This window comes from Stenotrophomonas sp. SMYL89 (genome assembly GCF_036319985.1).
Taxonomy (GTDB): Bacteria; Pseudomonadota; Gammaproteobacteria; order Xanthomonadales; family Xanthomonadaceae; genus Stenotrophomonas; species Stenotrophomonas maltophilia_Q.
Window position 1 is genome coordinate 1 of the sequence record NZ_JAWIRW010000024.1, and the last position, 45,440, is coordinate 45,440.

Genomic DNA, 45,440 nt, shown 5'->3' on the forward strand with positions numbered 1-45,440 from the left:
GAAAGCTGGCCAGGATCGCCTGGGGGGTCTTCAAAAGCGGTCGGGACTTTGACCCAGCCATGCTGAAAGTGGGTCAAGCCTGCTTCCAGCAGGCTTGACCGCGAACATAGGATCTCGGCTCTACAGGGGCGGCGTTACCTTGCGTCGCGCGACGCGCGGCGGCCGAACCACCAGCCGGCCAGCAGCTGCAACGGCAGCGATGCCAGCAGCGAAATGACGAACCAGAGCGGGAAATCAGCGCCTGCGGCCGACACCGCGTAGCCGCAGCCCAGCGCGATCAGTGACCAGATGGAAAAACCATGCGAACGCGGCCAGCAGGGCGCGTAGTAGGTGGCGAAGGAAATGCCGGCGACGCCACCGAGCACGCTGAAGGCCAGGTCCCACCCCAGCTGCACGCTGTTGTTGTCCGGCGACATGCCCACCAGCGGGGGCAGCCAGCTGGCGACGCTGCTGACCAGCGCAAGCGACAGCACGCCGCCGATCAGGGCGACGAAGGACAGGAACAGGGTCTTGAGCAGGGCGGGCATGCGCGCATTGTAAGGCTGCGCGAAGTGCCTGGGGTTGCTGGCCTGCGGCCGGTACTACCGATGGATCGGCATGGCCGCCGCGTCCGTGGGAGAGGGGGACGGAGCGACGGCGGCCATGCACAGGCGGTCAGGCGGCGAAGTCGAGCACCACGCGGCCTTCGATGGTGCCCGCGTGCATGCGCGCGAACACCTCGTTGATGTTTTCCAGGCGATCGGTGCTGACCGTGGCGGCAACCTTGCCTTCGGCAGCGAACTGCAACGACTCCTGCAGGTCCAGCCGGGTGCCGACGATCGAGCCGCGCACGGTGATGCCGTTGAGCACCATGCCGAAGATGTCCAGCGGGAAGTTGCCCGGCGGCAGACCGTTGAGCGAAACGGTACCGCCACGGCGGACCATGCCCAGCGCCTGCTCGAACGCTTTCGGCGACACCGCCGTGACCAGGGCGCCGTGCGCGCCGCCGATTTCCTTCTTCAGGAAGGCAGCGGGGTCGGTGGTGCGCGCGTTGACGGTGATCTGCGCGCCGAGCTGCCGGGCCAACGCCAGCTTGTTGTCGTCCACGTCCACCGCCGCCACGTTCAGGCCCATTGCGCGGGCGTACTGCACGGCCATGTGGCCCAGGCCGCCGATGCCGGAAATCACCACCCAGTCCCCTGGCTTGGTGTCGGTCACCTTCAGGCCCTTGTAGACGGTCACGCCGGCGCACAGCACCGGCGCGATCTCGACAAAGCCCACGTCCTTCGGAAGCAGGCCGACATAGTTGGCATCGGCCAGTGCGTACTCGGCGAAGCCGCCGTTGACCGAGTAGCCGGTGTTGCGCTGCGTCTCGCACAGCGTTTCCCAGCCGCCCAGGCAGTGTTCGCAATGGCCACACGCCGAGTACAACCAGGGGATGCCGACCCTGTCGCCTTCCTTGACGTGCCCTACCCCGCCTCCCACGGCCACGATGTGCCCCACGCCCTCGTGACCGGGGATGAATGGCGGGTTCGGTTTCACCGGCCAGTCGCCCTCGGCGGCGTGCAGGTCGGTGTGGCAGACGCCACAGGCCTCGATCTTGACCAGTACTTCGCCCGCCCCCGGGCGTGGTACCGAGACTTCCTCGATCACCAGTGGCTTGCCGAACTCACGCACTACAGCGGCCTTCATGGTCGAATTCATGTTCGGATCTCCGTAGTGCGCTTGCCCACAGAATGACGCCGGCTCGAGGCCGGCGCTTTGATCACGATCAAACCTTTGACGATTCGTGCAGCAGGTTCAGCTGGCCAGCACCGACGCCTCGCGGGCGAGGCGCTCGATGGCGTCCCAGTCACGGGTCTGCAGCAGTGCCGGCGTGGTCAGCCACGAGCCGCCCACGCACAGCACGTTGGGCAGGTGCAGGAACTGCGGCGCGGTCTGCGCGCTGATGCCACCGGTCGGGCAGAAGCGTACATCGGCGAACGGGCCGTGCCAGGCCGCCAGCAGTGCGGCGCCACCGGCCTGCACCGCCGGGAAGAACTTGAAGGTGTCGTGGCCGTGCTCCAGGCCCAGGATGAGGTCCGAGGCGGTGGCGGCACCGGGCAGGTACGGCAGGTCGGCATCGCGCGCGGCCGCGTACAGTGCCGGCGTGGCGCCGGGGGACACCGCGAAACGCGCTCCGGCCTGCTTCGCCGCCTGCATCTGCGCCGGGGTAAGCACGGTGCCGGCACCGATCACCGCGTCCGGTACGACCTCGACCATGGCCGTGATCGCGTCCAGCGCCTGCGGCGTGCGCAGGGTCACTTCGATCACCGGCAGGCCGCCGCGGAACAGGGCCTGGGCCACTTCGACCGCGTCATTCACGTCTTCGGGGGTGTACACCGGAATCACCGGTGCCAGTTTCAGGACCGCGCGTACGCGCGGATCAGCGGCGGACATCGAATCGCTCCTCGCCCATCAGGGCCAGCACGTCAGCTTCGCTGACAGGATTGAAATCGCCGGGGATGGAGTGCTTCAGCGCCCCGGCGGCCAGGCCGAACCGCACGGTGGCGTCGGCATCAAGGCCGGACAGGATGCCATGCAGGATGCCGGCCGCGAAGGCATCACCGCCACCGATGCGGTCGACGATGCCCTGCAGATGACGCAGTGGGGCCTGTGCGCGGGTTCCGTCGCAACCCAGCAACACAGCGCCCAGCACATGGTGGTCCACGCTCAGCACCTGCCGCTGCGTGCAGGCCATCCACTGCAGTTGCGGAAAGGCACCGAACGCGGCGGCAGCGGCCGCGTCGATCCGCTCCATCAGGTCCGGCTGGGTGAAGCGGGTGCCCAGTACGACCTCCATGTCGCGGTAGTCGGCGAACACGATGTCGGCCTGCGCGAACAGTTCGCGCAATACCGCCTGCGCATCGCCTCCCCAGCGCTGCCAGAGGCGGGGCCGGAAATTGCCGTCGAAGGAGACGCGGACACCGGCCTGTCTTGCCGCGCGCGCCGCCGCCAGCGTGGCCGCCGCCACGTGCGGGCCCAACGCCGGGCTGACCCCGGAGACGTGCAGCCACTGCGCGTCCTGCAGCAGCGCTGGCCAGTCGTAGTCGGCTGCAGTGCTGCGCGCGAACGCCGAATCCGCGCGGTCGTAGACCACTTCGCTCGCGCGCTGTACCGCGCCGGTGGTGAGGAAGTACAGGCCCATGCGGCCCTCGGCGTCCTCGCGCACACCGCGCGTATCCACGCCGTGCCGCCGCAGTTCACCCAGTACATGCGCCCCCAGCGCATTGCCGGCCACGGTGCTGACCATGGCCACCTGATGTCCAAGCCGGGACAGCGAGACACCCACGTTGGCTTCGGCCCCTCCCACATGGACCTGGAGTTGCGGCGACTGCAGCAGCAGTTCGTTGCCGGGGGCACCCAGGCGCAGCAACAACTCTCCAAAACACACGATACGACCCATCTCAGCTCCTTCACGCGTGCCACCAGCATGGGACACTGCATGGCGTGTAAGTGGACCACGCGAGGGGCGTGGCGATTGGCTAGCGGTGTCATTCTAGACCGAAGACGCCTTGAGAGCGCTTGGGCTATATGTCGAAACCTTTGTCCTGCAAGCGTCTTGGAGACATTGCAAATCTGTTGCGGTGCAAGATGCCCGATCCCGGTGGTGCTGCTAACGTCGGTTTTGACTAGCGGTGTCATTTCGCCGCGCAGCTGCGATACCAGACCTTTGGGAGAGGGGAAAGGCATGCAATCTCGGATCCATGGAAAAAAGACACCGGTTACCTTGCTGGCCCTGGGGGTGGGACTCGCCCTGTCCACCAGCGCGGCCGCCCAGCAGCAGACCGCTACCGACCTGGACACGGTGAACGTCACAGGCTATCGCGCCAGTGTCGAAAAGGCGCTGGACATCAAGCGCGGCGAGGCCGGCGTGGTCGATGCCATCGTCGCCGAAGACATCGGCAAGTTTCCCGACCTCAATCTGGCTGAATCGCTGCAGCGCATTCCGGGCGTGGTGATCACACGCGAAGCCGGCGAAGGCCGCAACATCTCGGTGCGCGGCCTGGGCCCGGATTTCACCCGCGTGCGCATCAATGGGATGGAAGCGCTGACCACCGTCGGCGCCGGTGACCAGAGCGGTGGTACCAACCGCGGCCGCGGTTTCGACTTCAACGTGTTTGCCTCGGACCTGTTCTCGCAGCTGGTGGTGCGCAAGACCGCCTCGGCCGACGTCGAGGAAGGCTCGCTGGGTGCCACTGTCGACCTGCGCACCGCGCGCCCGTTCGACTACGACGGCTTCACCTTCGCCGCAAGCGGCCAGGCCGGCTACAACCAGATGGCCGAAAAGGCCGACCCGCGGCTGGCCGCGCTGGTCTCCAACACCTTCGCCGATGGTACCTTCGGCGCCCTCCTGTCGGTGGCCTACTCCGAGCGCCAGGCACTGGAGGAAGGCTCCAACACCGGCCGCTGGGCCAACGGCCCGAGCAATGGCAACTTCGCTGCGTCATCGCCGTTCGCCGCCGCACGCGCCGCTGATGTATTCCACCCGCGCTTCCCGCGCTACGTGCAGATGGAACACGAGCAGAAGCGCCTGGGCGTGACCGGCTCGCTGCAGTGGAAGCCCAGCGATGCCAGTGAAGTATCGCTGGACATGCTGTACTCGAAGATCGATGCCACCCGCGACGAGCAGTACATCGAAGCGATTTCCTTCAGCCGTGGCAGCAGCAGCACCCCGCGCCTGGTCGGCAAGCCGAGCACCATCGTCAGGAACGGCGAGATCCGCAACGGCGCGCTGCTGTACGGTGAATTCGACAACGTCGACATCCGTACCGAGAACCGCCACGACGAGTGGAGCACCGAGTTCAAGCAGATCAGCCTGAACGGCCAGCACCGTTTCGGCGACGACTTCACCGTGTCCGGCAAGCTGGGCATCTCGCGCTCCAGGCACGAGAATCCAGTGCAGACCACCGTCATCATGGACAAGTACGACGTCAAGGGCTACAGCTACGACTACCGTGGCAACAGCCGCTTCCCGATCCTCAACTACGGCATCGACCCGACCGACCCCAACGGTTGGGAACTGGCGGAAATCCGCCTGCGCCCGCAGTACGTGGACAACGACTTCGATACCGGCCAGATCGACTTCAACTGGAACATCAGCCCCGGCTTCCGCCTGAAGGGCGGCGTGCTTGCCAAGGACTACACGTTCAAGACCACCGAACTGCGCCGTGCCAGCGAACTGGCCGTGCCGACCTTCGCCAGCGGCAGCAGGATCGTGCCCGTGGACATGATCAACCAGGCCGGCCTGAAGGGCATCAATGGCAATCCGTCCAACTGGGTGGTGCCGAACCTGGATGCAATCGCCGACCAGTTCGACATCTACAGCAACAGCGGCATCTATGCCGTCGCGCCGCGCGCCAACAACGTGCGCAGCGTGGAAGAGAAGGACCGTGGTGCCTACCTGATGGGCGAGTTCAGCACCGAAATCGGCTCGCTGCCGCTGTCGGGCAACTTCGGCGTGCGCTACGTGCGCACCAGGCAGACCTCCACCGGGCTGTCGACGCTGGCCAGTGGTACCACCTCCACCACCGCCACCCGCACCTACGATGACACCCTGCCCTCGTTCAACCTGGTGGCCGAGGTCACGCCCGATTTCCTGATCCGCCTGGGTGCGGCCAAGGTCATGACCCGCCCGGGCCTGGGCAGCCTGACGCCAGGTGCAACCGTGGCCGTGGCCGGTGGTGCGCGCACCATCTCCAGCGGCAATCCCAACCTGGACCCGACGCGCGCCACCAATGTCGACCTGGGCTTCGAGTGGTACTTCGCCGAAGGCGCGATGGCGGGCCTGGGCCTGTTCTACAAGGACATCGAGACCTCGGTCCAGACCCTGCGCGAGAACCGCCCGTACACCGACAGCGGCCTGCCTGCCGAACTGCTGACCGGTACCGGCGCCTCGCCCACCGACGACTTCACCTTCACCCGGCCAGTCAATACCCCCGGCGGTGAGCTGTACGGCGCCGAGGCGAACTACACCCAGCCCTTCACTTTCCTGCCGGGCAAGTGGTCGAACCTGGGCGTGCAGCTGAACTACACCTGGGTCGAATCGAAGATCCAGTACATCAACTCGGCTGGCCAGCCGGTGATGAAGAACGATCTGCTGGGCCTGTCCAAATCGTCATGGAACGCAACGCTGTTCTACGAAGGCGAGACCTTCGCTGGCCGCGTCTCCGCCACCAACCGCGATGACTACCTCACCCAGGTGCCCGGTCAGGAAACCGGCTTCAACCTGGACGGCTACCACGGCATGACCGGCACCACGGTCATTGATGCGTCCATCCGCTACAAGATCAGCGACCAGCTGGAACTGAGCCTGGAAGGCATCAACCTGACCAACGAAGCCTCGGATGAATGGGTGTACTCGCCCGCCACCGGCCGCCTGCCACTCCAGTACACCGAAACCGGCCGCCAGTTCCTGCTGGGCGTGCGCTACAAGTTCTGAGCAACGCCGGCGGCGCGTACCGATACGCGCCGCGGTTCGCCATGACCGCTGCTGCGCCGCAAGGTGCCGCTGCGGCGTGGCCTTGCTACGGTCCGGCGGCCCGCCGCCGGCCGTCGCCCGTTGAAAGGAAATGTCTCCATGCCGCACCGCACGACCGTGTCCCGCTGCCTGCTGCTGGCAGTGGCCCTGGCTGCAGGCCCCGCGACGGCCGCCGCCGATGTCCCCACCCTGCTCTTCGATGTGGATGCCAATCACGGCCTGCAGGCCGTGACCGCTCACGGTGAGGCCGTAGCGAACTTTCGCGACAAGGTCGCGGTGGTCGACGACGGCGAGCATGGCAAGGCCATCCAATGGGAAGACGACGGCGTGCTTGCCTGGGACGCGCCGGGCAACATCCTGGCCCAGCGCGGCACGCTGGCCTTCGACTGGCGTTCACGCTATGCGGTGGGTGAAGCGCCGTTCGTGATCTTCCGCGTCGGCTACGCCGACCACAGCAGCTGGGACATGGCCTGGCTGCGCATCGACTGGAACGGGCACGGCTTCGATGCCTTCGTCACCGATGCCAACTTGGCACGCACACGCGTGTCGTTCCGCATGGATGCACTGCCGCGTCCCGACCAGTGGTTGCACCTGGCCTTCGCCTGGGATGAGGACCACGGCGTGCGCCTGTTCATCGATGGCCGCGAAGTGGCGCGTGCACAAGCCACAGGCGATTACGATGCGGCGCTGGACCAGCTCGGCCTGGCCGGGCGGGTGATGGCGCCCTACCAGGTGCAGAGCCGCTACAACTTCCTGCGTGGCAGCGACTTCCAGCACATCCGGGTGTACGACCGCATGCTCGACGCCCCCGCCGTGCAGGCACTGGCAGGCGGCAAGGCGCCGGCCAGCGCGGTGGCGCCGGCCAGCGACGAGCGCGCGTGGCGCCATCGCTTCGGGTGGGAAGGCGCGGCACCGCCTGCGCTGGCGTCGGCCGGCACCCGCATCCGCAAGATCGAATTCGCCGACACCCGCGACCTGAAGGCGTGGATGTGGAAGGCCACCGATGGCATCGCCGAAACCACCTGGCCGGGCGTGTACAACCGCTCGCGCCTGCCCGGCCGCAATGACTACTTCCAGCTTCCGGACTGGAACACCTATGTGGAAGGCGGCCAGCACCTGGACCTGACCCTGCCGGCCACCGAAACGGTGAACCGGGTGGAGATCCGTGGTGCGGCCTTCGGCACCCTTTCCCACGGGCCCGACGCCGAACATGCCACCGACGTGCTGGTCACGCGCCCGCGCGGCGTGGTGCGCAGCGTCGACGACATTGCCGCGCAGCGCGGCGGCGTGCTGCGTTTCAGCAACGTCGAGCAGGAAACACCGATCCAGGAAATCTGGGCCTACCACGTGAGCAAGGGCACCGAGCCGGAAGGCACGGTGAAGCAGACCTACATCATCGACAGCCGGGCGCTGCCCGACTACACCAACCTGGACGCATTGCGCCGCTACATCGACGGACGTTTCCCGGCCGCCGAACGCAGCACGGTGATGGCGCTGCCGAAGGGCGCCGGTTCCCGCCGCCGGGATGCCGGCACCCTGCCCGCACATCCGCAGCCGATCGTGCACGTGCTGATTCCTTCCGGGGTGGGTGACGCGCCGGCCAACCAGCCGCTGATCCGCAGCTGGGCCTACAGCTGGGAGAACATGCACGACGGCCTGGACGGCGTGGCCATCGACCTTCCCGCGCTGGACCTGCCGCCCACCCACGATGGACTGATCCCGCTGAACATCCGCATCAAGGATCCGATCTGGCCGGCGCGCGACATGATCGATGTATCGGTGTCGGTGCCGCCACGGCAGGCGCGCACGCTGTGGCTGGACCTGCGCGATCGCATCCTCACCCCGGACAGCCTGTGGCTGAGCATCGCCTCGGCCGCACCAGGCTTCGATGCCGATGCCCTCGACGGTGCGCAGGTCCGGCTGGTGTTCAAGCCGCGTGCCGACGCGCTGAAGGAGCACGTGGCCGACCGCTTCAACCAAGTCCGCGACAACTGGGGCTTCCTGGTGGAAGAGCACACCACGTCCAAGCGCCAGCGCCTGTACGCGCGCGTGTACGCGGACCTGAGCGACCTGCTGCGGGTGGACCCGGACCATGAACTCGGCCGCCTGTACTGGAACTACATCAGCTACAACAGCCAGGGCCGCCCGCCCTACACGGCGCCTGCCGTGCCCAGGGGCGTGCCGGCGTGGGCATTCAACCAGGTGCAGGACCTGGCGCAGGTGCGGCAGTTCGTCGACTGGTGGATCGACGAACGGCAGGGGGCCTACGGTGACTTCGGTGGTGGCATTTCGGACGATTCCGACCTGACCCAGCAGTGGCCGGGGCTGGCCCTGATGGGCGTGCAGCCGGATCGATTGAACGCCTCGCTGACCGCGCTGTCCGACGCGGTGTACCGCAACGGCATGTTCAGCAACGGCTTGAGTACCATCGAGACCGACGAGCTGCATTCCTATGAGGAAGGCATCAACACCAACAGCGCCATGCTCTACCTCAACTGGGGCGATCCGCTGACGCTGGAACGCCTGATGGAAACGGTGAAGGCCTTCGACGAGCGCATCATCCTGCGCAACCCGCAGGGCCACCTGCTGTTCTCCAGCAACTGGTTCGGTGGCAACAAGGTCTACCGCGAACCGAACTGGCAGTGGCAGAAGCCGTATTCGTTCCCGGTGCTGCACCCGGCGTTCCTGCTGGGCCAGTACAACGCCGACCCCACCGGCCGCGGGCTGGTGATCGGCCTGGCCGATGGCTATCTGGCCCACGCAGGCAAGGACGACAAGGGACGCTTCACCCTGCCCAACGAGATCAACTGGGCCAGCGGTGCCACCCGCGGCGGCGAGTTGAACAACGGCTCCGGCAGTGGCGACACGATGCACACCTTCTGGGCGGCGTGGCGCTGGAGCGGCGATGCGAAGTACCTGCAGGCACTGGACTACCGCGTGGCCCGTGGCGGTCCGGGCGCACTGGCCAACCTGGGCGAGAACGTCGTGGACGTACTGGGCCGGCAACAGGACTGGTATCCGCTGCTGCGCGCCGAGGCTGACGCGGGAAAAACCGGCTTCGCCAGCCTGATGGCCTGGCAGGCCAGCGGCGACAGGTCATACATCGCCGCCCTGCATGCCGACGGCCTGCAGGCGAAAGTGCAGCGCGCGTACATGAACACCGAGGGCCACTGGTGGTCCGACCGCGTGGAAGCGCCCAGTGAATTCCTCCAGCGCGCACGCCTGGGTGGGATCGCGCTGAAGCGCAACCAGAGTTGGCCCGGCCACACCGTCAGCTGGCGCTTCGACCGCGATGGAGCGGCCGAACAGGTCGCCCTGCTGGTGCATGCGCCGTCGCGTGAACGTTTCACCGTTACCAGCTACAACCTGGGCACGCGCACCATCGGCGCCGACATGACCGGCTGGAACGTGGCCAGCGGGACCTGGCGGATACGCAGCGGCGTGGATGCCGATGGCGATGGCCACATCGACGGCACGCCCGCCGAACGCCGCGTACAGCTGGAAACCAGCGCTTCGGTGGCGCTGCAGTTCCGTCCCGGGCGTACCGAGGTGTTCGAGTTCGAACGCGTGTCCGAGGGAACACCGGTGGAAACACGGCCGGACCTGGGCGTGGGTCGCGGCGACGTACGCATCGACGGCAGCCAGCTGCAGGTGACCGTGCACAGCCTGGGCCATGTCGGCACCGGCGTGGCCGTAGCAATGCTGGAAGACGCGCGCGGTCGCGAGATCGCCCGCACGGACGTGCCGGCGCTGGGGGCACCCAGTGACCTGCAGCCGAAGACCGTGCAGGTCTGGCTGCCGTTGCCGGCCGGTGACCGCAGCGGCCTGCGCGTGCGCGTGGCGCTGGCCGACGGTGGCGAGGAAGTGACCCGGCTCAACAACGTGGTCGGCGTGCCGCGATGATGCCTGCATTACGCCGGGCGTGATCCGGCGTGGGTCAGGACGCCTCGGTCTCCAGCCGTTTCATCCGGCGCTGGTACCAGCCATCATCCAACGGCTCGAACACCGCGCTGCGTTCCATCACGCCCTCGTAGACATGCAGCGACACGGCCACGTCCGCTTCGCTGGCGTTGCACAGCGTGTGGTACTCGTGCGGCGGAATCAGGCTGCCGGCACTACCGCGGTGGCCGTACAGCGTGGGCTGGGCGGCAAAGCGATGACGTTCGCCATCCTGTTCAATCAGCGCATAGGGAGTGACGATGAGTTCGCCCTGCCAGACGCCTTCCACGCACCACATCGCATCGTGGTCGTGCAGCGGCGTGCCCTGGCCCGGGCCCCAGCACATGGCGATGACGCTGTAGCCCAAGGTCGGGCTGCGGTGCAGTTCACGGCGTGCGTAATGCCCTTCGACCGGGCGCCGCACGCAGGGGGGCAGCTGGATGGACGGATCGACGATGGCCTCGCGCAGCACCTGCTGCAGCGCACCGGTGATGGCCTCCGGCGTGCCCAGCATCACCGCGGCATCGATCGCAGCGAACAGCCGCTCCCGGCCGGTGAATGACGGTGGCAAGGACATCGTTCCCATGCCCCGACTCTAGCCGAGAGGGGTTAACAGAATGTTTGCACCGCGGTGTCATCACTGCGTGCCGCGCTGCACGAACGGTACTTTCGCGTACAGCGCACGTTCGCCGGCACGAGGATCGTCCACCACGCCGCTCTGGCGATCAAACAGCATGGTCTGCCGCCGGGGCAGCGCGTAGGGGGGCCATTGCGGCATTCCGCGATGATTGGGGTCGCCGTTGCGCGCGAAGGCGATCAGTGCGTCGCTCATTGTCGCCGCCAGCGTATGCGCGTCCGCGCCGCCACCGGTGCGTGCGCCGGGCAGGCCGGCGTTGTCGAACACCAGCGGGATGTCGAGCGTGTGGAAGGCGCGCAGCCGGCCTTGCTCCACCGGTGAGCCCCAGTCCAGCTGGTAGGCCCAGGTGGGCGCGGCCCCGCTGGGCTGGCGCGCACGCGCTTCCAGCTCCTCCACTGCGCCGCGCCAGGAACGTCCTGCGGTAGTGGCCGCGAAGAACACCTCCGAAGGCGTGTAATGCGGGTACAGGCGCCGGTACTCGGCGATCACCGTCTGCGGCAGCAGATCCACGAACTGCTGGCGTTGCAGCTGTGCCGGCAGCGTCTCCCAGGTCAAGGTGAAGTTGGCCGGATCGTTGCCGAGGAAGGCACGGGTCTCGTCGCGCGTATTGCCGATGACCATCGGAATGCTGGCCGACTGCCGCGGCGCCTGCGGCCAGAACGGATGCACCGGGAGGGAGACTTCGTCCAGTACCGGCCCGAAGTACAGCGACGTGCTTTCCACCCGCGATGGATCGCGGGCACGGGTGGCTGCAAGCAGATCCGTGGCCGGGAGCCGCAGCAGGGCAGACAGGTCCTTTGCACCCACTGCCTCCATTGCGATGGCAGCGCGCTGCGCGGCGGCACGCGGGCCGGCCGCGGTGACCTGCTGCCCGCTCATCGTCCACGCGCGCTGGAACAGGCCGCGTGCCGCCGGCATCGCCATCAGCGTGGCGATCTTGGCGCCGCCCCCGGACTGGCCGAACACGGTGATGTTTCCAGCGTCACCGCCGAAGATCGCCGCGTGCTCGCGCACCCACTGCAGCGCCTGTACCAGGTCGAGCTGGCCGACATTCCCCGACGCGGCGTAGCGTGCGTCGCCAAGTGCGCCCAGGTACAGGTAACCGAAGGTGTTCAGCCGATGATTGAGGGTCACCACCACCACATCGCCGCGGCGGCACAGCGCACTGCCGTCGTACAGCGGATCGCTGCCGGAGCCGTTGTTGAACCCACCCCCGTGTATGTAGACCAGCACCGGGCGGCGGCCGCCATCCCCCAGTGCGGGGGTCCAGACGTTGAGGAACAGGCAGTCTTCGCTGCCGGGGCCTTCCGCGCCGCCCTGCGGTGCGGCCGCGCCATAGTCCAGTGCATCGGCGATCCCGTTCCATGCCGCTTCCCGGCGTGGTGGCTGGAAGCGATGGGTGCCGGTATCGGCGCCGTAGCGCACGCCGCGGAATACCAGCACGCCTTGTTCATGCTGGCCGCGCAGGCGCCCCCCGCGCACGCGGACGATCGGCAGGCGTTCGTCGCGTGCACCGGGCATCGCGGCTGCCGGCAGTGCCACCAGCGTGGCCGTGGCCAGCGCCCAGCGCGCGCTGTCGCGCAGGAAACGGCGGCGCTGCAGATCGTCGGGTGCTCTCGTCATCGGCTGCCCTCCGCATCCTTTCCTGCTGTCAGCCATGCCTGCGCCAGCGCTGGCCACTGCGACAGGGTGGAGCCGGGCTGCAGGCGCATGCCGAAGCCGTGGCCGCCATGGGCGAACACATGCAGTTCGTGCTCGACACCCGCCCTGGCCAGCGCCTGCGCCATCACCTCGCTGTTGTGCACGCTGACCACGCGATCGTCGTTGGCATGGATCAGCATCGTCGGCGGCATGTCCGCATGCACGTGCTCCTGCACCGAGTACTGCGTCGCCAATGCGGGGTCAGGGCGCTCGCCCAGCAATCGCCCGCGCGAACCACTGTGCGCATGCGCGCCCATGTCGATGACCGGGTAGACCAGCACCGCCCGTGCCGGGCGCGCGCTCAGCTGATCGATCGCATCGCGTGCGGGATAGACCGGCGCATCGAAGCCGGTGGCCAGCCGCGCAGCCACGTGGCCGCCGGCGGAAAAGCCCATGACCGCCACATTGTCCGCCTCCAGGCCGCGGCGCGCGGCCTGGTCGCGCACGACCCGCAGCGCACGCTGGGCATCGGCCAGCGCCGCCTGGCGGTCCCTGCCCGGCTGCGGCAGGCGGTAGCGAAGCACGAACAGGGTGAAGCCTGCCCGCTGCACCCAGTCCGGCACCAGCGCGCTGCCCTCCTTGTCGATTACCACCCGCTGGTAGCCGCCGCCCGGAATGACCAGCACCGCCTGCCCGTTCGGACGTGGCGGCGCGTGCACGATCATGTATGGCGCATCGATCCCGTCCACGAACCGGTCCGGATGGGCCGGATCGGGGCTGCGCTCAACCACCCGCGCCTTCCGCGCCGGAGCGCTCTGGCCAGGTACCTGGCCGTCCGGCCACAGCGGCAGGCGTTCGCCCGCCACCTCCCCGGCAAGCCGCTGGCCGTCGCGCAGCGGGACGTCGCTGGCACGTGCCGGGGCAAGCGTCAACAGAACGCACAGGAACAGCACAAGAGGGGGCAGACGCATGGCGGACCGGGCTCCAGCGAAGGGTGGGCAGCGTGCCGCAGGCGCCCCGGAAGCGGGTGTGATGCGCTGCGGCTTGCGTGATGACACCGGTTTACCATATACACCTCCTGCAGACGCTGTCGATGGGCAGTGCAACAACGCAGAGGGAGACCGTTCTTGAGCAACGAACACGGCACACAGGGGCAGAGGCCGGCGCCGGACGGTGCAGCCGCCATCGCCCGCGCCTTCACCGATGCACGCCGCGCAGGCAAGGCCCTGCCCGCGTTCCCCGGAGAGATCCCCGTCGATCTGGTGGCTGCCTACCACGTGCAGGACCAGGCCATTGGCCTGTGGAGCGATACAGTGGTCGGCTGGAAGGTGGGTTACATCGCTGCCGAGCGCCGCGACGGCTCCGGCGATGAGCGCCTGCTGGGGCCGATCTTCAAACGTCAGCTCTGGAATGATACCGGTGGAACAACCGACATCCCGGTCTTCGTCGGGGGCTTCGGCGCAGTCGAAGCAGAGTACGTGCTGGAGCTGTTGGAGGACGCGCCGGCCGGACAGCTGGACTGGTCCCCGGAACAGGCCGAAGCGCTGCCTGCGCGCCTCTATATCGGCGTGGAAGTGGCCAGCAGCCCGCTGGCCACCATCAACGAACTTGGTCCGCGCGTGGTGGTGTCCGACTTTGGCAACAACAACGGCCTGGTGCTGGGCCCGGAGATCGTCGACTGGACCGCACGCGACGAAAACTCGCTGCGTGCCGAGACACTGATCGAAGGTGAGGTGGTCGGCACCGGTGGCGCCACCCGCCTGCCCGGTGGCCTGCGCGCGGCCTATGCCTTTGCGCTGTCCCGTTCGGCCCTGCGTGGCCGGCCGCTGCGCAAGGGCGACCTGATCGCCACCGGCAATGCCACCGGCATCCACGATATCGAGGCAGGACAAACGGCGCTGGTGCGCTTTGCCGGCTTCGGTGACATTGCCTGCCGGGCCGTGCCCGCGGGATGACCGCGGGGCTGCCCTGGTGAACACGCGCGGGAGGGCGCAGATGATCACACGACGTAACTTCCTGGCCGGGGGCGCTGCTGCCCTGGCCACCCCGATGCTCGCCGCCTGTGGCCGCGGGCCGGGCGGCGATATGGCCGGTGGCGCGCTGTTGACCGCCACCGACGTGCATGTGGCCGACTACCCTACCGTCACCGCGGTGAAGTGGATCGGCGAAACGCTGCAGCGCGAAACCAACGGTCGCCTGCGCCTGCGCCAGTACCACTCCGGCCAGCTGGGCCGCGAATCCGAGGCGATCGACATGGCGCGCTTCGGTGCCATCGATATCACCCGCGTGTATGCCGGTGCGCTGAACAATGCCTTTCCGCTGACCCAGGCGCTGTGCCTGCCCTACGTGTTCACGTCGGTGGCGCACCAGCGTGCCGCGTTGGATGACGGCGTGGCCGAAGCCGTGCTGCGCGGCTTCCAGGGCCGCGGCCTGGTCGGCCTGGCGATCTACGATTCCGGTGCACGCTGCTTCTACAACACCAAGCACCCCATCGTTTCGCCCAAGGACCTGCACGGCCTGAAGCTGCGCGTCGCCTCATCGGACATCTTCATCCAGCTGATGCGCCTGCTCGGCGCCAACCCGACGCCGATGTCGCTGGGCGACACGTTCTCCGGGATGGAAACCCACATGATCGACGGCGCCGAGAACAACATGCGCAGCTTCCATTCCAGCCGCCACTTCGAAGCGGCGCACTACTGGTCGCAGAGCGACCATTCGTACGCGCCGGATGTGTTGCTGATGTCGCGTGCCAGTTTCGAACGCCTGTCGCCTGACGACCGCCAGCTGCTGCTGCAGATCGCGCGCGCGTCGGTGAAGGTGATGCGCGAGCAGTGGGATGCGTCGGAGGACGCCGCACGCCGCGCCGTGCTGGCCTATGGGGTGAAAGCCAACGAGGTGGACATGCCCGCCTTCCGCACCGCCGCCCAGCCGCTGCTGCAGCAGTACCTGCAGCAGCCGGAGATCGCCGCGCTGGTCGACCGCATCCGCGCCGCCTGAGGACACTGCCATGATCGAGACGACGACGCCCGCCACCGGGCCTGGCCAGCGCCTGCTGGACCGCATCGCCGACATCGCCATCTACGGCGCCGTTGCTGCCCTGCTGGGGCTGGTGGTGGTGCAGGGCTGGCAGGTGTTCGCGCGCTACGTGATCAACGATTCGCCCAGCTGGACTGAGCCGGTCACGCTGCTGCTGCTGGCCACGGCGATGAGCCTGGGTGCCGCCTGCGGTGTGCACACCAACCGCCACTTCGGCTTCTTCCTGCTGCATGCCTACCTGGGCCCCGGCCTGCGCCGTGCGGTGGACGTGCTGGTGCAGCTGGTGGTGGCGGTGCTGGGAGGCTTCATCGCCTTCTGGTCGGGTGATCTGCTGCTCGACGGCCTGGACATCAAGACCGCCGGCGCCGATCTGCCGCAGAGCATCAACTACCTGCCACTGGCGGTGGGCGGCGGGCTGATGCTGCTGTTCGCGCTGAACCGTGCGTGGAACGCGCTGCAGGCCCGCGCCACCGGCGCCGAAGACGCTGAAGGAGATCGTTGATCCATGGGTATCACCATCCTGTTCTCCGTGTTTGCCGTGCTGCTGCTGCTCGGCGTGCCGGTGGCCTACGCGCTGGCCGCTGCCGCGCTGGCCACCCTGCTCTACCTGGATATCCCCAGCATCGTGCTGGTGCAGCAGATCTCGGCCGGTACCGGCTCGGCCTCGCTGATCGCCATTCCGTTGTTCATCTTCGCGGGCGAGATCATGATGCGCGGCGGCATCTCCGAGCGCCTGATCGCCTTGGCCTCGTCGCTGGTGGGGCGCTTGCGCGGTGGCCTCGGCCAGGTCTCGATCCTGTCCTCGCTGTTCTTCGGCGGCGTGTCCGGCTCGGCCATTGCCGACGTTTCGGCGGTCGGCGGCACGATGATCCCGCAGATGGTCAAGCGCGGCTACGACCGCGATTTCGCCGTCAACGTCAGCATCACCGCCGCGCTGGTGGCGCTGCTGGTGCCGCCGTCGCACAACCTGATCCTGTTCTCGGCCGCTGCCGGTGGGGGCCTGTCCATCGCCGATCTGTTCGCCGCCGGCATTGTCCCCGCGCTGCTGATGACGTTGGCGCTGATGGTCACCGGCTATGCGGTGGCGCGCCGCCGCGGCTATGGCGTGGAGGTCTTTCCCGGCTGGCGCGCCGTGGCCCTGCGCATCGTCTCCGCCCTGCCCGGCCTGGGCCTGGTCGCGCTGATCTTCATCGGTATCCGTGCCGGCATCTTCACCGCAGTGGAAAGCGCAGCCATCGCCGTGGTCTACGCCTTGCTGGTGACCACCGTGCTGTACCGGCAACTGCGCTGGCGCGAGTTCTTCGACACCGTCATCCACGCGGCGCGCAGCACGGGCGTGATCCTGTTCGTGATCGCCACCGCCGCCGTGTTTGGCTGGCTGCTGGCCTACCTGCAGGTGCCCGCGGCCGCCGTCGAGTTCCTGCAGTCGTTCGCGCACAGCCAGTTCATGGTGCTGCTGATGATCGTGGTGATGCTGCTGCTGCTGGGCACCTTCATGGACCTGGCGCCGATGATCCTGATCTGCACGCCGATCTTCCTGCCGGTGGCCCGCGCCTACGGCATCGATCCGATCCACTTCGGCCTGGTGCTGGTGCTCACCGGTGGCCTGGGTCTGGTCACGCCCCCGGTGGGCTCGGTGCTGTTCATCGGCACGGCCATCGGCAAGATCAGCGTGGGCCAGAGCATGCGCACGATCTGGCCGTTCTGGTTCGCCGCGCTCGCCGTGCTGCTGGTCGTGGCCTTCTTCCCCTCACTGTCGTTGTGGCTGCCCGCCGCGCTGCGCGGCTGAGCCACAAGGAGACTGCCATGCGTGCACTGTGTATCGCCGCCACCATCACTCTGCTCGTGCTGTTGCTGCCGGCACGGCCTGCACCCGCGGCGGAGCCCGCGCGCGCCCCGGCGCAGTGGGCGCGGGGGCTGGAACACCAGCGCCAGGCGGACCGGGGCGATGGCACGTTCCTCAATCCGGTGCTGGCCGGTGACCATCCGGATCCCTCGGTGCTCAAGGACGGGGACGATTACTACCTCACGCTGTCGTCGTTCGACGCCTACCCCGGGCTCCCGATCTGGCACTCGCGCGACCTGGTGAACTGGCAGCCGCTGGGACATGCGGTCACCCGCAACGTGGGGGCGATCTGGGCGCCGGACATCGTCAAGCATCGGGGGCGCTACTTCATCTACTTCCCGGCCCGCACCGGCGAGCGCCGCAGCAACTTCGTGGTCTGGGCCGATGACATCAAGGGCCCGTGGAGCGCGCCGATCGACATCGGCCTGGGTGGCTACATCGATCCCGGCCATGCAGTGGGTGAAGACGGCAAGCGCTACCTGTTCCTCAGTGGCGGTGATTACGTGCAGCTGGCCGACGACGGGTTGAGCGTGGTCGGCACGCCGAAACACGTCTATGACGGCTGGCGCTACCCGCAGGACTGGGACGTTGAGGCCTACGCGCAAGAAGGCCCGAAGATCCACGTCCGCGACGGCTGGTACTACATGACCACGGCAGTGGGCGGCACCGCCGGTCCGCCGACCGGGCACATGGTGATCACCGCGCGCTCGCGTTCGATCCACGGACCATGGGAGAACGCGCCCAACAACCCGATCACGCGCACGCAGTCGGCGGCCGAGCCCTGGTGGTCACGCGGCCACGCGACGGTGATCGAAGGGACCGATGGACGCTGGTGGATGATGTACCACGGGTACGAGAACGGCTTCTGGACGCTGGGTCGGCAGGCCCTGCTCGAACCGATCGAATGGACCGCTGACGGCTGGTTCCGGGCCACGGGCGGAGACCTTGGTCAGCCACTGCGCAAGCCGGCCGGACAGGCGCTGTCGCCGCATGGCATGGCGCTGTCGGATGATTTCCGCGGCAGCACGCTTGGCCCGCAGTGGGCGTTCTTCAACCCGGCGCAGGATGAGTACCGCCGGCTGGGTTTCAGTGGCAACGGCCTTGTCCTGCAGGGCAAGGGCAGCACGCCGCGCGACGCCTCGCCGCTGACCACCATCGCCGGCGACCGGGCCTATCAGTTCGAGGTGGAGATGGAGATCGCCCCCGGTGCCGTGGGCGGCGCGCTGCTGTTCTACAGCGACCGGCTGTACGCGGGCGTGGGCAGCAACGGCGAGTCGTTCATCATGCATCGCTACGGCGAGGAGCGCCCTGCCCGACCGGCCCCGGGCCGCGGCGGCCGGCTGTGGTTGCGGGTGACCAACAACCGCCACATCGTCACCTTCCACTCCAGCACCGACGGGCACACTTGGCAGAAGTATCCGGTTCAGATGGAAGTGTCCGGTTACCATCACAATGTCGCGGGCAGGTTCCTGGCGTTGAAGCCGGCGCTGTATGCGGCCGGCGACGGTGCGGTAACCTTCCGCAACTTCCGCTACCGCGCGCTGGACTGAGCGCGGAGCCGGAATCCCCAGACTTACCGGGTTCAAAACATGTCAGTGCGCAACAAGAACGATGCCGCTACGCCGGCATTGGCGAAGGGCAAGGCAGCCACCATCAACGACATCGCGCGACTGTCGGGTGTATCCAAGAAAACGGTTTCAAGAATCATCAACAACTCGCCACTGGTGCGCAAGGACACGCGCGACAAGGTGGAAGCGTTGATGCGTGAAGTGGGCTACACGCCCGATCCACTGGCCCGCGGGCTGGCGTTCCGCCGCTCCTTCCTGATCGGCATGGTCTACGACAACCCCACCGCGCAGTACATCGTGGACATGCAGTACGGCGCGCTGGATGCATTGCGTGGATCCAGTTTCGAGCTGGTGGTGCATCCCTGTGACAGCCGCAGCCCCGGCTACATCGAAGGCGTGCGTCGCTTCGTGCAGCAGCAGAAGCTGCACGGCGTCATCCTAGTGCCGCGTGCCTCGGAAGACCAGGCGCTGGCGGACATGCTCGATGAGATCGGCTGCCGGTTTACCCGCGTGGCAGCGCTGCCGCTGGACGAAAGCTCGCAGATGGTGGTTACCCATGACCGCGATGGTGCGGCCGAAGCCGCCGACTACCTGCTCTCGCTCGGCCACCGTGACATTGCCCTGGTGACCGGTCCCAGCGCCTACCGTTCGGCCCATGAACGTACCGCCGGCTTCATCGACGCACTGTCGCAACGCGGTATCGAGCTGCCGAAGGACCGCATCATCGAGGCCGGCTACACCTTCGAATCCGGTGTCGCCGCTGCCGAGAAACTGCTGCTGGGCAAGCGCCGCCCGACCGCCATCTTCACCGGCAACGATGAAATGGCCGCCGGTATCTACAAGGTGGCGCTGCGCGCGGGCATCAACATTCCGCGCCAGCTGTCCATTGTCGGCTATGACGACAGCCCGCTTGCCTCGCGCCTGTGGCCCTCGCTGACCTCGGTGCGCCGGCACACGCGCGATACCGGACGCACCGCCGCGGCGATGCTGATCCAGCCCGAAGGCCAGGCCGCGCTGCCCATTGCCAGCGTGCGGCCGCACCTGATCGTCCGCGATTCCTGCCAGCCGCCGGAGGATTGATCCCCAAGGATCAATCCTGCAGGTCACGACCTCTGGTCGTGACACGCCCCTGCCCCATCCACCCGATCCACCGCGCCCTGCCCGGGCCATCCCGGCATCGTGCGACGCAAAATGACACCGGTTTCCTGTCTGGCTAGAATCGACCGTGAACCGCGCCGGGGCCGACCCGTCGGCCCGCCCCCCGCTCTGGAGACGCCATGTACAGCAAGACCCATTACGCCACCCATCCCGATGCCATCCACGGTGCCAGCAACGACCAGCTGCGTGACCTGTACCTGCTCGATGGCCTGTTCAACGCCGGTGCGGTGACCCTCAAGTACACCCACTACGAGCGCTTCGTGATTGGTGGCGCCGCCCCGGTGGACGCACCGCTTGCGCTGCCGACCCAGACCGAACCCGCTTCGGCCGCAGGCCACCCGTTCCTGGAGCGCCGGGAACTGGGCGTGATCAACGTCGGCAGCGGCACTGGTACGGTCACCGTGGATGGCACCGGCTACACGCTGGGTCCGAAGGACGGTCTGTACGTGGCCATGGGCAGCAAGGAGGTCGTGTTCGCCTCGCAGGACGCCGCCAACCCCGCCCAGTTCTATCTGGCCTCGACCCCGGCCCATGCCCGCTTCGAAACCAGGCAGCTGTCCATCAAGGACGCCGTTGCACTGGACCGCGGCGCGCTGGAAACCAGCAACGAGCGCACCATCTACCAGTACATCGTGCCGGCCACCTGCCAGTCCTCGCAGCTGCTGCTGGGCCTGACCGTGCTCAAGCCGGGCAGCGTGTGGAACACCATGCCGCCGCACCTGCACGACCGTCGCAGCGAGGTCTACTTCTACTTCGACCTGGGTGACAGCGACCGCGTCTACCACTTCATGGGCGAGCCGGCCGCGCAGCGTCACATCGTGATCCAGAACAACGAAGCGGTAGTGTCGCCGCCGTGGTCGATCCACATGGGCGCCGGCACCAGCAACTACGCCTTCATCTGGGCGATGGGTGGCGAGAACCTGGACTACACCGACATGCACGTGCTGGACATCTGCCAGCTCAAGTAAGCCCGCCTGGCCGCCGCGCACCGTGTGCCGGCCGTCGACACCGCTCGTCTCTATCAAGGAACGCATACGCAATGGCTAATCCCTTCAGCCTGGAAGGCAAGGTCGCTCTGGTAACCGGTGGCAATACCGGTCTGGGCCAGGGCATCGCCGTGGCACTGGCCGCCGCTGGTGCCGACGTCGCCGTGGCCGGCATCGCCCCGCCCACCGATACCATCGAAAAGATCACCGCGCTGGGCCGCCGCTGCCTGGCCATCGAAGCCAACCTGATCAGCATCGAGCCGGTGGCGCGCGTGGTCCGCGAGACCATCGAAGGCCTGGGCGGGTTGGACATCCTGGTCAACAACGCCGGCCTGATCCGCCGCGCCGATGCGGTGGACTTCAGCGAGCAGGACTGGGACGACGTGATGAACGTCAATCTCAAGTCCGCGTTCTTCATTTCGCAGGCCGCCGGCCGCCACTTCATCGAACAGGGCCACGGCAAGATCATCAACATCGCTTCGATGCTGTCCTTCCAGGGCGGTATCCGCGTGCCGTCGTACACCGCCAGCAAGAGCGGCATCGCCGGCATCACCCGGCTGCTGGCCAACGAGTGGGCGGGCAAGGGCATCAACATCAATGCCATCGCCCCGGGCTACATGGCGACCGACAACACCGCCCAGCTGCGCGCCGACGAAGCGCGCAACAAGGCGATCCTGGAGCGCATCCCGGCCGGTCGCTGGGGCACGCCGGATGACCTGGCCGGTGCGGCGGTGTTCCTGGCCTCGTCGGCGTCGGATTACATCAACGGCGCCGTGCTGCCGGTCGATGGTGGCTGGCTGGCGCGCTGACGCGTGATCCGCGGTAGTGCCGGCCGCTGGCCGGCGTCCTGGCAATGCTTCCGCCGTTCATGAGGTTGCCGGGCAGCGGCCGGCACTACCGGAGACCGGACATGCGCACCCTGTTGCCTTTGTTGTTGCTGCTGTCGTGCACCACCGCGCAGGCGGCGCCCGTGCGGGTCTTCATTGCCGGTGACTCCACTGCGGCCGCATACGGCCCCGAGCGCGCGCCGCAGGCCGGCTGGGGCCAGGCGCTGCAGAGCTACCTGGACCCGGCGCGCTTGGAGGTGCACAACCACGCCAAGGGCGGGCGCAGCACGCGCAGTTTCATCGAGGAAGGGCGCCTGGAGGCCATCGCCGCCGAGCTGCGCCAAGGCGACGTGCTGCTGATCCAGTTCGGCCACAACGATGCGAAGTTCGAAGACCGCACGCGCTACACCGATCCGGACAGCGACTACCCACGCCTGCTGATGCGTTACGTACAGGTGGCCCGCGCAAAGGGCGCCACGCCGGTGCTGGTCACGCCGGTGGCGCGGCTGCTGTACGACTTCGGTTCACTGCTGGATACGCATGGCCGCTACACGCAGTCGATGAAGGCGTTGGCCGCGCGCGAGCAGATTGCGCTGATTGATCTGAATGACCGCAGCATGCGCTGGGTCCGCGCGCTGGGTGAGGAGGGCGCGCGACCCTACTTCCTGTTCGTGCCCGAACAGAACAAGGCCGACGGCACCCATTTCAGCGTGGCCGGCGCACATGCGGTGGCCTGCCTGGTATTGCGCGAGGCGGTGCCGCTGCTACCCGCGCTGCAGCCGGCGCTGGTGCGGGATATCGACTGCGACGTGGTGGCGGAAGGGCAGGGTAGCGACCCAGCCCTGCCCTCGCAGGTGGTGCACGAAGACAGTGTTGTGCGCACGCAAGCAGGCCCGCACGGCGGTGCCGGCCCGACCACGGCGTATCCGTTCTTCGCCGATGCCGAAGGGCTGCCGTTCGTGCTGCGCAAGCGTGTGCTGCACAAAGGCGCGGGCATCGGCCTGCATCCGCAGCACAAGGACGAGATCTATTACATCGTCAGTGGGCAGGGCAGTTATGTGCTGGATGGCAGGCAGTACGACGTGCACGCCGGGCACGCGCTGCTGACCCGCAAGGGCAGCCACCATGCGCTGCAGCAGGTGGGTGAGGAGGATCTGGTGGTGCTGCTGGTGTACCCGCGCTGATTGAAACGTAGCCGAGCATGGGCTCGGCTTTACAGAACAGCGCCGGCGTGCATGGTCATCGTCGTTCGACAGGCTCCGGGCCGAAGTGCTTCAGCCCCAACCTGGCCAGGTCTTCCGGTCGCTCGAAATAGGCTTCGTCGAAGGCGTGCAGCGCCTCCTGCTCCTGTTCGGTCATCGCGCCGTACAGGTCGGTCAGTTGCTTGACCGCCGGGTCATCTTCCAGCCGGTCGACCAGCCCGCGCATGCCGGCCAGGATCGCGTGGGTCTTCGCCGCGCCCATCGCCTGCAGCGCACGTAACGCCAGCTGGCAGGTCGGGTCGCCCCAGTTGCACAGGAACTGCATGAAGCCGCCGTTGTTGATGTCGGCCTCCATGCGCCACAGCGCCACCAGCTGCTGGTCTTCGTCGGACAGCGCATCACACGTCGCCGCCGTCCGCCCAGCCTTCACCCGTGCCGGCCTGGAACACGTGATCGTCAGCCTGCACGTCACCGGCAGGCAGGTGCGCCTGGTCGGCCAGTGCCGCGTAGATTGGGGTGAAGTCCGGCGACGTCGCCTGCATCAGCTGTTCAAAGCTGTCGATGACGAAGTAGGTCTTCTGGAAGGTGTCGATGCGGTACTTCGTTCGCATGATCCGCTGCAGGTCGAAACCGATGCGGTTGGGTGCGGCCGATTCCAGCGAGTACAGCGACTCGCCCTTGGACGACACGATGCCGGCACCGTAGATGCGCAGGCCGTCGGGCGTGTCGATCAGGCCGAACTCCACCGTGTACCAGTACAGGCGGGTGAGGTTCTGCAGCGCGTCCGGGCCGATCGCGTGGGCTTTGACGCCGCCACGGCCATAGGCCTCCATGTAGTCGGCGAACACCGGGTTCATCAGCAGCGGCACGTGGCCGAACAGGTCGTGGAACAGGTCCGGCTCGGCGATGTAGTCGATCTGGTCCGGGCGACGGATCCACCAGGTCACGGGAAAGCGGCGGTTGGCCAGGTGGTCGAAGAAATCCAGTTCCGGCAGCAGGCCTTCGACGCCGACCAGGGTCCAGCCGGTGGCCGCGCCCAGCACTTCGTTGAGCTGGTCGAAGCGCGGAATCATGTGCGCGTTCATGCCCATCTCGTCCTGCGCGTCCAGGAATTCCTGGCAGGCACGGCCGACCAGCAGCTCGCGCTGGCGCTGGTACAGCGTGCTCCAGGTGGCGTGGTCGTCGGCGCTGTAGGTGTCCCACGGCTGCTCGACGAGCGCGGTGGTGTACACCGGCACGTAGCCCTTGTCGGTCTGCTGGTGTTCGACGCGGCGGGGCTGGGCGAGGTCCATGGGCACTCCTGGATGGGATACCCACGATGCTAGGGCAGGGTGCGCGCAACAGGGTTGCAAAAGTTGCGCCGATTGGCCTTGTTGGCGCAATATCCTTGCGTACTCACCATGTTGCGGGGCAACAATGGCCGGAGAAGTCCAGTTCGATCGCACGGATATACGCCTGCTGGCTGAAATCCAGCGGGATGGGCGCGCCACCAACGCCGAGCTGGCGACGCGGGTGAACCTCTCACCCTCGGCCTGCCTGCGCCGCCTGCAGCGGCTGGAAAGCGAGGGCGTGATCGTCGGCTATGGCGCGCGGCTGGAGCCACGGCAGCTGCGGCTGGGCCTGCAGGCCTTCGTGCGCGTGCAGCTGGAAAAGCACGACCAGGCCGCGATCGGCCACTTCGTGGACAGCGTGCAGGGCTGGGATGAAGTGGTGGCCTGCCATGCACTGACCGGCGACATGGACTATCTGCTGCACGTCTACGTGCGCGACCTGGAGCACTTCTCGCACTTCCTGCTGGACCGGCTGCTCAATGCCGGTGGCGTGGCCGATGCCAATTCCAGCTTCGTGCTGCGCACGGTCAAGGGATTCCAGGCATTGCCGCTTTCACAGCTGGAATAAGCGCCGCCGCGATTTGACGCAGCCGGGCGGGTAGCTGAGCATCACCGCCCTGCGCCCGCCGCAGCGTACCTTTCCGGTTCCACGCATGTCCGAACTCCAGCACCCGGTGCTTACCACCACCTTCCTGCCGCTGCAGCGCAAGTCGCTGGCGCGCTTCATCGCCCATGGCACGCCGCCGCAGACCGCGCTGGAACAGGCCGGGTTGATGGCTGCGCAGCTGTGCCGCGCGCGCCTGCACACACCAGCGGAAATCGAGCGCCTGCTGCACGAAGCCTGCGCGCTGTTCGCCAGCCATGACGGCGCGGCCGCGCAGCTTGCCGGCGCCGGCGGCGGTGGCCAGCCGGAACTCGATGCCTGGCTGGCCGCGCTGGCCGCCCATGGCGTGCTGCTGGCACCGGCGGAGATCCTGCAGGACTTCATCGTGCAGTCGCCCAGCGAGTACCCCGGCCTGGCCCTGCAGCAGGCCTGCCAGGAAACCCTGGCCGAACACGAGATCCGCTTCCCGCCCGCCTTCGCCAGCGACGATGAGGACGACGACCAGGACGAGGCAGTTGCCAGCGACGCGCGTGCGGTCGAACACCATGGCCTGTACACCTCCGAGCAGGCCCGCGTGCTGCGCGCCATCGCCGCCAACCCCGATGAGCTGATCGACCTCGATGGCTATGCCGGCACCGGCAAGGGCCACCTGGTGCTGGCGCTGATGGAGGCGCGGCCCGGCCGCTACACCTACGTGGCGCCCTCGCGTGGGCAGGTGGAAGCCTTCCGCAGCCGCGTGCCGGCCAGCACCGCGGTGCGCCTGCTGACCCAGATCGAGTTCGCCAACCGCGTGGCGCAGCATGCCGCGCGCAGCGGCCACACCGGGGGCTTCGTTGCCAGCTACCGGCGCAGCACCCGCACGCCGCGCGAGATTGCCGGCCGCATCGGCCTGCAGGGCATCGGTGGGCGCAGCCCGGAGCAGGTGCTGCTGACTGCGTTCGAGGCCATCAACCGTTGGTGCGCGTCGTCGGCACCGGGCTTGGCGTTCCAGCATTTCGACCGTTCGGTGCCCGCCGCGATGCTCGACGTGTCGCCGTACATGGCGGCCGCCGAGCACGTCTGGCGCTGCATGTTCGACGCCGACCTGCAGCGGGGCACGCTGCTGAGCCTCAGCCCGGCGCACATCGGCAAGTGGCTGGCACTGCGCGGCGTTACCCCGCCGCTGGACATGGGCATGCTGCTGGTGGACGAGGCGCATGACCTGAGCCCGTCGTGGAAGCAGTTGCTGGCCGGCCATGCGCCTGGCGTGGTCAGCCTGGGTGATCCGCACCAGTGCCTGACCGGTACGGTGCCGCGCTGGGCCGCGTCGAAGGTGCTGGAAATGCACCAGTCGGTGCGCCAGGGCAACCAGGTCGAGGGCCTGGTCAACCAGACCCTGGCACTGGATGGACTGGGGCAGGACAGTGGGCCGTTCGTCGGTGCCGCCGACCGCGCCACCGCTGTGCTGCATTACCGCCACTGGGCGCAGGTGCCGAGCGAGGGCCTGCGCATCCATGGCAGCGTCGCCGATCTGGCCCTGGATGCGGCGCAGCTGCACGCGCTCGGGCTGCGGCCCTATCTGCATCCGGCATCGCTGCGCGCGCTGCGCAGCGTGCTGCAGCGGCCGCTGGATGCGTGGCGCCGGCGCCGCGACAGCGCCTCGGACCCGGCACAGGAGCGCTTCCTGGCCACGCAGGCCGACGAAGGGCAGGGCGCGCTGGTCGAACTGTTTGCGTCTGCCGATCGGGTGCAGTCACTGCTGCAGGCGCTCGACGACCAGGACACGCCTGCTGAAGGGCGGGTGGCGCTGTGCCTGGCCGAACACGCGAAGAACCTGCAGTTCGACGTGGTCTCGCTGTCACCCGGTTGCTTCCGTGCGGGGCAGGGCGGGCGCATCTGGCACAACCCGGTGCGCGCGGTCTATCTGGCACTCACCCGTGCGCGACGCCAGCTGCATGTGCCGGCCGATGGCATGGAACAGCTGCAGCACACGGCGACACTGCAGGAGCAGGCCCGTCAGGCGCGCAGGCGCGAGCGGCAGCAGGCCAGCGGTTACCGGCCTGCGCGCTAGAACGCGCGCGCCGCTGTCTGGCAGCGACACGCTGGCTCAGGTCAGCACTTGTCCTTGCGGCCCATCAGCTTGCCCAGGCGCGAGGCTTCCTCGCACTTCGGCGCGGCCACGGGTGCCGGTGCGGCGGCCGCGGCGCGTGCACGCTGCAGCTGCTGGATCTTGGCGCGGATCTGTGGCATCGCGGCCATTGCGGCCTTTTCGCCCTCCAGGATCGCGGTGCCACGCTGGCTGAAATCGGCGGCGCCGATGTCCAGCACCTTCGGGCGGATGACGATGTCGGCGCGTGCCAGTTCCTGCTCGCCGAGGCGCTGGCCCATGATCGAGATGGACTGGCTGACGATGCCCAGCATGTCGGTCGGTGCCTTGCCGCTGGCCTTGCTGGAAATGTCCACGGCGATCACGAAGTCGGCGCCGAGCTGGCGTGCGGCATCCACCGGCACCGGGCTGACCACACCGCCATCGATGTAGTTGCGACCGCCGATCTTCACCGGCTCGAACACACCGGGAATGCTGCTCGACGCGCGCACCGCCTGGCCGACGTTGCCGCGCACGAAGATCGCCCGCTCGCCGGTTTCCAACTGGGTGGCGACGGCGGCGAACGGCTTCTTCAGGCGTTCGGCCGGACGGTTGGCGACCTGTTCGTTGACGTAGTCCTGCAGCTTCTGGCCCTGCACCAGGCCACCGGAGAACAGGCGCACGTCGCGGATGCTGGCTTCATCCAGCGCCACCGCCTTGCTCTGCATCTGGAACGCGTCCATGCCGCTGGCATACAGCGCGCCGACCACGCTGCCGGCACTGGTGCCGGACACCACCGCGGGCTCGAAGCCATTGGCTTCCAGCATCTTGATCACGCCGATGTGGGCGAAGCCTTTGGCCGCGCCACCGCCGAGCGCGATACCGATCTTCACCGGCTTGGCCTGCGGCACCACGGTGGGGGCCGGCGGCGGCGTGGGGCGGACCGGATCACCGCCGCAGCCGGCCAGCAGGCCGATCAGGGCGACGGACAGCAGCATGCGGGGGCGGAACAGGCTCATCGGCAGTGCGCTCGCGGCGCCGGGCTCGGGAAAGGGCGCCAGCATACCGAAGCCGTGGCGGGGCGGGCAGGGTGGGAATCCTCGCCCATTCAGGAAAGAGGTACGGTAGGTGCCGACCTTGGTCGGCACGCGCAGATTCCAGTGCCGACCAAGGTCGGCACCTACCAAACGAGTGGGTCAGAACCGGTTGTCGCCGTCCAGCATCCGGCCAAGACCTCCCAGCACCGAACCTTCGCCGCGGCTCTGGCCACCGCCCTGCGGTGCGGCCATCCACATGCGGCCAGCCAGGCGCGAGAACGGCAGCGACTGCAGCCAGACCTTGCCTGGACCGGTCAGCGTGGCCAGGAACACGCCCTCGCCTCCGAACAGCATGCTCTTGATGCCGGTGACCCGGCGTACGTCCATGTCCACCGTGGGGTGATACGCCACCACGCAGCCGGTATCCACGTCCAGGCGTTCACCGGCAGCCAGCTCGCGCTCGACCACGCAGCCACCGGCGTGGATGAACACCCAGCCGTCGCCCTCCAGCTTCTGCATGATGAAGCCCTCGCCGCCAAACAGGCCGGTCATGATCTTGCGCTGGAACTGCACGCCGATCTGCACGCCGCGCGCGCCGGCCAGGAAGCTGTCCTTCTGGCAGATCAGGCGGCCGCCGTGCTGGTCCAGTTTCATCGCCAGCACCGTGCCCGGGTAGGGCGCGGCGAAGGCGACCTTGCCCTTGCCGTGCCCGCTCTGCGTGTAGACGGTGGCGAACAGGCTCTCGCCGGTCAGCACGCGCTTGCCTGCGGCCATCACCTTGCCCATGAAGCCGCCGCCCTGGTCGCCGTTGGCGGCGCCGAACACCGTGTCCATCTGCACCGTAGCGTCCTTGAACATCAGCGCGCCGGCCTCGGCGATGGCGCTCTCGCCGGGGTCGAGCTCGATCTCCACGAACTGCATTTCATGGCCGACGATGCGGAATTCGATGTCGTCGGCGCGACCGCTGGCGCCTGCCGGCACCGGCGGCGGGGTATTGGGCATGCCCGGGGCCGGCGCCTGCAGCCCGGCCACCTCGGCGATCGGCGTCCACCCGCTCATGCCCTGGCACCAGGCCAGGGCGCGTGGATTGGCCTGCGCGTAGCGGCGCGCGGCCTCGTCATCAAGCGGGCCGACGCGCTCGGCCTGGGCGGAGGCATGGAAGTACCACTGGGTCATGGCGGCGGGTCCGTCGCGGTGGAAACCCCGAGTCTAGCGAGCCCCCGGGGGCGCCGGCGACGGGGCCATGAACGGCGGGCATTTGCGGCGTAGGTGCTGTATTGCAACAATTATCTGGTAGCGCCGTTTTACCACCCCTCCAAACACAGCCTACCGCCATGTCCCCGACCCGTACTTCCCGTGGCCGCCTTCCGGTCGCGCGCCCCCTCGTTGCCGCTCTTTCCGCCCTGCTGCCGCTGGTAGCAGCCGCCCAGGAAACCCCTGCCGCCAAGGATCCGGTTGCCCTCGATGCCTTGCAGGTGACCGCGCAGCGCCGCGTCGAGAACGCCAAGGACGTACCGGTCGCACTGAGCGCGATCCAGGGCGAGAAGCTGGATGTGCTCGGCTCGGCCGGCGATGACATCCGCTTCCTGGCCGCGCGCGTGCCCAGCCTCAACATCGAGTCGTCCTACGGCCGTGCCTTCCCGCGCTTCTACATCCGCGGTCTGGGCAACACCGATTTCGACCTCAATGCCTCGCAGCCGGTGTCGCTGGTGTACGACGACGTGGTGCAGGAAAGCCCGCTGCTGAAGGGCTTCCCGCTGTTCGACCTGGCCAACGTGGAAGTGCTGCGTGGCCCGCAGGGCACCCTGTTCGGCCGCAACACCCCGGCCGGCGTGGTCAAGTTCGATTCGGCACGCCCGTCGCAGGATGCCGATGGCTACATCCGCGTGGGATATGGCAGCTACAACAGCTGGAACGTGCAGGGTGCCTACGGCGGCCCGCTGACCGACCGCTGGTCGGCACGTGTCTCGGCCATCTACCAGCGCCGCGACGACTGGGTCGACAACACCCGCGTCGGAGCTCCCAACAGTGGCTTCGAAGGCTATGACGAATCCGCAGGCCGCGTGCAGTTCCTGTACGAAGGCGACGACTTCGAAGCGCTGTTCAACCTGCACAAGCGCAAGCTCAACGGCACCGCGCGCCTGTTCCGCGCCAACATCATCCAGAAGGGCGGCAATTCGCTGGTCGAGAACTTCGACCGCGACAAGGTGGCCAACGACGGCGTCAACTTCTCGGACCTGGACACCTGGGGCGGCAGCGCGCGCCTGCAGTGGAACCTCGGCTCGGTGACCCTGCACTCGATCACCGGCTACGAGACCGCCGAATCGCTCAACCGTGGCGACATCGACGGTGGCTACGGTGCAGCCTTCCTCGGTGCCGGCAATTACGGCCCGGGCCTGATTCCGTTCTCGTCGGAGTCTGCCGACGGCCTGCCGCACCACCGCCAGTGGACGCAGGAAGTGCGCATCGAGTCCAACGAATGGGGCCGCTTCGACTGGCAGGCCGGCGTCTTCTACTTCGATGAAGACGTGACCATCAACAACTTCAACTACGACTCGCTGACCCCGGGCAACCCGCAGACCGGCCACGTGGTGCAGAACCAGCGGAACAAGGCGTGGGCGGTGTTCGCTTCGGGCGACTTCGATGTCACCGACCGCTTCAAGCTGCGTGCCGGCGTGCGCTACACCCAGGACAAGAAGGACTTCAGCGCCAGCGTGCTGCAGGCCGTTCCGTTCGGCACCCCGGTCAGCGGCCCGTACCTGGCCAACACCGACGTCAACGACGTCAGCTGGGATGTCAGCGGCGTGTACAAGCTGACCGATGACATCAACGCCTACGCCCGTGTGGCCAAGGGCTTCCGCGCACCGTCGATCCAGGGCCGCCTGGCCTTCGCGCCGGGCCTGTCGCAGGCCGATTCGGAGAAGGTGATCTCGTATGAAGCCGGCATCAAGGCCGACCTGTTCGAGCGCCGCGCGCGCCTGGGACTGAGCGTGTTCCGCTACAACGTCGACGGCCAGCAGCTGATCGCCGTGGGCGGCAGCAACAACACCGCCACCCTGCTCAATGCCGACAAGACCATCGGCCAGGGCGTGGAGCTGGACCTGGAGGCCTACCTGGCCGACAACGTCCTGCTGACCTTCGGCAGCAGCTACAACGACACCGAGATCAAGGACAAGAACCTGGCGGTGGCGATCTGCGGCGGTGGCTGCACCATTACCGACCCGACCACGGTGATCAACGGCCAGACCTATGCGCTGGTCAACGGCAACCCGTTGCCGCAGGCACCGAAGTGGATCCACAACGCGACCCTGCGCGTGGGCTTCCCACTCAGCGACGGCAGCGAGCTGTACGCCTACACCGACTGGGCCTACCGCAGTGCGGTGAACTTCTTCATCTACGAGTCGCCGGAATTCCGCGGCCGTAGTTCGCTGGAAGGTGGCCTGCGCCTGGGCTACAACTGGGATTACGGCCAGTACGACGTGGCTGTGTTCGGCCGCAACCTGACCAACCAGACCCGCGTGGTCGGTGCGATCGACTTCAACAACCTGACCGGCTTCCTCAACGAGCCGCGTACCTGGGGCGTGGAGTTCACCGCGAAGTTCTGATGCGGTGGCTGCGTTGATGCAATGAAGAAGGGCCGGCGTAATGCCGGCCCTTCTGTTTCCTGCTTCATGTGGAGCCGAGCCTGCGCTCGGCTGCTCTGAGCCGAGCATGGCTCGGCTCTACAGAGGCATGGCTTACAACGCGCTCTGCGGGCGCACCTTCAGTACCGCGTTCTCGGTGGTGCAGTCGCGGCTGGAGTGCAGGCCGGCCTTGCGCGCGGCAGCGATCTCCTTGCGTGCGGCCAGCAGGTCCTTGTTGAACGCGGCGTTGTCGTGCAGGCGGGCCACGGCGGCGGCACCCATGAAGCGGCCTTCGAGGATGTCGCTCTGCCAGTGCACGTTGCACACCAGGCGGCTCTCGCCGTAGTTGCGGCCGCGGGCCTGGATGGCATCGGCGCGGTCCGGCACGATCTCCGACAGGATCAGTGCCCAGGCCCAGCCGATCGAGGTATGGCCGGACGGGTAGGAGCCATTCTTGCGCAGGCCTTCTTCATCCTTCGGCGAGCAGGTCGGCTCACCGTTGACCATGAACGGGCGCGGGCGCTGGTAGTGGTTCTTGGCCGCCTTGGTGGCGGCGCTGGCGTCGATCCGGCTGCGCTCCAGCAGTCGATACAGCGCCGGAGTCTTCACCGCATCGACGTCGATGTCGGCGGCGCAGGAGAAGTGGTTTGCACCTTCGGGGAAGCCGAGTTCCGCATCGATGCCGGCCTGGGCGAAGCGCGGGCTGCCACGCAGCGCGCGGGCTTCACGGCTGACCTGTTCGTCCAGGGCGAGGGCGGCCGAACCGGCCACCGGCGGCGCCGGCACCAGGTCCAGGCTGGCCGGGACCGCATCCTTGTCCAGATAGCCCACGGCCTTGGTGGTGATGTTGGCTTCGACGGCGGTCGGCTTGGCGGCGGTGGCGGCACAACCGGCCAGGGCCACGGCCACGGCAAGGCCGAGCAGCGGGCGGGCAGGGTGGGAAATCAGCGACATGGACGGGCTCCGGAGAAAAAACATCGCGCCATGATCGCAGTCCGTGTACGACACCGCAGTGGCCATCGGTCATACGGCCAGACCCGGCATGGTCATTGCCGCGATATGAAAAACGTCATCGAGTGGCGTCAGTCTCCTGAATCCGGGCGCAGCGCACGGACTTTCACGCCGCTGCACCGCGAGCATCGGCACAACGGCAAGCGCCAGGGCCGTCCAGTTCCAGCCGGGTCGGGGGGATCCGCAGACAGAGGGAGAGAAGCGATGCGCAGCACCGCAACAGGAAGTACCGTCCTGGCCCTGCTCCTCGGGCTTGCAGCAACGCCGGCGCAGGCCGCCGACGTGGTCGGCGTGGCCTTCGTGCATGGCACCGGCGCGCAGACCAACGCCACCCAGGACTACTGGCAGCCGGCCATCATCGACACCGTGCGCCAGGGCCTGCCGAACAGCAGCAACTACGTGGTCATCAACTGCGACTTCACCCAGTACATGTGGAAGCCGGAGGCCGCCGGCTGCCTGGCCAACCAGCTGACCCGCTTCATCGACAGCCGCGGCATCACCCAGCTGGTGGTGATCACCCATTCCAACGGCGGCAACGTGGTGCGCTGGATCCTGTCCAACCCGACCTACGACAGCCGCTACCCGAAGATCATCCGCACGGTGCGCAAGGTCACCGCGCTGGCGCCGTCCTCGGCCGGCACGCCGCTGGCCGATGCGGTGCTCAACGGCAACACCTTCGAAACCTCGCTGGGCTGGCTGCTGGGCTACAAGAACGACGCGGTGCGCCAGCAGCAGGTGGCGAGCATGGCCACCTACAACGCGCAGAACCTGTACGGCACCGCAGGCCGTCCCGCGCTGCCCAAGCCGTTCCGTGCGGTGGTCGGCAGCGACGTGGAATCGGCGGTGTGGGACAGCAACAGCTACTGCGGTGGCTACGCCGCCAATGTCGGCCTGGAGTTCACCCAGAACTGGCTGTCGTCCTGCTCCGATGGCTTCCTGGAGTGCAGCAGCCAGAAGGCCGCCGGCACCACCTGGTTCACCGACAAGCAGCGTACCCAGGGGGCAGAGCCGCTCAGCCACAACCAGAGTCGTCGCGAGTGCTTCGGCCTCGGCACGATCCTGCGCAACGACCTGACCCAGTGAGGGAGACGACCATGACGATCCATTCCACCCTGCTGGCCAGCGCGGTGCTGGCGGTGCTGTCCCTCTCCACAGCGCAGGCTGCGCAGCCGTTGAATGCCGCACGTGCCGGCGATCAGGTGCCCGCGGCGCTGGTTGCCGCGCCGTTGCCGGCCGATGAAAGCGAACACGCGCCGCTGTCCTTCGCTTGGGCGTTGGACCCGGCACAACCGCTGCAGGCGGCCACGCCGTATGCCTCTGTCAGCCGCAGCTACTGGCAGCAGGTCGATGGCGCGCAGCTGCAACGCGGCGTGGACCTGCCGCTGACCGCCGCCGATGCGGTGATCCAGCTGAGCCCGGCCGAAGGCGCGCGTGCAGTGCCGGCCAACACGTTGCAGGTGCGTGACCCGGCCGGCCGCAGCAGCGTGGCGCGCAGTGTCGACGCACGTGCGCTGCAGCAGGCCGGCATGCCGGTGAGCGATGGCAGCAGCATGCTGCGCACCGGCGCGACCAGTGCGGCCGGTGCGTACACGCTGCAGAGCGCGCAGGCACAGGGCCGCTACGTGGTGCAGGTGCTGGAGCCGAACAGCCCGCTGCGGCTGGAGGTGCAGGCCAACCAGGCGCAGGTGCTGGCCGGTGGCAACGTGCAGCTGCAGGCACGCCTGCTGGAAGACGGTGCCACCACCGCGCAGATGGCCTCGCGCCGCAGCAGCCTGGGCGGTGAAGCCCTGCTGGTCGCACCGGATGGACGCAGCTGGCCGCAGCGGTTGCTGCGCACCACCGATGGCTCCCTGCGTGCGCAGGTGCGGATTCCGGCTGATGTCGGCAACGTGCAGGGGCTGTGGGAGCTGCAGGTGTTCGCCCAGGCCGATGGTGTGTTGCGCGATGGCAAGGTGGCCTTCGCGGTGGCACGGCCGACCGCGCGCTTCAGTGGCCAGGCGGCGCCGGACCCGGCCAGCCGCCAGGTCGCACTGCCATTGCAGGTAGCCGCCGCTGGCCGCTACGAGGCGCGTGGCACGCTGTATGCCACCGGCCGCGATGGCCAGCTGAAGCCGGTCGCGCAGGCGCATGCGGCCGCGTGGTTCGATGGTCCGGGGCGTGGCCAGCTGGTGCTGCCGTTCGACCAGGCCGCGTTGCCGGCCGGCTTCGGCGCGCCGTACGAGCTGCGCGACCTGCAGCTGCAGGACCAGAGCCGGATGGCACCGATCGAATCGCGCGCGCTGGCGTTGAGGTTCTGAGGCTGGGTGCAGCGGGCCGGGATCCGGCCCGCTGCACCGGCATGGCGACGGAATGGCATCACATGGGGAATGGCATCACATGGGGAATGGCATCACATGGGGAATGGCATCACATGGGGAATGGCATCACATGGGGAATGGCATCACATGGGGAATGGCATCACAACGGGGTAGAGTCGACTGTTAGTCGACTGCCTTTCGCCTGAATCGCAAAGATCCCGCGCTGCGCGCGATAGTCGACTGACAGTCGACTCTACCGCCGCCGGTTTCCCGGGCCCATCGGTTTCCAAGCCGTTTCCCTCGAGGGCTCCGCCTCAGCCCGCGTAAGCGGTCAACCGGCCTTCCTGCTCGCACACGGTGATGGCGCCACCGAACACCGACGACAGCGGCTCGTTGCGCAGCAGTTCGGCGCGGGTGCCATCGGCCAGCACACGGCCATCGCGCAGCAGCACCACGCGTTCGATCTCGGGAATGATCTCTTCGATGTGGTGGGTCACCAGCACCAGGGTGATGCCCTGCTGGGCGAGCACCCGCATGGTCGCCACCAGCTGTTCGCGGGCGACCAGGTCCAGACCGGTGGAGGGCTCGTCCAGCAGCAGCGCCTGCGGCCGGTTGACCAGCGCGCGGGCGATCAGCACCCGGCGGGTCTCGCCGGCCGACAGCTCGGCATAGGCGCGCTCGCGCAGGGATAGGGCGCCGGTCATCGCCAGTGTCTCAGCGACGCGTGCACGCATGTCGGCAGTCACCTCGCGGAAGGCCGGCACCACGTAGCTGGCGAAGAAGCCGGACAGCACCGCCTGTTCCACGGTCAGCCCCGGCATGTCGGCCAGGTTGCTGCTGAGATCGCCGGTGACGATGCCCAGCTGCGAACGCAGCCGGTCCACCTGCCAGCGGTTCTGGCCCAGCACCTTCACGGCCACCGAGCCGTCGCTATGCGCCAGCGGGTACAGCTCGCGGGTGATCAGCTTGATGAAGGTCGATTTGCCGCAACCGTTGGGGCCGAGCAGGGCAGTATGCTGGCCCTGCGCGATGCGCAGGCTGAGCCCGTGCAGCACCTTCACCTGGCCGCGCACCACGGTGGCGCGGTCCAGTTCGATCAAGGGGGGCAGCTCCGCAACGGGCGGGGCGGCAGTCATGGTGCTGGCGCGTGGATCAAGGCTCGACAACTCAGGTCCCCAACTGTGAACGGTGCCACGGATGACGGTGGCAATCACCGCCGCAGGGATGCAGTTTGCAACGCAAGCGCCCATGATGTCTGCCATCCCCGCGTCGATACGGAGAGCCGCCATGCCCGATGCCCTGATGTCCCTGTTGACCGGTGGTGTGCTGGGCCTGGGCTGGTGGGCCATGCTGGCGGTGCTGCTGGTCTTCACCCAGGTGACCATCTTCTCGGTGACCCTGTACCTGCATCGCAGCCAGGCCCATCGCGGGGTCGATTTCCACCCGGCACTGGCCCACGTGTTCCGGTTCTGGCTCTGGCTCACCACGTCGATGATCACCCGCGAATGGGTAGCCATCCACCGCAAGCACCACGCCAAGGTGGAGACCGAGGACGATCCGCACAGTCCGGTCACCCGCGGCATCGGCAAGGTGTTCTGGCACGGCGTGGAGCTGTACCGGGAAGCGCGCGGCATGCGCGCGGACATCGAGCAGTACGGGCGTGGCACCCCGGATGATGCGATCGAGCGCCACCTGTACACCCCGCACGCCACGCTCGGCCCGGTGCTGCTGCTGGCGATCAACAGCGTGCTGTTCGGCCTGCCCGGCGTGGCCCTGTGGGCGATCCAGATGGCATGGATTCCATTCTGGGCGGCCGGCGTGGTCAACGGCCTCGGCCACTGGTGGGGCTACCGCAACTACGAATCGGCCGATACCTCCACCAACCTGACGCCGTGGGGGTTCTGGATCGGTGGCGAGGAACTGCACAACAACCATCATGCCTTCCCCAGTTCGGCGCGCTTCGCGATGCGGCGCTGGGAATTCGACATCGGCTGGAGTGCGATCCGCCTGCTGCAGGCGTTGCGCCTGGCCAAGGTGCTTCGCGTTGCACCGGCCATGGACGTACGCCCGAACATCACAGTGCCCGATGCCGAAACGCTGAAGGCGCTGCTCTCGCACCGCTTCCAGGCGATGACCGACTACCAGCGCAACGTGTTCATGCCGGCCCTGCGCGAGGAGGCCACCCACGCCGGGGCCAAGCTGCGTCGCCTGCTGCCGCGCCGGCTGCGCCGTGGCCTGGTCAATGATGGCCGCTGGTTGAAGCCGGACAGCCGCGCCCAGCTCAGCGAATGGGTGGCGCAACGGCCGCGCATCCGCACCCTGGTCGAGTACCGGGGGCGCCTGGCCGCGTTGCTGGAAGCGCGCGGCCACGATGCGGCCGAGCGCCTGCATCAGCTGCAGGCGTGGTGCCGCGAGGCCGAGGAAAGCGGTATCGCCGCGTTGCAGGCCTACGCCGCACGATTGAAGGGCTACAGCCTGGTGGGCGCGTGAGGACAGGGTACGGGCTTCTGCTGGTGGCGATGCTGCCGGGCGCGGCGCTGGCCCAGGTCACCGACACCGCCAGCTATCTGCAGCGGATGGACAGCGATGGCGACGGCAGGGTCAGCGAGGCCGAGTACGTGCAGTGGATGCTGTATGCCTTCGACCGCATGGACCGCAACGGCGATGGCGTGCTGGGCGCCGAGGAGCTGCCCGGCGGCAAGGGCAGGGCGATCAGCCGCGAGCAGCAGCGGCAGGTGATCGTGAAGCGCTTCCACACGCAGGATGCCAACGGCGACGGCTACCTGGATGCACGGGAGCTGGCGGCGCCGCCGCGCTGACTCTGCACCGTCGCCGGGCATGGCGCGGCGCTACCAGGTGCACCGGTCCCGGTAGCGCCGGGCCATGCCCGGCGTAGAATCACCGCATGCCTGAACTGCCCGAAGTCGAAACCACACGCCGCGGCCTGGCGCCGCACCTGCAGGGCCGTCGCGTGCATGGGGTGATCCTGCGCCGGGCCGATCTGCGCTGGCCGATTCCGCCGGAAGTGGCCGAGCTGCTGCCGGGGCAGCGCATCGAGGACATCCGCCGCCGCGCCAAGTACCTGCTGCTGGACACCGCCATCGGCAGCGCCGTGCTGCACCTGGGCATGTCCGGCAGCCTGCGCGTGCTGCCCGGCGACACCCAGCTGCGCGCGCACGACCATGTGGATATCAGCCTGGACAACGGCCGCCTGCTGCGCTTCAACGACCCGCGCCGCTTCGGCAGCCTGCTGTGGCAGCCGGCCGGCGAGATCCATCCGCTGCTGCAGGGGCTGGGCCCGGAGCCGCTGGACGATGCCTTCGACGGGGACTACCTGTTCGCCCGCAGCCGCGGCCGCAGCGCGCCGGTGAAGACCTTCCTGATGGACCAGGCGGTGGTGGTGGGCGTGGGCAACATCTACGCCGCCGAAAGCCTGTTCAAGGCTGGCATCAGTCCGCTGCGCGAGGCCGGGAAGATCTCGCGCGAGCGCTACCAGCGGCTGGCTGGCGCGGTGAAGGAGATCCTCGGCTACGCCATCACCCGTGGTGGCACCACCCTGCGCGACTTCATCAGCCCCGATGGCGCGCCGGGCTACTTCGAGCAGGAACTGCTGGTATACGGCCGCGATGGCCTGCCGTGCCCGAACTGCGGCCGCGCACTGAAGCACGCCACCATCGGCCAGCGCGCGAGCGTCTGGTGCAGCCACTGCCAGCGCTGAGCCGGACGGCCAGCGGCAGCTGAACGGGCAGGGCGCGTCTCCGCTGCCCGTTAACGTTTGTCTGCCTATGATGGCCGACCTTCCTTCTGTGCCTGACGCGCCTGCATGCAACGACGCGACTTCATCCGCAATGCCTCCCTCGCCCTGGCTGCATTCGGCCTGCCGTCCCTGCCCGCGTGCGCGGCCAGCAAGAGTGGCCAGATGGGCCTGCGCCGCCTCGGTCAGCCGCAGCCGTTCGACTTCGCCACCCTGAAAGGGCAGGCGCGGGCGCTGGCACAAGCGCCCTACAAGAGCCACAAGCGGGTGCTGCCGGGCCGCCTGGAAGGACTGGACTGGGACCAGTACCAGTCGATCGGCTATCGCCAGGACCACGCGCTGTGGGCCGACCAGCCGGGCAAGTTCCAGGCCAAGTTCTTCCACCTGGGCCTGTACTTCCATTCGCCGGTGCGCATGTTCGACGTGGTCGACGGCAAGGCGCAGGAGCTGGCCTATGACGGCGCGGCGTTCAACTACGGCAAGAGCGGCATCAAGGACGGCGAGCTGCCGGCCGATCTGGGCTTCGCCGGGTTCCGCCTGAACACCCGCAAGGACACCGACCGCGACTTCGCTGCGTTCCTTGGCGCCAGCTACTTCCGCGCCGTCGGCAAGGAAGGCCAGTACGGCCAGTCCGCGCGTGGCCTGGCGATCGATACCGGCATGGGCAAGCCGGAGGAATTCCCGGACTTCATCGCCTATTACCTGGAACAGCCGTCGGCCGATTCGGAAACGATCGTGGTCTATGGCCTGCTGGATTCGCCCAGCGTGGCCGGCGCCTACCGCTTCGCGATCACCAATGGCGATGTGCTGCTGATGGACATCGACAGCGCGCTGTACCCGCGCAAGGCGATCGAGCGCCTGGGCATCGCACCGTGCACCAGCATGTACCAGGTGGGCGAGAACGACCGCCGCATGGGCTGGGACTGGCGCCCGGAGATCCACGATACCGATGGCCTGTCGCTGTGGACCGGCGCCGGCGAGTGGATCTGGCGGCCGTTGCTGAACCCGCGCAACCTGCGCTTCAACATGTTCATGGACCGCAACCCGCGCGGCTTCGGCCTGCTGCAGCGTGACCGCAACTTCGACCACTACCAGGACGATGGCGTGTTCTACGAGAAGCGCCCGTGCCTGTGGGTGGAGCCGAAGGGCGAGTGGGGCGAAGGCTCGGTGCAGCTGGTGGAGATTCCCACCGTGGACGAGACCTTCGACAACATCGTGGCCTTCTGGAACCCGAAGGAAAAACCGCAGCCGGGCCAGGAGCTGCTGGTCGGCTACCGCCTGTATTGGGGCGCCGAGCCGCCGGCACGCCCGCCGCTGGCGCACTGCGTGGCCAGCCGCACCGGCCTGGGCGGCGTGGTCGGCAAGAAGCGCGAGTATTTCAGCTGGCGTTTCGCGGTGGACTTCGAAGGCGGCGAACTGGCCAGGCTGATCGACAAGGCCGAGGTCGAGGCGGTGGTGGAAGCCAGCCGTGGCCGGGTCGAGATCGTGTCGGCGCGCCCGCTGCGCGAGATCAACGGGTACCGCGCGATGTTCGACCTGGTGCCGCCGGAGGGCAGCACCGAGCAGATCGATATCCGCCTGTTCCTGCGCAGTGGCGGCAAGACCCTTACCGAGACCTGGCTGTACCAGTACACCCCGCCGCCGGCGGGTGCGCCGGAGCGCACGCTGTACTGAGTGGTTTGGGATTGCAGGGCTTGCAGCCCTGCACCTGCTTCAATCAAAAGCAACGTCAACAGCAGAAGCTGGTTTCCTGTGGGGACCCACCCCGCCTTCGACAGTTTTGCGCGATCTGTCGGAACAGCTCGTGGGGTCAGATCCGTTTTCCGAAGGAAAACGGATCTGACCCCGGAATTTCATTCGATATCTTACAGAGGTGTCGACCAAGGTCGACACCCACCAACAGCTGCGGGATTCTGTCAGAGGTGGGGCGGTGTCGGAGTGCGGGGTGTCAGCCGCATGGATGCGGCTGCCAAGCTTACAGGGACGTACTTGCAGCGTCCCCGCACTCCGACACCGTCCCGCCATCCCACGGAATGCCGCTTTGGCTTTGGCTGTTGCCGTTGCTGTTGCCTCTGCGGGTGCAGGGCGCAGCCCTGCCGAACACCCTCTACAGCGGCAGGGGCGCCTGCGCCGGGTCGATCCGCCCTTCACCGCGGGTGATCTTCTTGAACTCGGCACGGCTGACCGACACGTAGCGGTCGTTGCCACCGATCTCCACCTGCGGGCCATCCTTTACCGCGTGGCCATGTTCGTCCACGCGTACCGTCATCGTTGCCTTCTTGCCGCTGTGACAGATGGTCTTGATCTCCTGCATCTCGTCGGCCCAGGCCAGCAGGTACTGGCTGCCCTCGAACAGCTCGCCGCGGAAGTCGGTGCGCAGCCCGTAGCACAACACCGGAATGCGCAGCTGGTCGACCACCTCGCTCAGCTGCCAGACCTGGGCACGGGTGAGGAACTGCGCTTCGTCCACCAGCACGCAGCCCATCGGCCCGTGGGCGGCCAGGTCCTGCTCGACCCACTGCTGCAGGTCGGTGTCACGGTCGAACGCCATGCCCTCGGCGCGCAGGCCGATGCGCGAGGCGACCACGCCGGCGCCGGCACGATCATCCAGGCGCGGGGTCAGGATCGCCACCCGCATGCCGCGCTCGCGGTAGTTGTGCGCGCTCTGCAGCAGGGTGGTGGTCTTGCCGGCGTTCATCGCCGAATAGTAGAAATAGAGCTTGGCCATCGGCCAATTCTAGTCGCCCACCGCCTTGTCGTCGCGGACCGTGTCCGGCCGTCCTATCTCGACGCTGGGGGTCCGCGCGGGGCGCCAGTAGTTGTCCTGCAGGCACCAGTAGTCGGCGGCGCGCCAGTAGTCGTTGTCGTAGACGATGCTGCCCGGCGTCGCGATGCCCTGCTCGTTGCCGCGGCGGGGGACGACGATCAGGCCGGAGCTCACGTACCCGAGGCGGCTGCCGGTGATCTGCTGGCGGCCGTCCCTGAGGGCGCGCTCCATGCGAGGCTTGGCCACGCGGTCGCCATAGTCGGCATAGACCTGCTGGCCGCGCTCGATCGCCTGTGCCTGCTGCAATGCGTCCAGGCGTGCCCAATAGTGCTCCCGCAGCACCAGGAAGTCGTGATACATGCGCTCGGCGGCAAGGTCCATCCAGATGTAGGCCATCACCGGATCGGCCCGGGTACCGAGGCCCTCCTGGTACAGCCGCGCCACCATGGCCTGGGAGAATTTGTCGGCGTAGCGCGCCGAACGCTTGTAGTAGTCCAGCGCCCTGGCGGGCTGTCTGTCCCGTTCGGCCTGCTGGGCCATGCTGCGCCAGAACAGGTCCGGATGGGCATCAAAGAAGCCTCCGGTCAGGACGGTTGGCGGGATCTGCCGCGGGGCCTCCACCGGGCATTCCCTGGCGGTCACGCCAGCGGCCATCGACAGGCCCAGCAGCAGGCAGAAGAGTGGAGCGTGCTTCGCTTTCATATGATCGCCCTCCTGGCAATGACTATGGAAATACGAACGTCAGCGCCCCGCGCCTTCCACCGGGCTGAGTGGGCCGACCTCGACGCTGCGGCCGCGGAATTCCTGTTCCCAGATGCGGTCCTGCATGCACCAGTAAGCTGCAGGGTCCCAGTACGCATCCCGGTAGTAGTCATCGCCGCGGGTCGGCCAGCCGGCTTCCGGGCCGTCGGACAGTTCCACCTGCAGCATCGAGCTGACCCAGCCGGTACGGCTGCCGGTCATGCGGCTGCGGTCCACGCGCATGGCAGCCTCCATGCGCGGCTTGGCCGTGGCATCGCCGTAGGCCGCATACAGCGCCGGCCCTTCGGTGAGCACCCGTTGCCGCTGCGCGGCATCCAGGCGGTTCCAGTAGCGCTCGCGCTCCAGCAGCAGGTCGCGGTAGCCGCGTTCGGCGGCCAGGTCCATCCAGATGTAGGCCAGCACCGGATCAGGGGCGGTACCCGTGCCCTCCTGGTACATGCGCGCGACCAGCGACTGCGACAGCTTGTCGGCGTGCGCGGCTGCCCGCTTGAAGCGCACCAGCGCATGATCGGGCCGGCCCTGGCGCCACGACTGCAGGCCCAGCTCGCGCCAGTGCAGATCAGGATGAGCCTGCAGGAAGCCCTGGGTCATCAGCGCAGGCCGCAACGATGCGCCAGGATCGGGCGCGCAGTCCGCACTGCGGGCGGCCAACGGCGCCAGCAGCAACAGCAGGGTGCCCAGCAGGGCGGCAGAAGCGGTCGGGCGCATGCACCTGGCTCCAGTGCTCCGGTGGCGAATCAATAGCTTAGGAACGGTGTGCATGCAAGTCAGGTCCGCCCGCTGCGGCCCCGCTACAATCCCATTCCCATGCACGGTCTCAATCCCCCCCAAGCCGCCGCCGTCCTGCACATCGAAGGTCCGTTGCTGGTGCTCGCCGGCGCGGGCAGCGGCAAGACGCGCGTGATCGTGGAAAAGATCGCCCATCTGATCGGCAGCGGCCGCTATCCGGCACGCCGCATCGCCGCGATCACCTTCACCAACAAGTCGGCCAAGGAAATGCGCGAGCGTGTGGCCAAGCGCCTGCGCGAGCAGGATGCGGACGAGGTGACCATCTGCACCTTCCATGCGCTGGGCCTGAAGTTCCTGCAGATCGAGCATGCCGCTGTGGGCCTGAAGCGTGGTTTCTCGATCTTCGACGCCGACGATGCCGCCGCGCAGATCAAGGACCTGATGTACGGAGCCAAGCCCGACGACATCGAGGACATGAAGAACCTGGTGTCGCGCGCGAAGAACGCCGGCCTGTCGCCCGAGCAGGCGATGGCCGCCGCGCGCAGCAACCGCGAGAAGGAAGCGGCCAGCGTCTACGAGCGCTACCAGCTGCGCCTGACCGCGTTCAATGCGGTCGATTTCGATGACCTGATCCGTTTGCCGGTGCAGATCCTGGAAGAGAATCCGGAGATCGCGCTGGCCTGGCGTGAACGCATCGGCTACCTGCTGGTGGACGAATGCCAGGACACCAACGACGCGCAGTATCGCCTGCTCAAGCAGCTGGCCGGTGAGAAGGGCAACTTCACCTGCGTGGGCGATGACGATCAGTCGATCTACGCCTGGCGCGGCGCCAACCCGGAAAACCTGCAGCAGATGGGGCGCGACTACCCCACGCTGGAGATCATCAAGCTGGAGCAGAATTACCGCTGCTCCAACCGCGTGCTGCGCGCTGCCAACGCGCTGATCGCCAACAACCCGCATGAGCACCTGAAGAAGCTGTGGAGCGACCAGGCCGACGGCGAACGCATCCGTGTATGGGAATGCCGCAACAGCGAACACGAAGCGGAAAAGGTCGCCGCCGAGATCGCCTTCGTGGCCCAGTCGCGCAACGTGCCGTGGAGTGATTTCTGCATCCTGTTCCGCGGCAACTTCCAGTCGCGCCCGCTGGAAAAGGCGATGCAGCTGCTGCGCATCCCCTACCATCTGACCGGCGGCACCATGTTCCTGGAGCGCCAGGAAGTGAAGGACACGCTGGCCTGGCTGCGCCTGCTGGTGAACCCGGACGACGACACCGCGTTCATGCGCGCGGTGCAGTCGCCCAAGCGCGATGTGGGTGCCGGCACGCTGGCCAAGCTGGCCGAGCTGGCGCAGGAAAAGGACATGCCGATGGCGCAGGCCGCCGAGGCGATCGGCGCACTGCAGCAGCTGCCACCGCGCGCGGCCAACAGCCTGGCCCGCTTCACCGATATCCTGCGTGACCTGCGTGCGCAGATGCGCCAGGTGAGCTCCGGCGACATGATCCGCAAGGTCGCCAAGGAATCCGGCCTGCTCAGCGAACTGCGCCAGCAGGCCAAGGAAGAGGCCAGCTACCAGCGCCGCGCCAACAACATCGAGGAACTGGCGCAGTGGTTCGAGGGCGGCCCGCGCGGTGCCACCGCCGCTGACCTGGCCGGCCAGCTGGCGCTGCTGTCGCGCAGCGACAAGGACGAGGGCGGCAACCAGGTGCGCATGATGACCATGCACGCCTCCAAGGGCCTGGAGTTCCCGTATGTGTTCATCGTTGGCTGCGAGGACGGCGTGCTGCCGCACCAGGTGAGCCTGGACGAGGGCAACCTGCAGGAAGAACGTCGCCTGCTGTACGTGGGCATCACCCGCGCCAAGATCCAGCTGTGGATGAGCTACAGCAAGCTGACGCGCAAGTTCGGCGAGCATGTGCGGCTGAAGCCGAGCCGGTTCTTCGAGGAGATTCCGGCCGAGGAGATCCAGCGCGATGGCGCTGACCCGGTGGCGGATGCGGCACGGAAGAAGGAGCGCGCCAGCGCGGGGTTGGCTGCGATCGAGGCGCTGTTTGATTGATCGGCGAACGGCGCAGCCCCTCGTGGTTGGCGCCGTTCGCAGTGCATTCGTGGTGGGCCGGGGGGG

At 67.7% G+C, this 45,440-nt stretch carries 37 protein-coding genes; 21 read left to right on the forward strand and 16 right to left on the reverse strand.

The features are described 5' to 3' along the window. Positions 1-134: 134 nt before the first annotated feature. From V3B41_RS18865 to V3B41_RS18880, 4 genes are all read right to left on the reverse strand, one after another. A complete protein-coding gene (locus V3B41_RS18865; protein WP_329861781.1) occupies positions 135-527 on the reverse strand; it encodes a hypothetical protein in 393 nt (130 codons plus the stop codon). Between the two features lie 127 nt (positions 528-654). Next, positions 655-1,683 (reverse strand): alcohol dehydrogenase AdhP, encoded by a 1,029-nt coding sequence (adhP, locus tag V3B41_RS18870; RefSeq protein ID WP_010487377.1) that lies wholly within the window; start codon positions 1,681-1,683, stop codon positions 655-657. Positions 1,684-1,779: 96 nt separating this feature from the next. Next, positions 1,780-2,418 (reverse strand): bifunctional 4-hydroxy-2-oxoglutarate aldolase/2-dehydro-3-deoxy-phosphogluconate aldolase, encoded by a 639-nt coding sequence (gene eda / locus V3B41_RS18875; RefSeq protein ID WP_329861782.1) that lies wholly within the window; start codon positions 2,416-2,418, stop codon positions 1,780-1,782. After that, on the reverse strand, positions 2,405-3,424 hold the full coding sequence (locus V3B41_RS18880) for a sugar kinase (RefSeq protein ID WP_026346897.1): 1,020 nt from the start codon (positions 3,422-3,424) through the stop codon (positions 2,405-2,407). The genes eda and V3B41_RS18880 overlap by 14 nt, the downstream gene beginning before the upstream one ends. A 285-nt stretch (positions 3,425-3,709) precedes the next feature. On the opposite strand from V3B41_RS18880, the gene V3B41_RS18885 reads away from it, so the two are divergent. Both V3B41_RS18885 and V3B41_RS18890 read left to right on the forward strand, forming a co-directional pair. Next, positions 3,710-6,460, forward strand: coding sequence for a TonB-dependent receptor (locus V3B41_RS18885; protein ID WP_029550752.1), 2,751 nt, complete (start codon positions 3,710-3,712; stop codon positions 6,458-6,460). A 138-nt stretch (positions 6,461-6,598) separates the two neighbouring features. Continuing rightward, positions 6,599-10,402 carry a LamG-like jellyroll fold domain-containing protein gene (locus V3B41_RS18890; protein WP_019337396.1) on the forward strand — a complete coding sequence of 1,268 codons (3,804 nt, stop codon included), beginning with the start codon at positions 6,599-6,601 and terminating at the stop codon, positions 10,400-10,402. A 34-nt stretch (positions 10,403-10,436) separates the two neighbouring features. Here the strand turns inward: V3B41_RS18890 and V3B41_RS18895 are convergent, their stop codons facing one another. The 3 genes from V3B41_RS18895 to V3B41_RS18905 are packed head-to-tail and all read right to left on the reverse strand — an operon-like array spanning position 10,437 to position 13,669. Then, complete coding sequence (locus V3B41_RS18895) at positions 10,437-11,024, reverse strand: cysteine dioxygenase family protein (RefSeq protein ID WP_019337395.1); 588 nt, start codon at positions 11,022-11,024, stop codon at positions 10,437-10,439. 51 nt (positions 11,025-11,075) lie between these two features. After that, positions 11,076-12,698, reverse strand: coding sequence for a carboxylesterase family protein (locus tag V3B41_RS18900; RefSeq protein ID WP_019337394.1), 1,623 nt, complete (start codon positions 12,696-12,698; stop codon positions 11,076-11,078). Further along, complete coding sequence (locus tag V3B41_RS18905) at positions 12,695-13,669, reverse strand: alpha/beta hydrolase (protein ID WP_049453892.1); 975 nt, start codon at positions 13,667-13,669, stop codon at positions 12,695-12,697. Before V3B41_RS18905 ends, V3B41_RS18900 begins: the two co-directional genes overlap by 4 nt. A gap of 174 nt (positions 13,670-13,843) precedes the next feature. On the opposite strand from V3B41_RS18905, the gene V3B41_RS18910 reads away from it, so the two are divergent. The 9 genes from V3B41_RS18910 (at position 13,844) to V3B41_RS18950 (ending at position 23,321) form a co-directional block, all read left to right on the forward strand. Continuing rightward, complete coding sequence (locus tag V3B41_RS18910; protein WP_019337392.1) at positions 13,844-14,671, forward strand: hypothetical protein; 828 nt, start codon at positions 13,844-13,846, stop codon at positions 14,669-14,671. Positions 14,672-14,711: 40 nt separating this feature from the next. After that, on the forward strand, positions 14,712-15,713 hold the full coding sequence (locus V3B41_RS18915; protein WP_019337391.1) for a TRAP transporter substrate-binding protein: 1,002 nt from the start codon (positions 14,712-14,714) through the stop codon (positions 15,711-15,713). Positions 15,714-15,723: 10 nt separating this feature from the next. Next, complete coding sequence (locus V3B41_RS18920; RefSeq protein WP_019658831.1) at positions 15,724-16,254, forward strand: TRAP transporter small permease; 531 nt, start codon at positions 15,724-15,726, stop codon at positions 16,252-16,254. A gap of 3 nt (positions 16,255-16,257) precedes the next feature. After that, on the forward strand, positions 16,258-17,541 hold the full coding sequence (locus V3B41_RS18925) for a TRAP transporter large permease (protein WP_005421133.1): 1,284 nt from the start codon (positions 16,258-16,260) through the stop codon (positions 17,539-17,541). A 17-nt stretch (positions 17,542-17,558) separates the two neighbouring features. Further along, positions 17,559-19,148: a family 43 glycosylhydrolase gene (locus V3B41_RS18930; protein ID WP_019337389.1), complete on the forward strand. Its 1,590-nt coding sequence runs from the start codon at positions 17,559-17,561 to the stop codon at positions 19,146-19,148. Between the two features lie 39 nt (positions 19,149-19,187). After that, a complete protein-coding gene (locus tag V3B41_RS18935) occupies positions 19,188-20,246 on the forward strand; it encodes a LacI family DNA-binding transcriptional regulator (protein WP_019337388.1) in 1,059 nt (352 codons plus the stop codon). 197 nt (positions 20,247-20,443) lie between these two features. Further along, positions 20,444-21,292, forward strand: coding sequence for a 5-dehydro-4-deoxy-D-glucuronate isomerase (gene kduI / locus V3B41_RS18940; protein WP_019337387.1), 849 nt, complete (start codon positions 20,444-20,446; stop codon positions 21,290-21,292). 71 nt (positions 21,293-21,363) lie between these two features. Continuing rightward, the gene (gene kduD / locus V3B41_RS18945; RefSeq protein WP_005421125.1) at positions 21,364-22,119 is read left to right on the forward strand and encodes a 2-dehydro-3-deoxy-D-gluconate 5-dehydrogenase KduD; all 756 of its coding nucleotides are present in this window, start codon (positions 21,364-21,366) and stop codon (positions 22,117-22,119) included. A 101-nt stretch (positions 22,120-22,220) separates the two neighbouring features. Then, the gene (locus V3B41_RS18950) at positions 22,221-23,321 is read left to right on the forward strand and encodes a GDSL-type esterase/lipase family protein (protein ID WP_019337386.1); all 1,101 of its coding nucleotides are present in this window, start codon (positions 22,221-22,223) and stop codon (positions 23,319-23,321) included. A gap of 55 nt (positions 23,322-23,376) precedes the next feature. Here the strand turns inward: V3B41_RS18950 and V3B41_RS18955 are convergent, their stop codons facing one another. Together V3B41_RS18955 and phhA are read right to left on the reverse strand one after the other, a co-directional pair. Then, positions 23,377-23,769, reverse strand: a complete 393-nt coding sequence (locus V3B41_RS18955) for a DUF4375 domain-containing protein (protein ID WP_019337385.1) — start codon at positions 23,767-23,769, stop codon at positions 23,377-23,379. After that, entirely contained in the window at positions 23,738-24,637 is a 900-nt protein-coding gene (gene phhA, locus V3B41_RS18960; RefSeq protein WP_256202455.1) for a phenylalanine 4-monooxygenase, read from the reverse strand. Before phhA ends, V3B41_RS18955 begins: the two co-directional genes overlap by 32 nt. 118 nt (positions 24,638-24,755) lie before the next feature. On the opposite strand from phhA, the gene V3B41_RS18965 reads away from it, so the two are divergent. Both V3B41_RS18965 and V3B41_RS18970 read left to right on the forward strand, forming a co-directional pair. Next, positions 24,756-25,238 (forward strand): Lrp/AsnC family transcriptional regulator, encoded by a 483-nt coding sequence (locus V3B41_RS18965; RefSeq protein WP_004153377.1) that lies wholly within the window; start codon positions 24,756-24,758, stop codon positions 25,236-25,238. Between the two features lie 85 nt (positions 25,239-25,323). Further along, complete coding sequence (locus V3B41_RS18970) at positions 25,324-27,324, forward strand: hypothetical protein (RefSeq protein ID WP_329861783.1); 2,001 nt, start codon at positions 25,324-25,326, stop codon at positions 27,322-27,324. Positions 27,325-27,365: 41 nt separating this feature from the next. On the opposite strand, the gene V3B41_RS18975 is transcribed toward V3B41_RS18970, so the two are convergent. After that, a complete protein-coding gene (locus tag V3B41_RS18975) occupies positions 27,366-28,358 on the reverse strand; it encodes a patatin-like phospholipase family protein (RefSeq protein ID WP_329861784.1) in 993 nt (330 codons plus the stop codon). A gap of 177 nt (positions 28,359-28,535) precedes the next feature. Further along, positions 28,536-29,552 carry a TIGR00266 family protein gene (locus tag V3B41_RS18980; RefSeq protein WP_049429164.1) on the reverse strand — a complete coding sequence of 339 codons (1,017 nt, stop codon included), beginning with the start codon at positions 29,550-29,552 and terminating at the stop codon, positions 28,536-28,538. A gap of 158 nt (positions 29,553-29,710) precedes the next feature. On the opposite strand from V3B41_RS18980, the gene V3B41_RS18985 reads away from it, so the two are divergent. Continuing rightward, complete coding sequence (locus tag V3B41_RS18985; protein WP_049429163.1) at positions 29,711-31,981, forward strand: TonB-dependent receptor; 2,271 nt, start codon at positions 29,711-29,713, stop codon at positions 31,979-31,981. Positions 31,982-32,113: 132 nt separating this feature from the next. On the opposite strand, the gene V3B41_RS18990 is transcribed toward V3B41_RS18985, so the two are convergent. Continuing rightward, positions 32,114-32,953 carry a phosphatase PAP2 family protein gene (locus tag V3B41_RS18990; RefSeq protein ID WP_049429162.1) on the reverse strand — a complete coding sequence of 280 codons (840 nt, stop codon included), beginning with the start codon at positions 32,951-32,953 and terminating at the stop codon, positions 32,114-32,116. A 261-nt stretch (positions 32,954-33,214) separates the two neighbouring features. Between V3B41_RS18990 and V3B41_RS18995 the strand changes: the two genes are divergently transcribed. Then, entirely contained in the window at positions 33,215-34,093 is an 879-nt protein-coding gene (locus V3B41_RS18995; RefSeq protein WP_329861785.1) for a hypothetical protein, read from the forward strand. 11 nt (positions 34,094-34,104) lie between these two features. Continuing rightward, complete coding sequence (locus tag V3B41_RS19000; protein ID WP_295548584.1) at positions 34,105-35,307, forward strand: DUF4785 domain-containing protein; 1,203 nt, start codon at positions 34,105-34,107, stop codon at positions 35,305-35,307. A 314-nt stretch (positions 35,308-35,621) separates the two neighbouring features. Here V3B41_RS19000 and V3B41_RS19005 read toward each other — a convergent pair whose 3' ends face one another. Next, positions 35,622-36,443, reverse strand: coding sequence for an ATP-binding cassette domain-containing protein (locus V3B41_RS19005; protein WP_329861786.1), 822 nt, complete (start codon positions 36,441-36,443; stop codon positions 35,622-35,624). A 151-nt stretch (positions 36,444-36,594) separates the two neighbouring features. Here V3B41_RS19005 and V3B41_RS19010 point away from each other — a divergent pair, with 151 nt between their 5' ends. The 4 genes from V3B41_RS19010 to V3B41_RS19025 all read left to right on the forward strand — a co-directional run bounded on the left by V3B41_RS19010 (position 36,595) and on the right by V3B41_RS19025 (position 40,735). Continuing rightward, complete coding sequence (locus tag V3B41_RS19010; RefSeq protein ID WP_329861787.1) at positions 36,595-37,797, forward strand: fatty acid desaturase; 1,203 nt, start codon at positions 36,595-36,597, stop codon at positions 37,795-37,797. After that, positions 37,794-38,126, forward strand: coding sequence for an EF hand domain-containing protein (locus V3B41_RS19015; RefSeq protein WP_049431095.1), 333 nt, complete (start codon positions 37,794-37,796; stop codon positions 38,124-38,126). The genes V3B41_RS19010 and V3B41_RS19015 overlap by 4 nt, the downstream gene beginning before the upstream one ends. Before the next feature lie 86 nt (positions 38,127-38,212). Continuing rightward, positions 38,213-39,025, forward strand: a complete 813-nt coding sequence (gene mutM / locus V3B41_RS19020; protein WP_049431091.1) for a bifunctional DNA-formamidopyrimidine glycosylase/DNA-(apurinic or apyrimidinic site) lyase — start codon at positions 38,213-38,215, stop codon at positions 39,023-39,025. A 105-nt stretch (positions 39,026-39,130) separates the two neighbouring features. Then, positions 39,131-40,735 (forward strand): glucan biosynthesis protein D, encoded by a 1,605-nt coding sequence (locus tag V3B41_RS19025; RefSeq protein ID WP_049431089.1) that lies wholly within the window; start codon positions 39,131-39,133, stop codon positions 40,733-40,735. Between the two features lie 433 nt (positions 40,736-41,168). On the opposite strand, the gene V3B41_RS19030 is transcribed toward V3B41_RS19025, so the two are convergent. From V3B41_RS19030 to V3B41_RS19040, 3 genes are read right to left on the reverse strand one after another with little or no spacing between them, the layout of a single operon-like run. Further along, complete coding sequence (locus tag V3B41_RS19030; RefSeq protein ID WP_049426678.1) at positions 41,169-41,789, reverse strand: thymidine kinase; 621 nt, start codon at positions 41,787-41,789, stop codon at positions 41,169-41,171. A 9-nt stretch (positions 41,790-41,798) separates the two neighbouring features. Then, on the reverse strand, positions 41,799-42,530 hold the full coding sequence (locus tag V3B41_RS19035; RefSeq protein WP_049426677.1) for a sel1 repeat family protein: 732 nt from the start codon (positions 42,528-42,530) through the stop codon (positions 41,799-41,801). Between the two features lie 39 nt (positions 42,531-42,569). Beyond that, positions 42,570-43,298, reverse strand: coding sequence for an SEL1-like repeat protein (locus V3B41_RS19040; RefSeq protein ID WP_049426676.1), 729 nt, complete (start codon positions 43,296-43,298; stop codon positions 42,570-42,572). A 99-nt stretch (positions 43,299-43,397) separates the two neighbouring features. Here V3B41_RS19040 and V3B41_RS19045 point away from each other — a divergent pair, with 99 nt between their 5' ends. Further along, complete coding sequence (locus V3B41_RS19045) at positions 43,398-45,374, forward strand: UvrD-helicase domain-containing protein (protein WP_329861788.1); 1,977 nt, start codon at positions 43,398-43,400, stop codon at positions 45,372-45,374. Positions 45,375-45,440: the final 66 nt, after the last annotated feature.

Coding starts and splice junctions, on each gene's coding strand:
- V3B41_RS19040 (WP_049426676.1), bottom strand. CDS start 43,298: ATGCGCCCGACCGCTTCTGCCGCCCTGCTGGGCACCCTGCTGTTGCTG.
- V3B41_RS18995 (WP_329861785.1), top strand. CDS start 33,215: ATGCGCAGCACCGCAACAGGAAGTACCGTCCTGGCCCTGCTCCTCGGG.
- V3B41_RS19000 (WP_295548584.1), top strand. CDS start 34,105: ATGACGATCCATTCCACCCTGCTGGCCAGCGCGGTGCTGGCGGTGCTG.
- V3B41_RS18890 (WP_019337396.1), top strand. CDS start 6,599: ATGCCGCACCGCACGACCGTGTCCCGCTGCCTGCTGCTGGCAGTGGCC.
- V3B41_RS18975 (WP_329861784.1), bottom strand. CDS start 28,358: ATGAGCCTGTTCCGCCCCCGCATGCTGCTGTCCGTCGCCCTGATCGGC.
- V3B41_RS18980 (WP_049429164.1), bottom strand. CDS start 29,552: ATGACCCAGTGGTACTTCCATGCCTCCGCCCAGGCCGAGCGCGTCGGC.
- mutM (WP_049431091.1), top strand. CDS start 38,213: ATGCCTGAACTGCCCGAAGTCGAAACCACACGCCGCGGCCTGGCGCCG.
- V3B41_RS19025 (WP_049431089.1), top strand. CDS start 39,131: ATGCAACGACGCGACTTCATCCGCAATGCCTCCCTCGCCCTGGCTGCA.
- V3B41_RS19005 (WP_329861786.1), bottom strand. CDS start 36,443: ATGACTGCCGCCCCGCCCGTTGCGGAGCTGCCCCCCTTGATCGAACTG.
- V3B41_RS18925 (WP_005421133.1), top strand. CDS start 16,258: ATGGGTATCACCATCCTGTTCTCCGTGTTTGCCGTGCTGCTGCTGCTC.
- V3B41_RS18920 (WP_019658831.1), top strand. CDS start 15,724: ATGATCGAGACGACGACGCCCGCCACCGGGCCTGGCCAGCGCCTGCTG.
- V3B41_RS18970 (WP_329861783.1), top strand. CDS start 25,324: ATGTCCGAACTCCAGCACCCGGTGCTTACCACCACCTTCCTGCCGCTG.
- V3B41_RS18900 (WP_019337394.1), bottom strand. CDS start 12,698: ATGACGAGAGCACCCGACGATCTGCAGCGCCGCCGTTTCCTGCGCGAC.
- V3B41_RS18930 (WP_019337389.1), top strand. CDS start 17,559: ATGCGTGCACTGTGTATCGCCGCCACCATCACTCTGCTCGTGCTGTTG.
- V3B41_RS18990 (WP_049429162.1), bottom strand. CDS start 32,953: ATGTCGCTGATTTCCCACCCTGCCCGCCCGCTGCTCGGCCTTGCCGTG.
- kduI (WP_019337387.1), top strand. CDS start 20,444: ATGTACAGCAAGACCCATTACGCCACCCATCCCGATGCCATCCACGGT.
- V3B41_RS18950 (WP_019337386.1), top strand. CDS start 22,221: ATGCGCACCCTGTTGCCTTTGTTGTTGCTGCTGTCGTGCACCACCGCG.
- eda (WP_329861782.1), bottom strand. CDS start 2,418: ATGTCCGCCGCTGATCCGCGCGTACGCGCGGTCCTGAAACTGGCACCG.
- V3B41_RS18885 (WP_029550752.1), top strand. CDS start 3,710: ATGCAATCTCGGATCCATGGAAAAAAGACACCGGTTACCTTGCTGGCC.
- V3B41_RS18880 (WP_026346897.1), bottom strand. CDS start 3,424: ATGGGTCGTATCGTGTGTTTTGGAGAGTTGTTGCTGCGCCTGGGTGCC.
- V3B41_RS19010 (WP_329861787.1), top strand. CDS start 36,595: ATGCCCGATGCCCTGATGTCCCTGTTGACCGGTGGTGTGCTGGGCCTG.
- V3B41_RS18965 (WP_004153377.1), top strand. CDS start 24,756: ATGGCCGGAGAAGTCCAGTTCGATCGCACGGATATACGCCTGCTGGCT.
- kduD (WP_005421125.1), top strand. CDS start 21,364: ATGGCTAATCCCTTCAGCCTGGAAGGCAAGGTCGCTCTGGTAACCGGT.
- adhP (WP_010487377.1), bottom strand. CDS start 1,683: ATGAATTCGACCATGAAGGCCGCTGTAGTGCGTGAGTTCGGCAAGCCA.
- V3B41_RS18935 (WP_019337388.1), top strand. CDS start 19,188: ATGTCAGTGCGCAACAAGAACGATGCCGCTACGCCGGCATTGGCGAAG.
- V3B41_RS18985 (WP_049429163.1), top strand. CDS start 29,711: ATGTCCCCGACCCGTACTTCCCGTGGCCGCCTTCCGGTCGCGCGCCCC.
- V3B41_RS18915 (WP_019337391.1), top strand. CDS start 14,712: ATGATCACACGACGTAACTTCCTGGCCGGGGGCGCTGCTGCCCTGGCC.
- V3B41_RS19030 (WP_049426678.1), bottom strand. CDS start 41,789: ATGGCCAAGCTCTATTTCTACTATTCGGCGATGAACGCCGGCAAGACC.
- V3B41_RS19035 (WP_049426677.1), bottom strand. CDS start 42,530: ATGAAAGCGAAGCACGCTCCACTCTTCTGCCTGCTGCTGGGCCTGTCG.
- V3B41_RS18865 (WP_329861781.1), bottom strand. CDS start 527: ATGCCCGCCCTGCTCAAGACCCTGTTCCTGTCCTTCGTCGCCCTGATC.
- V3B41_RS19045 (WP_329861788.1), top strand. CDS start 43,398: ATGCACGGTCTCAATCCCCCCCAAGCCGCCGCCGTCCTGCACATCGAA.
- V3B41_RS18895 (WP_019337395.1), bottom strand. CDS start 11,024: ATGGGAACGATGTCCTTGCCACCGTCATTCACCGGCCGGGAGCGGCTG.